Here is a 57671-nt window from a genome sequence, read left to right as displayed (position 1 = left end):
CGCGACGCGTCCGAGGGACTGATCGAGGCGGTCACCGACCGCGAGATCCTCGCCGCCTACCGGCTGCTCGCCCGCGAGGTGGGCGTGTTCGTCGAGCTGGGCAGCGCCGCCAGCGTGGCCGGGCTGCTCCAGCAGGCGGCGGCCGGCCGGGTGCCGGCGGGGTCGACGGTGGTGTGCACGGTGACCGGGCACGGCCTCAAGGACCCGGAGTGGGCGATCTCCACCGCACCGGCCCCGATCACCATCGCGAACGACGTGCTGGCCGCCGCCGCGGCGCTCGACCTGGCCTGACTCCGGCCCCGGCGTCAGGCCGGCAGCACGCCGTGCTCGCCGGCGTCGGCGATGGCCGCCCGGGCCAGCAGGGTCGCGGCCCGGTCGATGGTGTCCAGTTCGTCGACGGTGAGCTGTTCGAGCATCCGTTGCAGCCGTTCGATCCCGGCGGTGATGATGCCGTCGATCAGCCTGGTGCCGGCCGTGGTCAGCTCGATCCGCCGGACCCGCCGGTCGTTCGGGTCCTCGCGGCGGGCGACCAGGTCGTGGCCGACCAGCCGGTCGACGATCCCGGTCACGGTCGCCAGGCTGACCCCCATGATCCGGCCCAGGTCCTGGCCGGAGGCGCTGCCCTCGAGCGAGAGCACGAGCAGCACCTTCAACTGCGGCACGGTGAGGTTGGAGTCGAAGAGCGGGTGCGACCGGTCGTAGGCGAGCTGGTGCTGTAGCTGCCGCTGGGAATCGATGATCCGGGCGATGATCCGCGCCTTGTCGATCATCGCACCTCCGCTGGCCGTTCCCTGATCGGACGCTATCAGCGACCCTGCCGGGAAGCGAATCGTACGCCTCGGGCAAACTGTTTGGGTCGAGCTAACCTAAGCCGTCAGGAGTCAGCCCGCTCATGTCGTTGCTCGCCAGACTCAGTCTCGCCAACCGGGGGCTCGTCGCACTCATCGCGGTGGTGATCACCGCCTTCGGTGCGTTCAGCATCCCCAACCTCAAGCAGCAGCTCCTGCCGTCGATGGAGTTCCCGGCGGCCTTCATCATCGCCGCCTACCCGGGTGCCTCGCCCGAGATCGTCGAGGCGCAGGTCGCCGAGCCGATCGAGAACAGCGTCCAGGGCATCGCCGGACTGAGCAAGGTCACCTCGACCTCCAGCGAGGGAATGGCGACCGTCCAGGTCGAGTACGAGTTCGGCACCGACCTCGCCGACGCGGTCAACAAGATGCAGACCGCGATCAACCGGGCCCCGCTGCCCGCCGACGTCGAGCCGACCGTGATCGCCGGCAGCACCGCCGACCTGCCCGCCGTGGTGCTCGCCGCGACCGGCACCGGCGACCAGCAGGAGCTCGCCCGGAAGCTCGCCGACAACGTCGTACCCGAGATCGAGGCCATCGACGGCGTCCGCGCCGTCGAGGTCAGCGGCGCCCGCGACCAGGTCGTGCTGATCACCCCGGACCCGGCGAAGTTCGCCGCCGCCGGCATCCAGCCCACCGCGATCGCCAGCGCACTGCAGGCCAACGGCATCGCCATGCCGGCCGGTGCGCTGACCGAGGGCGACCGGACGCTGTCCGTCCAGGTCGGTACCAGGATCGCCACCATCGAGGACCTGCGCGGCATCTGGCTCGGCCCGGCCGGCTCGGCCGTCCGGCTCGGCGACATCGCGACCGTGGAGTCGCAGGCCGCCCCGCCGACCTCGTTCACCCGCACCAACGGCGCGGACAGCCTCGGCATCATGGTCACGGCCACGCCGGACGGCAACGCCGTGCAGATCTCCCACGAGATCCGTGACCAGCTCGAATCGCTCGGCGCCGGCATCGGCGGCGAACTGACGATCATCTTCGACCAGGCGCCGTACGTCGAGAAGTCGATCGAGACGCTGACCACCGAGGGCCTGCTCGGCCTCGTGATGGCCGTACTCGTGATCCTGGTTTTCCTGATGTCGGTGCGCTCGACCGTGGTCACCGCGGTCTCCATCCCGCTGTCGGTGCTGGTCGCGCTGATCGCCCTGTGGATCGGCGACTACTCGCTCAACCTGCTCACCCTCGGCGCGCTGACGATCGCGGTCGGCCGGGTCGTCGACGACTCGATCGTCGTCCTGGAGAACATCAAGAGACACATGAGCTACGGCGAGGACAAGCGCCGGGCGATCCTCACCGGCGTACGCGAGGTCGCCGGCGCGGTGACCGCGTCGACCCTGACCACCGTCGCGGTCTTCGCGCCGATCGCCCTCGTCGGCGGCTTCGTCGGCCAGATCTTCGCCCCGTTCGCGATCACCGTCACGGTGGCCCTGCTCGCCTCGCTGCTGGTCTCGCTGACCATCATCCCGGTGCTCGCCTACTGGTTCCTGAAGCCGGACGCCGGCGGCGAGAAGGCCCGGCTGGCCGCCGAGGAGAAGGAGCTGCGCAGCCGCCTCCAGCGCAGCTACCTGCCGGTGATCCGTTTCGCCACCCACCGCCGCTGGACCACGCTCGCCCTCGGCCTGGTGGTCCTGCTGGGTACGTTCGCCCTGGCCAGCCGCCTGGAGACGAACTTCCTCGACGACTCCGGCCAGGACACCCTGAGCATCTCGCAGGAGATGCCGGTCGGCACCAGCCTGGCCGCCACCGACGCCGCCGCCCGGCAGGTCGAGGCGGTCCTCGCCGACACCGACGGCGTCGAGTCCTACCAGGTCAGTGCCGGTGACAGCGGCGGGCTGTTCGGCGGGGGCGGCGGTGCGGCGACCGCGTCGTACTCGGTGGCGCTGGACGGCGAGACCGAGCCGGAACAGGTCCGCGACGCGCTGCGCGAGCGGTTCGACGCGCTGACCGGCGTCGGCGAGCTGTCCTTCGGCGCCGGGGGCGGCGGCCCGGGCGGTGCCTCGGCCAACCAGCTCGCGGTGATCGTGCAGGCCGCCGACGCCGACGCGCTGACCACCGCCGCCGAGCAGGTGCGCCAGGCGATGGCCGGGACGCCGAACGTGACCGACGTCTCCAGCAGCCTCGGCGAGCGGGCCCCGCGTATCGACATCACCGTCAACCGGGCGGCCGCCGCCCAGGCCGGGCTCTCCGAGGCGGCGATCGGCCAGATCGTCGGGCAGGCGTTCCGGGGCAGCCCGGTCGGCCAGGTCACCCTCGACGGCGGCCGGCAGAGCGTCGTCATCGGCGGCGGTACGGCCCCGGCCACCGTCGAGCAGCTGCGGGCCCTGCCGATCGGGCCGGTGACCCTCGGCGACCTCGCCCGGGTCGAGCAGGTCGAGGGCCCGCTGTCGGTCACCCGGATCGACGGCGAGCGCAGCGTCACCGTCACCGGCACCGGTACCGGCTCCAACCTCGGCGCGATCACCAGCGCGCTCAACGAGCGGCTGGACGCGCTCGACCTGCCGCCAGGCGCCAGCGTCACCGTCGGCGGGGTCAGCGCCGACCAGGCCGAGGCGTTCGCCGACCTCGGGCTGGCCGTGCTCGCCGCCATCGCCATCGTCTTCGTGATCATGGTGGCGACGTTCCGCAGCCTGATCCAGCCGCTGATCCTGCTCGTCTCGGTGCCGTTCGCCGCCACCGGCGCGATCGGGCTGCTGCTGGTCACCGGCACCCCGCTCGGCGTACCCGCCCTGATCGGCGTACTGATGCTGGTCGGCATCGTGGTCACCAACGCGATCGTGCTGATGGACCTGATCAACCAGTACCGGGACCAGGGCATGGGCGTGCAGGAGGCGGTGGTCGAGGGTGGCCGGCGCCGGCTGCGGCCGATCCTGATGACCGCCATCGCGACCATCTTCGCGCTGACCCCGATGGCGCTCGGTCTCACCGGCGAGGGCGGTTTCATCTCGCAACCGCTGGCCATCGTCGTCATCGGCGGCCTGCTCAGCTCGACCCTGCTCACCCTGGTGCTGGTGCCGACGCTCTACACGATGGTGGAGAACAGCAGGGAGCGGTTCCGGGCCCGGCGGGCCGGTGCGCCGGCCGAACCGCCGGCCGACGACGAGCCGGTCGCGGAGGCGCCGGAACCGGCCCTGGTCGGTGCGGGTGCGTCCGTCGAGGGCCGGCACGCCGCGCCGGCCCAGCACCGGGCCGAACCGGAGCCGGGGCCGGCCCCGTCGGGCGCGCTGGTCGACGGCACCGACCAGTTCGAGGTGCTGCGCCTGCCCCGCTCCAACCGGTCTCCGCTGCCGCCCAAGGAGTAGCCGGACCCGACCGGTCCGCTGTCCGTGACCGAGGCGTCCGCACACGGTGTCGACCGTGTGCGGGCGCCTCGCGTCGGTTCACACCCTCCGCCGGGGCGACGCCGGGCGGCCGGCGGGTAGGGTGCCGGTACGTGGCATCCCCTCTGTCGCTCCTTACCGGAAACCGCGACTTCCGCAACCTGTTCGGCGCGCAACTCGTGGTCTTCGGTGCCGACTGGTTCGTCATGGTGCCGCTGCTGGTGCTGCTTCCCGAGCTGACCGGCAGCGGTGTGTGGGGCGCGCTGGTGCTGGCCGTCGACACCGGCATCGTCGCGCTGCTGCTGCCGTACACCGGGACCGTCGCCGACCGGTTCGACCGCCGCAAGGTCATGATGATCGCGAACGCGGTCGCCCTGGTCGCGCTCCTGCTCCTGCTCGGGGTACGCAGCGCGGGTACGGCCTGGCTGGCGGTGCTGGCGATCGTCGGTGTCGCGGCGGGCAAGGCGTTCTACTCCCCGGCCGCCCAGGCGGCACTGCCGAACGTGGTCGAGCCGGCCGAACTGGCCGGCGCCACCGCCGTCGCCGGCGCGGCCTGGGGAACGATGGCGATCGTCGGCGCCTCGCTCGGCGGGGTGCTGAGCAGCGCCGTCGGCCCGTACGCCTGCTTCTGGATCGCGGCCGGCGCCCTGGCCGTGGCGATCGTGCTGGCCGGCCTGATCCGCCGCCCGTTGCAGGCGCCCCGCGACGGTACGCAGCACGTCCAGCACCCGGTGGCGGCGCTGCGCGAGGCGGTGCAGTACGTCGTACGACGACCGAGGCTGCGCGCCCTGGTGACGGTGAAGTCGGGGGTCGGTCTCGGCAACGGGGTGCTGACCGTGTTTCCGCTGCTGGCCGGGGTCTACGGGGTGGGGGCGCTGGGCGCCGGCCTGCTGTTCGCGGTGCGCGGCGTGGGCGCCCTGCTCGGCCCGATACTGATGCGCCCGGTGCTGACCCGGCGGTCCTGGCTGCTGCCGGGCGTGGCGCTGTCGATGGTCGTGTACGGCCTGTCCTACGTGGGCGTGGCGGTGACGACCTGGTTCCCGCTGGTGCTGGTCCTCGTCTTCCTGGCCCATTTCGCCGGTGGCGGCAACTGGGTGATGTCCAACTACGCCCTGCAGCGGGTGGTGCCCGACCGGCTGCGCGGCCGGATTTTCGCCGTCGACCTGATGGTGGCCACCCTGGCGATCTCGATCAGCCAGCTCGGCGTCGCGGCGGTGATCGACCACGTCGACGAGCGGGTGGTGCTCGCCGGCTGCGGCCTCGTCACGGTCCTCTACGCGATCGTCTGGCGGCTGGCGACCCGCAAGCTGTCGCTGGCCGACCCGGTCCCGGCCGGCTCCGAGCCGCCGGCCTAGCCGCACCGGCCCCGCCCATATCCCACTTCCCTTCGGGCCGCCTGCCGGGCTAGCATGGTGATATCACTTCAATACCAAGGGGATGTCATGGAGAGACGCGCCTTCCGGTTTTCCGGGTTCCTTGCCATCGCCGGCCTGCTGGTGCTGACCGCGGCCGCGCTCCTGGTGGTCGTTCCGCTGCTCGGCGAGCCCGGAGTCCACCCGCTGATCCCCGTCGTCGTGGTGGTCTGGGCCCTGATCGCCGTGCTGGCGGCGACCGGGTTCATCGTCGTCAACCCCAACGACGCCCAGGTGGTGCAGTTCTTCGGCCGCTACGTCGGCACCATCCGTGAGCCCGGCCTGCACTGGACCTGGCCGCTGTCCGCCCGCAGCCGAGTCACCCTGCGGGTACGCAACTTCGAGACGGCCCGGCTCAAGGTCTCCGACGCCGACGGCAACCCGGTCGAGATCGCGGCCGTCGTCGTGTGGCGGGTGATCGACTCGGCCCGGGCCGTCTTCTCCGTCGACGACCACGTCGAGTACGTCTCCGTCCAGGCCGAGTCCGCCGTCCGGCACCTGGCCGCGAGCTACCCGTACGAGGCGCACGACAGCGGTCGGGCCAGCCTGCGGGACGGGGCCGTGGTCAACGAGGAGCTGACCAACGAGCTGCGCGAACGGGTCGAGCTGGCCGGCGTCGAGGTGCTGGAGTCCCGCACCACCCACCTCGCGTACGCGCCGGAGATTGCGCACGCGATGCTGGCCCGGCAGCAGGCCAGCGCCATCGTCGGCGCCCGCTTCAAGATTGTCGAAGGCGCGGTGGGTATGGTCTCCAACGCCCTCGACCGCCTCCGCGAGGAGCACGTCGTCGAACTGGACGAGGAGCGCAAGGCCCAGATGGTGTCCAACCTGCTCGTCGTGCTCTGCGGCGACCGGGCGGCCCAGCCGGTGGTGAACGCCGGCTCCCTCTACAGCTAGGACGGCGCTGGGCTCATGGTCGAACGCAAGAAGCTGTTGCTCCGCCTCGACCAGCAGGTTTACGACGCGATCGCCAAGTGGGCGGCCGACGACCTGCGTAGCGTGAACGCGCAGATCGAATATGCCCTACGGATGGCGCTGCGGACCGCCGGCCGTTCCCCGAAACCCCCTCGGCCCGCGGAGCCGGCTCCACCGCCACGAGGGTCCGAACAGGCCGAGCCGGACGACGACTGAAACCGGGCGACCGGTCGGCACCGCGCCGGCCGGTCGCCCGCCGCTGATCGGGGTCCGGCCGGGCTCAAATAGCATGAGCCGATGGGCGTCGAATTCGTTTCCGGGCCGGTCCGCGTGCGGGTACCGGCCACCAGCGCCAACCTGGGGCCGGGCTTCGACTCGCTGGGCCTCGCCCTCGCGCTGTACGACGACGTCAGCGCCGAGGTGACCGCGGGCGGCTGCCGGGTGACGGTGACCGGGCAGGGGGCCGGCGAGCTTCCCACCGACGAGACCCACCTGGTCGTACGCGCCATGTTCGCCGCCTTCGACGCCCTCGGCGGGCGCCCGCCCGGGCTCGCCGTCGAGTGTCTGAACCGGATTCCGCAGGCCCGCGGGCTGGGATCCTCGTCGGCGGCGATCGTCGCCGGCGTACAGCTCGCCCGGGCGCTGGTCGTGGACGGCCCGGACCGGCTCGACGACGCCGCCGCCCTCGACCTGGCCGCGGCACTCGAGGGCCACCCGGACAACGTCGCGCCCTGCCTGCTCGGCGGGTTCACCATCGCCTGGTCCGGGGCCGCCCCCGGGGCGCGGGCGGTGACGCTGGCCCCCGCCGACCAGATCCGGCCGGTCGTCTTCGTGCCCGAGGAGCGCGGCCTGACCGCGCAGGCCCGGGCGGCGCTGCCGGCGACCGTCCCGCACGGCGACGCCGCGTTCGCCGCCGGCCGGGCGGCGCTGCTGGTCCACGCGCTGACCCACGATCCCGCCCTGCTGCTGCCGGCCACCGAGGACCGGCTGCACCAGGACTACCGGGCACCCGGCATGCCGGCCACCGCCGCCCTGGTCGCCGCGCTGCGTGCGGCGGGTGTGGCTGCCGTGGTCAGTGGGGCCGGGCCGACCGTGCTGGCACTTTCCGAACCGCCCGAGGGTTTCGACCCGGGAATGGGCTGGGCCGTTCTACGGTTGCTGGTGGATGTAGCCGGTGCCCAGGTTGACAGGGGTACACTGGGACACGCCGAGCGGGACCCTGTTGCCGCAGGTCGGAAGAGTTGATTACGCTCTAGGCCAAGCACAGCCGCGAAGCACGCGATCTCCTGCGGAACGGCGCACCCCGAAAGCTTTCGGCGGTCAGCCGTCTTACCTCTGCCTAGGCATACGCCGCACCGCAGTTTCCACAGATCGCCGCAGACGGCGAGACGCGCACACCGACCCATGGTGAGCCGGAATCCGCCGTTGCTGTTGTGCCACAGACTCCCGCGACGCGTTACGCGAGGCGGGTGCACCGAGGCCGCCCGGCCACCAGTTTCTCCGATCCGGGCAGCCCCGGCCTTATCGAGGGAAGGAATCCATTGAGCGACACCACCGACGTGACGTCGGACGTTTCCAACGTCGCTGCTGACGCCACCACCGGTCCGGTCCGCCGCCGTCGGTCCGGCACCGGTCTGTCGGCGATGCTGTTGCCGGAGCTCCAGAGCCTGGCCGCGTCACTCGGCATCTCCGGCACCGCCCGGATGCGTAAGGGCGAGCTGATCTCGGCGATCACCGAGCGGCAGGGCGGCGGTGCGGCCGCCGCCGCGCCGGCGAACCCGCCCCGGCCCAGGGCCGAGGTCGCGGCCGCCACCGCACCGGCCCGCGAGGAGGTGCGCGCCGAGGTCCGCGAGGCCGACGGCGAGCGTCGTGGCGCCGACGCGGCGGTGGTCGAGACTTCGGCGCCGCCCGCCACCGAGGGGCGCCAGCGCGCCCCGCGCCGTACCCGGGCGACGACCGCCGCGACGGCCGCCGCGGCCCCGCCGGCCACCGTCGAGCCCCGCACCGAGGAGCCGGCGCCGGCCGAGCGGGTCGAGCGTGCCGAGCCGCGCGGCGGACGCGAGCGTTCCGAGCGCGGTGAGCGCACCGACCGTGGTGAGCGGTCCGAACGCACCGAGCGTTCCGAGCGGTCGGAGCGCGGCGAGCGCACCGAGCGGTCGGACCGGGGTCCGCGCAACAGTGACCGGGACCGGGACCGGGGCGCCGAGCGCGACAGCCGCAACAACGAGCGCGACAACCGCGACAACCGGGACAACGACGATGACGACGAGAGCGGTGGCCGGCGCAGTCGGCGCAGCCGCTTCCGGGACCGTCGCCGGGGTCGTGGTGAGCGTGGCGAGGGCGACACCGGCGGCCGCGAGCCGCAGGTCGCCGAGGACGACGTGCTCGTCCCGGTCGCCGGCATCATCGACGTGCTCGACAACTACGCCTTCGTCCGCACGACCGGCTACCTCTCCGGTCCGAACGACGTCTACGTCTCGATGTCCCAGGTCAAGAAGTACGGCCTGCGGCGTGGCGACGCGGTGACCGGCGCGGTGCGCGCGGCGCGTGAGGGCGAGCAGCGGCGCGACAAGTACAACCCGATGGTCCGCCTGGACACCATCAACGGGATGGACCCGGACGAGGCCAAGCGGCGCCCCGAGTTCTACAAGCTCACCCCGCTCTATCCACAGGAGCGGTTGCGGCTGGAGACCGAGCCGCACATCCTCACCACCCGGGTCATCGACCTGGTCATGCCGATCGGCAAGGGGCAGCGGGCGCTCATCGTCTCGCCGCCGAAGGCCGGTAAGACCATGGTGCTCCAGGCGATCGCCAACGCGATCACCCACAACAACCCGGAGTGCCACCTGATGGTGGTGCTGGTCGACGAGCGGCCCGAAGAGGTCACCGACATGCAGCGGTCGGTCAAGGGCGAGGTCATCGCGGCCACGTTCGACCGTCCGCCGCAGGACCACACCACGGTCGCGGAGCTGGCGATCGAGCGGGCCAAGCGCCTCGTCGAGCTGGGCCACGACGTGGTCGTGCTGCTCGACTCGGTGACCCGGCTCGGCCGGTCGTACAACCTGGCCGCGCCGGCCAGCGGCCGGATCATGTCCGGTGGTATCGACTCGACCGCGCTCTACCCGCCCAAGCGCTTCCTGGGCGCGGCCCGCAACATCGAGAACGGTGGGTCGCTGACCATCCTCGCCACCGCGCTGGTGGAGACCGGATCCATGATGGACACGGTCATCTTCGAGGAGTTCAAGGGCACGGGTAACGCCGAGCTGAAGCTCGACCGGAAGATCGCCGACAAGCGGGTCTTCCCGGCGATCGACATCCACCCGTCCGGCACGCGTAAGGAGGAGATCCTGCTCGCGCCGGAGGAACTGGCGATCACGCACAAGCTGCGCAAGGTGCTGCACTCGCTGGACTCGCCGGCCGCGCTGGACCTGCTGCTGGACCGGCTCAAGCAGAGCCGTACCAACATCGAGTTCCTGATGCAGATCGCGAAGTCGGCGCCGGGCGAGTAACCCGCGCAAACGAGGAGGGGCCCGGCCGGGTATCGGCCGGGCCCCTCTCTGTGTCCGGTGTCGCACATCGTGTCCGCCGTTCGGATGACGGCACGTGAAACCGTCCTCACACTGCGCGGTGAGATCGCCCGGTAGTGCCTCGGCGAGACCGGCTCCGGTACGGCGATCCCGCGGAAATCCGTCGCGAGGAGACACAGATGGCGATACCGGGTTATCGAGACGAGCCGTCGCCGGACCGGGACCCGTCGGCACCGGTCGACGTCGCGGAGGCCGAGGACTTCCTGCGGATGTGTTACGCGGAGAACCCCCGCTTCGGCGATCTCGGACCCCGGCTCGACGAGGTGCGCGCCCAGATCGACGCCACCGGCACCTACACGCACAGCACCGAGGAGCTGACGTACGGGGCGAAGGTGGCGTGGCGCAACGCGAGCCGGTGCATCGGCCGGCTCTACTGGCGCAGCCTGGTGGTGCTCGACGAGCGGAAGGCCCGCGGCGCGGACGAGATCTTCACCCGGATGGTCCGCCACCTCAACCTCGCCGGCGGCACCGGCCGCGCCGACCGGGCGGCGGGGGCGATCCGGCCGGTCATCACGGTGTTCGCGCCGGCCGAGCCCGGCCGCCCGCACGCCCGGGTGTGGAACGAGCAACTGATCCGGTACGCCGGTTACCGCACCCCGACCGGCGAGGTGGTCGGTGATCCGCGGAACGTCGACTTCACCCGGGCCGTACAGGACCTGGGCTGGAAGGGCGCGGGCGGGGCGTTCGACGTACTGCCGCTGGTGATCCAGACGCCGCAGGACGGCGTACGCCTCTTCGACCTGCCGGCCGACGCGGTGCTGGAGGTGCCGCTCGAACACCCCGAGTACGACTGGTTCGCCGGCCTCGACCTGCGCTGGCACGCCGTACCGGCGATCGCGAACATGCGGCTCAGCATCGGCGGCGTGGACTATCCACTCGCGCCGTTCAACGGCTGGTACATGGGCACCGAGATCGGGGCCCGCAATCTCGCCGACCCCGACCGCTACGACCTCGTCCCGGTCGTGGCCCGGGCGATGGAACTGGACACGTCGCGGGCCAGCACGCTGTGGCGGGACCGGGCGCTGGTGGAGCTGAACCGGGCGGTGCTCTGGTCGTTCGAGCGGGCCGGCGTGCGGATCAGCGACCACCACACCGAATCGGACCGGTTCGTCACCCACCTGGGCAACGAGCGGCGGGCCGGCCGGGAGGTGCCGGCGGACTGGACCTGGATCGTGCCGCCGATCTCGGGCGGGGCGACCCGGGTCTTCCACCGCTACTACCACGAGGCCGACCAGCGGCCGAACTTCTATCTCGACAGTGCGGCCCGCGACCTGGGCCGGTACGGGCACCTCGGCCCGTCGCCCCGGCACGCCGCGCCCGAGGACGCCCCGGAGGGCGCCCCGGTCGCGGGGGAGCGCGTCCCGGTTGCCGGGGAGTCCGCCGCCCCCGCCGCCCCCGCCGCCGCCGCCCCCGCCGTGCCCGGCGCCCGGACTCCGCTGCCGGCCGGCGGGGCGCCCCGGCAGTCGGCACCGGCGATCCGGCCGGCCTGCCCGGTGGCGCACTGAGGAGGATCGACTCTTTGGAGTTTTTCTTCAAGTAACCCGGTAGCTATTGAAAGTTCTATACGGGCTCGGGTTGACTACCGGACATGCGTACCCGCAGCCGATCACTCCGCCTCGTCGGCGTCCTCGTCCTGGCGCCGCTGCTGACGCTCGCCGGCCCGCTGCCGGCGTACGCCGAACCCCGGCCGGGCCTCACCGGCCCGGCCGGCACGGCCGTCGAGGACGCGCCCGCCGCCTCGTCCTACCCGGCGGCCGGCGCGTCGCCGCTGTCGGTCGAGCCGGCCGGCGGCATCGAGACCGCGACCCGGACCCGCCCGGTCGCCCCCGGCCTCACCCTGACCTCGTTCGACCGCTTCGACCCGGCGGGCTGGCTGCGCGCCGACGCGCTCACCGCCGACCTGTCCGGCGGCCTGACCGTCGACTACGTCAACTCCGGCGCCGTCGCCCGGGCCGAGCCGCTGCGTAGGGCCGCCGACGCGGCCGGCGCGGTCGCCGCCGTCAACGGCGACTTCTTCGACATCAACAACTCCGGCGCCGCCCAGGGCATCGGCATCCGCGACGGCGAGCTGGTCCAGTCGCCGATCGCCGGGCACCACAACGCCGTCGCGATCACCACCGGCGGGCTCGGCCGGGTGATCCAGGTGCACTTCGACGGCACCGCCACCCTGCCCACCGGCCCGGTGGCGCTCACCCAGTTCAACAACCTGGTCCAGACCGGCGGCATCGGCGTCTTCACCGCGCTGTGGGGGACGTACCCGCGCGCCCGGGCCGTGTCCGGCGCGACCCGGGTGACCGAGGTCGCCGTCGTCGACGGGCACGTCGCCCGGGTCGGCGCCAGCGCCGGTGAGGGCGCCATCCCGGCCGGTACGACGATCCTGCTCGGCCGCGACGCCGGCGCCGACGCGCTCGCCGCGCTGCGTCCCGGCGACCCGGTCACCGTCGCCTACCGGCCCAAGCCGTCCGACGGCAGCGAACTTCACGCCGCCGTCGGCGGCAACCACGTCCTGGTCCGCGACGGCGTCGCCCAGAACATCGGCGACGTCAACCCCGAACCGCGTACGGCGGTCGGCTTCTCCGCCGACGGCCGCCGGATGATCCTGCTGACCGTCGACGGCCGGCAGGCCGACAGCCGGGGCGTGACGCTGACCGAACTCGGCCGGATGATGACCGAACTCGGCGCCCACCACGCGCTCAACCTCGACGGCGGCGGCTCGTCCACACTGCTCGCCCGCGAACCCGGGGCGGCCGCCGTCCAAGTCGAGAACAGCCCGTCCGACGGCTCCGAGCGGGCCGTACCGAACGGGCTGGCGATCTTCGCGCCGCGCGGCAGCGGCCGGCTGAAGGCGTACTGGGTGGAGACGGCGACCGACCCGTCCGCCGCGCCCGGCCTCGGCCCGGTAGGCGGCGGCCGGCCGGACCGGGTCTTCCCCGGCCTGACCCGCCGGCTGACCGCCGCCGGCCACGACGAGACGTACGGCCCGGCGGCCGGCGCCCCGAACTGGCGGGCCAACCCGGCCGTACACGGCGTGGTGTCCCGGGACGGTGTCTTCCGCGCCCTGGTACCCGGCCCGACCACGGTCACCGCGTCCCGGGGCGCGGCGAAGGGCGAGCTGAAGCTGACCGTGCTCGGACCGCTGGCCCGCATCGACGCCACCGCCGACAAGGTCGGCCTGGCCGGCGCCGACGCGTCGGCCCTGGTCGGCATCGTCGGCTACGACGCCGAGGGCAACACCGCGCCGATCGAGCCCGCCGACGTACGCCTGGACTACGACCGCGACCTGCTCGACGTCACCCCGACCGACGACGGCTTCCTGCGGGTGACCGCCAAGGCCGGCACCGGCGGCGGGCTGCTGACCGCCCGGGTCGGCACGGCGACGACCGCCGTACCGGTCACCGTCGGGCTCGAAGAGGTGCCGGTCGCCACCTTCGACGACGCCGCCAACTGGCGGTTCAGCGCCGCCCGGGCCACCGGCTCCGCCGCCCCGGCACCCGGGCACACCGGCACCGGGCTCAAGCTGACGTACGACTTCAGCACCTCGACCGGCACCCGGGCCGCGTACGCCGACCCGCCGGCCTGGATCGAGGTCGACGGCCAGCCGCAGGCGTTCGGGATGTGGATCCACAGCACCGGCAAGGGGGAGTGGCCCAGCCTGCACCTGCACGACGCGCTCGACCAGCAGCACGTACTGCGCGGCCCCTACCTGGACTGGACCGGCTGGCGGTACGTCGAGATGGCGGTTCCGGCCGGCGTGCAGTACCCGGTCCGGATCCGGCGCTTCTACGTCGCGGAGACCGACGGGGCGGCGGCGTACACCAACGAGATCGTCATCGACGACATCGTGGCGAAGGTGCCGCCGACGGTGGAGGCGCCGGCCGAGCCGGCCCGTACCGACCGGGTGGTGGTCCGCGACGGCACCGTCGACGGCGCCGACTGGCGGTTCGCGGTCCTCTCCGACGTCCAGTTCGTCGCCGCCGCCCCGGACAGCGACCTGGTCGCCCAGGCCCGCCGTACGCTGCGCGAGGTGAAGGCGGCCCGGCCGGACTTCCTGGTCATCAACGGCGACTTCGTCGACACCGCCTACCCGGCCGACTTCGCGCTCGCCAAGCGGATCCTCGACGAGGAGCTGGGCGGCGAGTTGCCGTACTTCTACGTACCGGGCAACCACGAGATCATGGGTGCCCCGATCGCCAACTTCCAGGCGGTTTTCGGCGCGCCGTCGCGGGTCTTCGACCACAAGGGCACCCGCTTCGTGACGCTGAACTCGGCGACCGGCACGCTGCGCGGCGGCGGCTTCGACCAGATCCGCGCCCTGCGGGCCGCCCTCGACGGCGCGGCCACCGACCCGGCGGTCGGATCGGTGGTGGTGCTGCACCACCACCCGCCGCGCGACCCGCTGCCGGCGAAGGCGAGCCAGCTCGGCGACCGCAAGGAGGCGGCGCTGCTGGAGCAGTGGCTGGCCGAGTTCCAGCACCGCACCGGCAAGGGCGCGGCGTTCGTCGGCGGGCACGTCGGCACGTTCCACGCCGACCGGGTCGACGGGGTCCCGTACGTCATCAACGGCAACGCCGGCAAGAGCCCGTCGACCCCGCCGCACCTGGGCGGCTTCACCGGCTGGACGATGTTCGGTGTCGACCGGGTGAGCGAACGCGACGCCGAACGGGCCCGCCGCAACCCGCTGGCCGAGGGGCCGCGGTGGATCAGCGCACAGACCCGGGCGCACGTCGACTCGCTCACCGTGACCGCGCCGGCCACCGTCGCACCCGGCACCCCGGTGCCGGTGACCGCCACGGTCGGCCAGGCCGGCGGGCGGCAGGTGCCGGTGGCCGCGCCGCTCAGCGCCGACTGGAGTGCCTCCCCGAACGTCCACATCGGCGGCGTGCTGGGCCTGCGGCCCTGGCACGTGGCCTGGTTCGACCCGGACAGTGGACAGCTCAGGGCGCTACGCGCCAGCGGGTCGGTCGTGCTCGCGGTGACCGTGAACGGGGTCCGGGCCGAGACGACGCTGACCCTGCGCCCGGCGGCCCGCCAGGCGGCCTGAGCCCTGATCGCGTGCCCCGGCCCGGCGGTCCCCCGGGCCGGGACACGCCTGCCCGACCCCCGTGGCCCCCGGGGCCGGGCACCGCCGGCGGGCGGTTGTCCCGGTGGATTTCCCGGGCCGGTCGGGACAGCCGCCTCATGCGGCCCGAGTCAGTCCCCCGCCATCCTTCCTGGTGAACGCCGACACCCAGGGAGGATCCGATGCACCCCACCATGTTCCGCGAGACCACCAACGCCGCCCCGATCCCGGCCCCCGCAAGCCCCCGGCGCGGCTGGGCCCTGACCGGTACGGCCGGCGGCCTGATCGGTCTCGTCGGCATCTTCGCCACCGCAAGCCTCGGCGGTGAGGAACAGCGGGCCGACAACGCGGGCTACGTCGCCGCCATCGCCGACGGCGCCGCCTACGTCTGGGCGCACCAGGTGGTGTGCTCGGTCGCCATCGTCTGCCTGGCGATCTTCGCGGCGGGGCTGCGCCGGCACCTCGGCGCGCAGGAGCCGGCCGGCAGCCTCGTGCCGACCCTCGCCGCGACCGGTGTCGGCCTGGTGCTGGTCGGCCTGCTCATCGGCGGCGGCATCTCGACCCAGCTGTTCTTCGACCTCGGTGCGGCCGACGAGGTCGACCCCGACACCATCGCCGCCGGGACGACGATCTTCGCCACGATGTCCTGGCTCTGGGGCGGCATCGGGCTGACCGCCGGCGCGGTCGCGGTCGGCGGGTTCCGGCACGGCTCGGTCAGCCGCTGGTTCGCCGTCTTCAGCGCGGTCATGGCCCTGCTGGTCGCCGCGACGCAGCTCGCGCCGGTGCAGTACATCTCGCTGGTCCCGGCCGGGCTCTGGGTGATCGTCGCCGGTCTCGTCCTGGCGTTCGCCGGCCCGCGTCCGGTCGCCGAGCGACGGTGACGATGCGTCCCCGACCGAGACCGACCGGTTCGCACTGGGCCGGGCCGACCGTCCGGGCGTCGGGCACCACCCTCGGTGCCCGGCGCGCCGGGACGGTTGTCCCATGACAACGGGACACGACGATCATTAGTGTCGGCGACGACATGACGACCGACCGTACGGCCAGGTGGGCGCGGCAGGCCGCCTGGCCGCTGTGCGGGCTGACGCTGCTGCTGACCGCCGCCGCCATCTGGCTGGCGCTGCTGAACGGGGCGCCGGTCAGCCACATCAGCTACCACCTCCTGGTGGTCGCCTCCGCGGTCGTCGGCGGGCTGATCACCGCACACCGGCCGGCCAACCCGGTCGGCTGGCTCGCGCTCACCAGCGCCCTGTGCTTCGCCGTCCAGGAGGCCGGCGGCCAGTACGCCGCCCGTGGTGCGGTCGTCGACCCCGGCTCGCTGCCGTTCGCCGCCGCGCTGGCCTGGCCGCAGACCTGGCTGTGGCTCCCCGGCAACGCCGCCATCGCACTGATCCCGGCGTTCTTTCCCGACGGCCGGCTGCTCTCCCGCCGGTGGCGGCCGGCGGTCTGGACGGTCGTGGCGCTCACCGCGCTCGCCGTGGTGACCAACGCGGTGCGGCCCGGCGACAACGAGCAGATCCTTCCGGTCGGCGCGCCCAACCCGCTCGGCGTCCCCGGCTGGCAGCCGATCGCCGACACCACCGGTGGGCTGGCCATCCTGGCCAGCGCGGTGTTCCTCTTCGCCGCCGGCGGCACCGTCGTCTGGCAGGCCCGCAAGGCCCGCGGCGCCCGCCGCCAGCAGGTCAAGTGGGTCGGGTACGCGGTCGCGCTGAACGTGCTCGTGGTGGCCGGCCGTCTCGTCGTCGGCCTGACCGACGGCCACCCGGGCCTGTTCCCGTACGAGAACTTCCTCTGGGACTTCGCCGGCTCCGCCAGCGTGTCGTTGATCCTGGTCGCGGTCGGCATCGCCATCCTGAAACACCAGCTCTTCGACATCGACCTGCTGATCAGCCGTACCGCGGTGTTCGTCACCCTGTCGGCCTGCGTCGGCGGCGCGTACGTGCTGGTCGTCGGCCTGCTCGGGGCCGGGTTCGACACCTCGGCCAGCCTGCCGGTCTCGTTCGTCGGGGCGGCCGTCGCCGCGCTGATCTTCGCCCCGCTGCGGCACTGGCTGCAACGCCGGGTCAACATCCTGGTGTACGGCGAACGCGACGACCCGTACGCGGTGCTGGCCCGGCTCGGGCAGCGGCTGGAGCAGACCCAGGACTCCAGCGCCGTCCTGTCCACCAGCACGGCGACCGTACGCGAGGCACTGCAACTGTCCTACGTGGAAATACAGACCGTCGACGGGCGGTCGTACCGGCTGGGCACCCCGCCCGCCGACCCGGTCCGGATCCCGCTGGTCGCCGGCGAGCCGGTCGGCGACCTGCTGCTCGGCCCCCGCAGCGGGGAGGTGTCGCTCGGCGACCGCGAACTGCGGCTGCTCGCCGACCTCGCCCGGCACATCGGCGTCGCCGTACAGGCGGTCCGCGCCCTCGACCGGGCCCAGTCACTCGCCGCCGACCTGCAACGCTCCCGCGAACACCTGGTCGTCGCCCGCGAGGAGGAGCGCCGGCGGCTGCGCCGCGACCTGCACGACGGCCTCGGCCCCACCCTGGCCGGGCTGACCATGCGGGCCGAGGTGGCCCAGGAGATCGGGCCGGGGGAGCAGGCCAACCACATGCTGGAGGAGATCGTCGTCGACGCGCGTACGGCCGTCGCCGACGTACGGCGGCTCGTCGACGGGCTGCGGCCACCGGCGCTGGACACGATGGGGCTGGCCGGGGCGCTCCGGTCGCACATCGCCGCCTGGCCGGCCGCCGGCCCCCGGGTCGTCTTCGAAGCCCCCGAGACGCTGCCCGCACTGCCCGCCGCCACCGAGGTCGCCGCCTACCGGATCGCCGTCGAAGCGCTGAACAACGCGCGCAAGCACGCCCGGGCGGACACCGTCGAGGTACGGCTGACCATCACCGGGGAACAGCTCCGCCTCGACGTCCACGACGACGGCCGGGGCCGCCAGCCCGGCCAGCCGGACGGCGTCGGCATGCACTCGATGCACGAGCGCGCCGACGAACTCGGCGGCGAGTGCACCGTCACCTCGGCCCCGGGTACGGGCACCCGGGTGACCGCGATCCTGCCCACCACCACAGAGGAGACCGATGGACCAGATCCGGGTGCTGCTGGTTGACGACCACGCCCCGTTTCGGGCCGGGCTGCGCGCCCTGCTCGCCACCAGTCCCGAGATCGACGTCTGCGGCGAGGCCGCCAGCGGCGAAGAGGCACTGGTCGCCCTGGACCGGCTCCAGCCCGACGTGGTGCTGCTCGACCTGACAATGCCCGGCATGGGCGGCATCGCGGCCACCGAGCGGATGGTGCGGATGAGCCCGCACGTCCGGGTGCTGATCCTCAGCATGGCCGACGACGACGACTCGATCTTCGCCGCGTTGCGGGCCGGCGCCCGCGGCTACGTCCTCAAGGGCGCCCGGCGGCTGGAGATCATCCGATCGGTACGGGTGGTCGCCGACGGCGAGGCGATCTTCGGCCCGGCCATCGCCACCCGGCTGATGGGCTACTTCGCCGGGCTCAACCGGGCCGAACCGGCATTTCCGGAACTGACCTCGCGGGAGCGGGAGATCCTCGCCCTGATCGCCCAGCACCTGACGAACCCGCAGATCGCGCTGCGGCTCGGGCTGAGCCAGAAGACGGTCCGCAACCACGTCTCCAACATCTTCACCAAGCTCCAGGTCGCCGACCGCGCCCAGGCCATCATCATGGCCCGCGAACAGGGCCTCTAGCTCCGATTCCTCCCGCCCTTCATGATCGTCTGCTGTTGCGCCAGGGGAATGACGGCGTGTCGACTGCTGGAACAGCAGACGATCACGGCGGATACCACGAGCAGCCGAAGATCGGTTGGTCGTCCACAGGGATAGGCGTTGTCCACAGGCCGCGGTGCGACTGCCCTGGCCCAGGGCACGGGGTGGCAGGTTCGTTGGCGTGGACCCAGTACTTCGTGCTCTCGTGGACGGTGCCGGCGGGGTGGTGACGCGGGCGCAGGTCTGCCAGGTCGTGCAACGGTGGGTCTTCGAGTCAGCCTGCCGAGACGGTCACCTGCGCCGGGTGCTGCCCGAGGTCTACGTGGATGCCCGACTCGTGGCCGCGCAGACACCAGGCCCGGCCGGGATCGCCGGACTCGGCCCGTACCCACGCCGCCGGGCGGCGCTGGCACACGTCGGCGCCGCCGGTGGACTCAGCCATACGACCGCGCTCGACGTGTGGGGACTTCGCCCACAAGGCGCCGAGGAACCGGTGCACGTGTGCGTACCGAAGAACTCCGGTCTGCGTGACCGGCCGGGGCTGGTGGTGCACCACCGGCGTCAAGTCGCCGTCGTGGCGCGTCGGGGGTTGCCGGTCACCGGACTGGAGCGGAGCCTGGTCGACGCCTGGCCGCTGATCCCGCCTGCCGAGCGGGTGGCGCCGGTGATCAGGGCGGTCAACGAACGTCGCACCACGCCGCAACGCATCGGTGTGGCGTTGGCCGCCGCGCCGAAGTTGACCGGCCGGGCCGAACTGGGTGTCCTGTTGGATCGCCTGGCCATCGGCTGTCGGAGCGCCCTCGAGATCTGGGGCCACGAGCACGTCTTCAGCGGTCCCGGGATGCCGCCGTTCGAGCGGCAGGAGCGGATCAAGGTCGGTGAGCGCACGATCTACCTCGACGTGTACGCCGAACGGGAGCGCCTCGACATCGAACTCGACGGTGCCGCTTCGCACGGCGATTCCCGCCAGCGTGAGATCGACCTGCGCCGGGATGCCCTGCTGGCCACCGTAGGAATCATGGTCGTGCGTTTCTCGCACCGGCGGTTGCTGACCCAATCCGACCAGGTTCGCCGGGAAGTCCTGGCGATACTGGCGAACCGCCCTGTCGGCCGGTCCGCCGCATGATCGTCTGCTGTTCCGCCAGTCCGCGCACGGCGTGTCGGCCGTTGGAACAGCAGACGATCATGGCGATCGGGTGGGGCGGGTCAGAAGTCGCCCTCGGCCACCTGGAAGACGGTCAGGCCCAGTTCGCGCCACATCCGGACGACCTGCATCCGGTCGTCGAAGACGCCGACGACGGCGTACCGGTCCTTGATCTCCCGTTCGAAGATCTCCTTCTTGACCACCGAGTCCTTGCGGGAGTCGCCGACCGGGCGCATGTACAGCCCCAGGTACGGCACCTCCACGTGCAGGTCGAGCCACGCCTCCGTGTCGGGCCGGGCCGACTCGTCGCGCCCGGAGCAGTAGACGACGCCGTACCCGGCGGCGTGCATGGCGCGTACGGCCGAGATGACCGCCCGGTTCGGCAGGTCCTCACCGACCCGGGTCATGTCGTACGGGCTGCGGCCGGCCATCAGCGCCACGGTGCCGTCGATGTCGACGAGGACCACCTCCGGTGCCCCGGTCGGCGGGGTGTAGACCACCGCCGGGCCACCGGTCTCGACGTACGGGACGGGCAGCGGCAGGTTGCGGCCGGCGAGGTAGCGCTCGTGCATCCGCCGGATGGCGTCCTCGCCGACCCGGTCCTCCTCGGGCCGTTCGGCGTCGCGCCGCAGGCACTCGTCGAGTGGCACGTCGGTGAAGTCGTGCACCTCGAAGGTGGCGCCGAAGCGGGCGGCGAGTTCGGCCCACTCCCGTACGGTCTTCGACCGCAGGTTGGTGTCGTCGACGCAGACGTCGGCGCGGGCCCGCAGCAGGGCCTCGACCTGGGCCCGCTGGGCGGTGGTCACCTGGGCCTCGGCCCACTGGGTGAACAGCCGGGTGCCGTGCAGCATCCGGCGCAGGTCGTCGCGGTTGACCCGGACCACGGACGGCTGGAGCTTGCGGGCGAAGGTGGTCTTGCCGGAGGCGGGCAGCCCACGGGTGACGATCAGTCGGGTCATTCGGCGCTCCGGTTGTGCGGGGTCCAGTCCGCGGCGGGCCGGACCTGCTGCCACAGCAGCGGACGGTAGTCCCTGCCGTCGAGGCGGAGGAAAAGGGAACCACGGTCGGGGTGCCGCACCGCGTGCGCGGCGAACTCGCGCCGGCCCCAGCCGTCGGGCAGGCCGGCCACGATCTCACCGTACGCGGACTCGACGGCGGCGGCGTGGGCGTCGACCGTACCGGTCAGTTCGGCGGCGACCGCCCGCGCCCAGGCGTGGAACTCGTCGGGCAGTGGCGCGATGACGGCCGCCAGGTCGCCGCCGGTGGCCAGGATCTCCCAGACGACACGGGCGTTGAGGCCGGTGACGAGCTTGTGCAGCCGTACGTAGTCGGCGTACTTGATTTTCACCCGCTCGTCGGTCGCCGGTACGTGCACGACCAGCCCCTCCCGGTCGGGGCGGGGAGCGGCGGCGAGGGCGGCGCCGAGGGTGTCGTAGGCGAACGTCTCGACGACCGGGCCCGGCCAGTCCGGGACGGCCTGCGGGCCGTGGCTGCGCCCGGTGGCGATGTCGACCGCGCCGAGCAGCATGAGGTCGTCGAGGCCGGCGTAGTCGAGCACGATCCGGTTGGCCGGGTAGATGATCTCGACGAGCACGGTGAGTCCGGGCGGCGGGGTGAAGCCGGCGTACCGGGTCCGCAGCAGCGCGGTGGCGTGCCGGGCCTGGTCGGAGGCGAACGAGCCGCGGGTGGCGACCGCCCAGCCGGTGCCGTCGGGGTAGACGATGCCGAGCGAGCCGTCCGCTTTGTCGGTCACCGTCACCTCCGCGTCGAGTGCGACGACGGGTGCCCCGGGCTGGTCGTGGTTGAAGAACTTCCGGTACGGCCGGGCCAGCACGTTGCCGGTCGCGTCGTCCACGATCAGCCCCCGGCAGGCGAGCGTCACCGGTGTCCAGTTGCCGGTGTACTGGCACGCCTCCGTGTAGTTGTAGATCGACAGGGCGAGTTCGGGGTGTCGCTGGATCCGGACGAATCCCTCGGCGACCGCGGCGGCGAGGGCGGCGGTGTCGACGACGTCGGCGAGCGGGATCGCCGGATGCCCGAGGGTGCTTGTCACGGGAATGCCTTCCGGGATAACGGGAATGGATCGAGGAGGGCCCACGTTATCGAGGGTGGCCAGTGCCGAGCATCCCGGTTTCGTGCGAGGAGCGAAGCGAAGCGGAGCCCCGCAGTACGAAACGAAGGTTGGTCCCGATATCAGGCCATCGGGAGTGGCATGGCAAACTGGTCAACCGGCCACGGTTCCGGTTCACGCCCGAGTCAACCGCGCCCGCCGCGGAAGACGCAGACGGCGACCCGGCGACCCACGAAGAAAGGACCGAGGCAGCATGAAGCCCAACATCCACCCCGCATACGGCGTGACCGAGGTCACCTGCTCCTGCGGTGAGAAGTTCACGACGCGCAGCACCGCCAAGGGCGGTTCGATCCACGTCGAGACCTGCAGCGCCTGCCACCCGTTCTACACCGGCAAGCAGCGCGTGCTCGACACCGCCGGCCGCGTCGCCAAGTTCCAGCAGAAGTACGCCAAGGTCCAGGCCAAGAAGGCCAAGTAGCGACGAAAACGGCGCCCGCCACCCGGCCAGTCCGGGTGGCGGGCGCCGTTCGCATGTCCGTGTCGGCCGATCCCATCCCGTGTCGTCTGATTGAGGTACGAGCATGAGCAACGAGCGTCTCGCCGGGCTTCTCGACGAATACGCGGAGCTGGAGAAGCGGCTGGCCGATCCGGCGATCCACGCCGACCAGAACACGGCGCGGCGGGTCGGCCGCCGGTTCGCCGAACTCGCCCCGCTGCACAAGGCGGCCGGCGAGCTGGAGCAGGCCCGCGCCGACCTGTCGGCGGCCCGCGAGCTCGCCGCCGAGGACCCGTCGTTCGCCACCGAGGTGGACGCGATCTCCGCCACCCTGCCCGGGCTCGAGGAGCGGCTGGCCGAGCTGCTGATCCCGCGTGACCCGCACGACGCCAAGGACGTGATCCTGGAGATCAAGGCGGGCGAGGGCGGCGAGGAATCGGCGCTGTTCGCGGGCGACCTGCTGCGGATGTTCACCCGGTACGCCGAGCGGCACGGCTGGGTCACCGAGGTCATCGACGCGCAGGACTCCGACCTCGGCGGGGTCAAGGACGTCTCGCTCGCGGTCAAGACCAAGGGGGTGCCCGACGGCGGCAACGGCGTCTGGTCGCGGCTGAAGTGGGAGGGCGGCGTGCACCGGGTGCAGCGGGTCCCGGTGACCGAGTCGCAGGGCCGCATCCACACCAGCGCCGCCGGTGTTTTGGTGCTGCCGGAGGCCGAGGACGTCGACGTCTCGATCGACCCGAACGACCTGCGCATCGACGTCTTCCGCTCGTCCGGGCCGGGCGGCCAGTCGGTCAACACGACCGACTCGGCGGTCCGGATCACCCACGTGCCGACCGGGATCGTGGTCTCCTGCCAGAACGAGAAGAGCCAGCTGCAGAACCGCGAGCAGGCGATGCGGATCCTGCGGGCCCGGCTGCTCGCCGTCGCCCAGGAGCAGGCCGACGCGGCGGCGTCCGACGCCCGCAAGGCCCAGGTCCGTACGGTCGACCGGTCGGAGCGGATCCGCACCTACAACTTCCCGCAGAACCGGATCACCGATCACCGGATCGGCTACACGGCGTACAACCTGGACCTGGTGCTCGGCGGCGACCTGGACGGGGTGCTGGACGCGCTGGCCGAGGCCGACCGGGCCGCCCGGCTGGCCGGCGACACCGACCTCGGCCGCCGGTAGCCCGTACCGCCGCTCCGTCGTTGGCGGGTTCGACGGGTTGCGCGGATGGCGAGAACCTTGCGCGGCAACAGGTTCCATCGATCGATGTTTGACTATCTTATCGGTGGAACCGGAGTCCGGCCCGAGGAGACGTCATGCGTGGAGTCCGAAGGTTCGTCGCGCTCGCCTGCGTCGGTGGAGCGCTGCTGATCGGCGCCGCCGCCCCGGCCCACGCGGCGGCGCCGGCCCAACGTTCGGCGGTGACCGCCACCTACCTGTTCGGCTACTACTACACGCTCGACGCGTGCCGCTACTTCGGCGAGAGTCTCGTACAGGGCGGGGCGTGGGGCTCGTACAACTGCGTCTACCAGTGGCACCCGTACGACCAGCAGTCGTACTGGTACCTGTACATGTCGTAGCGGCGGTCCCGCCGCGGCAGTACATGTCGTAGCGGCGGGTCCCGCCGGTCAGGTCGCGGCGCGGGCCCGGTCCCGGGCCCGCATCATCTCCCGGTCGGCGACGTCGAAGGCGCTGGCCAGCGCCTCCCGTAGGGCGGCGCCCGAACCCGTCACCTCGGCGAAGCCGATGCTCACCTCGACCGGCGTGCCCGGCACCAGCGACTCCCAGTCCTCGGCGGCCACCGCCTGGCCGATCCGCCGGGCGACCTCGCCCGCCTCGGCCAGGCCCGCCCCGGTCAGCACGACCACGAACTCGTCACCGCCGTAGCGGGCCACGAAGTCGCCCCGCCGCATCACCCGGTTGATCACCCCGGCCACCCGTTGCAGCACCAGGTCACCCGCGTGGTGGCCGTGCGCGGTGTTGACCGCCTTGAACCCGTCGAGATCACAGATGCCGATCACCGCCGGGCGCCCCAGTGAGATCATCGTCTCGACGTACTTGTCGAGCTGGCGGCGGTTGGCCAGGCCGGTCAGCGGATCGGTCATCGCCTCGCCCGCGTACTGCTCGGCGGTGCGGCGCAACTCCTCGTGGTCGATGCGGGTCGCGATGCCGTCGACGTACATGTCCCGCAGCCGGTCGGTGCGCTGGACGGCCAGCCGGAACGCGTGCCGGTCGGCCCGGTGCGCCGCCGCGTGGTCACCGCTGTGCGCGTACATGAGGCTGCGCAGCCGGGCCGGCTCGGCCGCCCCCAGGGTCTCGGTCGCGACCGCCGCCGTGTCGAGCCGGGCCGCCGCCTCGATCAGCCGGCCGGCGGTGATCGCCAGGCAGACGTCGCCGAGCCGGCGCAGGTCGTGGCTGCGCGCACCGTAGCCGCCCCGGGCCAGCAGGGCGGCCGCGTCGTGGCCGCGGGCCCGCGGGCCCACCTGCTCGCCGAGGGCACCCCGGCGGGCCAGCGCGTAGCCGTATGCGGCCAGGCTGCTCGGCCGCAGCCGGGACGGGTCGCCGCCGGCCAGGATCCGGTCGAGGTCGGCCCCGATGTCGCGCAGCACCCGGAGACAGCCGTCGCTGTCGCCGTTGTGGTCCAGCGCCACCGCGTTGCGCAGCCGGATGCCGGGGGCGGCGAACATCTCCTCGGCGATGCCGGCCCGGGTGCCCAGGACCCGGGCCTGCTCGATGGCGCCGAGGGCGTAGCCGTGGAAACCCAGGTAGGAGTAGGCCATCGCCAGGTCGTGCCAGGCCCAGGCGGTCTCCTGGTCGGGGTCGGTGACCGACTCCAGCGCCCGGACGCTGCGCACCAGATGGGTCACGCACCGGTCCAGGGCACCCAGGTCCTGCGCGGCCAGCGCCGCCAGCGCGTGCAAATGCCCCTTGAGGTAGGGCTCGGCGAGGTCCTCGGCCGCGGCCAGCGCCACCTCGGCCGCCCGGGCGTATTCGGCGGTACGGCCCAGGTTGATCAGCGCCGACAGTCGCTGCACCAGGGCGTCGGCCCGCGCGTACGGGTCGGTGGTGCGGGCGAGCACCAGGTCGAGCTGACCAACCGCCTCGGCGGACCGGTCGCGCTCCATCAGCTCCCGCGCGCGCGTCAGTTCCTCAACCTGGTCGGTGACCTGGTCGAGCCAACCCACGCCGGACCCCCTTGCGGAACGTGGTGGCAGCGCGCTGCCGTGCGGACGCGGCGTCGAGCCCGCGCAGGACACGGCCACGGGTTACCGCGTGACGGATCAGCGCGGCCGACGATTCATGATTATGGCGTGACATCGTCTCGTGAACACCCCCCCGAAGGGACCGAACGGACGCGACCCGGTCCGGTGCTGGCCACGGCCACCGCCGCGCTGTCGGCCGCGGGTGTCGGGTCGCCGCGGGCCGACGCGGAGTGGCTGGCGACGTACGTGCTCGGGGTCGACCGCAGCCGGCTGCCGCTCGCGGCCGGGTTCACCCCGGACGAACTGGCCCGCTACCGGCGGCTGGTGGAGCGGCGGGCCGACCGGGAGCCGTTGCAGCACCTGCTGGGCTCGGCCGCGTTCCGCTACCTGGAGCTGGCGGTCGGTCCGGGCGTCTTCGTGCCCCGGCCGGAGACCGAATTGCTCGCCGGGTGGGGGATCGCGCGGGCCCGCGGGCTGGCCGCCCCGCTCGTCGTCGACCTGTGCAGCGGCTCCGGGGCGATCGCGCTGTCGGTCGCGCACGAGGTGCCGGCCGCGACCGTGTACGCCGTCGAACGCTCGGCGGGGGCGCTGGAGTGGTTGCGCCGCAACGCCGTCGGCCGGGTCGCCGCCGGTGACCCACCGGTGCGGGTGGTCGCCGCCGACGTCACCGACCCCGACCTGCTGGCCGAACTGACCGGCCGGGTCGACGTGCTGCTGTGCAACCCGCCGTACGTGCCGGTCGGCACCGACGTACCGCCGGAGGTGGCCGACCACGACCCGGCGGAGGCGGTCTTCGCCGGGGCGGACGGCCTCGGGGTGATCCGGCCGGTGGTCCGCCGGGCCGCCGAACTGCTGGCGCCCGGCGGGGTCGTCGGGATCGAACACGACGACACGCACCCGGTGGCGGTGCCCGCCGTGTTCACCGCCGACGGCCGGTACGCCGACGTGACCTGCCATCCCGATCTGGCCGGCCGGCCCCGGTTCAGCACCGCGCGACGGGTGGCCTGAGCCCGACCCGGAACCCGACCGGCACCGCCGACGTCCCACGGGCGCGGGCGCGTGGCAGACTTTGTCCCCGTGATGCTCTATGACTGCCGGTCGCTCGCCGACCGCGACCGAGGCATCGCCGCGGCGATCGAGGCGGTCAAGAACGGCGAACTGGTCGTACTGCCCACCGACACCGTCTACGGCGTCGGGGCCGACGCGTTCACGCCGTACGCGGTGAAGGCCCTGCTGGACGCGAAGGGGCGCGGACGCGACGTGCCACCCCCGGTCCTGGTCGGCTCCCGGCACACCCTCGACGGCCTGGTCTATCTGCTGCCCCAGGCGGCCCGGGACCTGGCCGACGCGTTCTGGCCCGGTGCGCTGACCATCGTGGTCGAGCACTCGCCGAGCCTCCAGTGGGACCTCGGCGAGACCGGCGGGACGGTCGCGGTACGGATGCCGTTGCACCCGGTGGCGCTGGAGGTGCTGCGCGAGACCGGGCCGATGGCGGTCTCGTCGGCGAACAAGTCCGGCCAGCCGCCCGCCGAGACCGCCGAGCAGGCCCGGGACCAGCTCGGCTACGCGGTGCGCGCCTACCTGGAGGCGGGGCAGTGCCCCGACCCGGTGCCGAGCACGATCGTCGACGTCACGGGCGAGGTGCCCCGGCTGCTGCGGGAGGGCGCGGTGCCGCTGGCGAAGCTGCGCGAAGTGCTGCCCGACCTCGTGGGTCGGGAGGGCTGAGGTGCCGCCGTTCACCGTCCTGCACGTCTGCCTCGGCAACATCTGCCGGTCGCCGATGGCCGAGCGGTTGCTGGCGCTGGCCGTACGGGAGCGGCTGGCCCGGCTGGCGGTCACCGCGCCGTTGCCGACCGGCTTCGCCGACGAGTTGGTGCACAGCCACAGCGCCGGCACCGGCGGCTGGCACGCGGGCGAGGAGATGAACCCGCCGGCCGCCCGCCAGGTCCGGGCCCGGGGCGGCGACGTCGACGGTTTCCAGTCCCGCAAGCTGCTTTCGGAGCACATCGACGCCGCCGACCTGGTGCTCACCGCGACCGCCGACCAGCAGGAATACGTCACCGCGCTGCGTCCCGACGCGACCGGCCGCACGTTCGTGCTGGGCGAGTTCGGCCGGCTGCTCGCCCAGGTCGACGCCGCCGCGCTGCCGCCGGCGGAGGCGACGCCGGCCGGTGTCCTCGCCCGTGGGGTGGCGCTGGTCGCCGCGGTCGACGTGGCCCGGCGCGACGCCCAGCCGCTGCCCGGCGACGATCTCGACGACCCGTGGGGGCGCGGCGACCAGTCGTTCGGCCGGGTCGCCGACGAGATCGAGGAGACCGTGGTCCCGCTGGCCGGGGTCCTGCTGCCCTGACCGGCGGCCGCCGGCAGCGGTCTCAGCGGGAGACCGGCGTCTCCGCGCCGCGCGCGATGTTGCGGGCCATCCCGCCGAAGACGATCGCGTGGAACGGGCTGACCGCCGCCCAGTAGGCGTGCCCGGCCAGCCCGCGCGGGGCGAAGACGGCCCGCTGGTGGTACCGGCTGCGGCCGGTCCCGGTCGGCTCGGCCCGCAACTCCAGCCAGGCCAGCCCCGGCAGCCGCATCTCGGCCCGCAGCCGCAGCAGTTCGCCCGGCACGATCTCCTCGACCCGCCAGAAGTCGAGCGCCTCGCCGACGTACAACCGGTCCGGGTGCCGCCGGCCGCGCCGCAGGCCCACCCCGCCCACCAGCCGGTCCAGCCAGCCGCGGACCGACCAGGCGAGCGGGAACGAGTACCAGCCGTGCTCACCACCGACCCCCTCGATGACCCGCCACAGCGTGGCGGGTGCGGCGGCCACCTCGCGTTCGCGTACGTCGGTGTAGAGCGAGCCGCCGGACCAGCCCGGGTCGGTCGGCAGCGGCTCGGCGGGCGCGGTCGGCCAGGTGGCGGTGGACCAGCGGGTCTCCACCTCGGCGTCACGGATCTTCGCCAGGGCCAGCCGGACCGCCTCGTCGAAGCCGATCGGGCCGCCCGGCGGGTCCGGCACGTACCGGGCGATGTCGTGTTCGTGGGCGACCGCCTCGTGGACCAGGCTGTCGACCAGTGGCCGGGCGATCGAGCCGGGGACCGGGGTGACCAGGCCGACCCAGTACGACGACAGGCCAGGGCTCAGGGCCCGTGTCGGCAGGACGATCCGGCGGCGCAGCCCGGCGACGGCGGCGTACCGGCGCATCATGTCCAGGTACGTCAGCACGTCCGGCCCGGCGACGTCGAAGTCCCGGTTCACGTCGGCGGGCAGGGTGGCGGCACCGACCAGGTGGCGGAGCACGTCGCGGACGGCGATGGGCTGGATCCGGTTGTGCACCCAGCGCGGGGTGACCATGACCGGCAGGCGTTCGGTGAGGTGGCGCAGCATCTCGAACGACGCCGACCCCGACCCGATGACGACCGCGGCGCGCAGTACGGCGGTCGGCGTGCCGCTGTCGAGCAGGATCCGGCCGACCTCCTCACGTGAACGCAGGTGGGCCGAGGTGGGGTCGCCGGGGGCGGGGCGCGGGCCGCCGAGGTAGACGATCCGCCGTACGCCGGCGGCCTCCGCCGCGGCCGCGAGGTTCCCGGCCGCCCGCCGGTCGATGGCCGCGAAGCCGCGCCGGCCGAGGGAGTGCACGAGGTAGTAGGCGACGTCGACCCCGGCGAAGGCGGCGGTGAGCGATTCCGGGTCGGCCAGGTCGCCCTCGGCGATCTCGACGTCGGCGGCCCAGGGCACGTCGCGCAGCCGTGCCGCCCGCCGGGTCAGGCAGCGCACCCGGTGGCCCTCGGCGAGCAGCCGGGGCACGAGCCGGCCGCCGATGTAGCCGGTGGCGCCGGTGACCAGGCATCGCATGATTTCCATCATGCGTCCGGCCCGGCCGCACCGCCCGCCGGGGGCGCGGGCCCGCCCGCCTAGACTGCTGCGGGTGGAGACATTCTGGGGGCCCGATTTCGCCCAGTTGGAGGCGACCGATCCGGAGATCGCGTCGGTCGTCGTGGGCGAACTCGACCGGCTGCGCCAGGGCCTGCAACTCATCGCGAGCGAAAACCTGACCTCGCCGGCGGTGCTCGCCGCCCTCGGCTCGACGCTGACCAACAAGTACGCCGAGGGCTACCCGGGCCGGCGCTACTACGGCGGCTGCGCGCAGGTCGACCGGGCCGAGGAGATCGGCGTCGCCCGGGCGCGGGAGCTGTTCGGCGCCGAGCACGCCAACCTCCAGCCGCACTCCGGGGCGAGCGCCAACCTGGCGGCGTACGCGGCACTGCTCGAACCGGGCGACCCGGTGCTGGCGATGGAGCTGCCGCACGGCGGCCACCTGACGCACGGCAGCCGGGTCAACTTCTCCGGGCGGTGGTTCCGCACGGTCGGCTACCGGGTCCGGGAGGACACCGAGCTGATCGACTACGACGAGGTGCGCGAACTCGCCCTCGAACACCGGCCCAAGATGATCATCTGTGGTGCCACCGCCTACCCGCGACTGATCGACTTCGCCGTCTTCCGGGAGATCGCCGACGAGGTCGGCGCCTACCTGATGGTCGACGCGGCACACTTCATCGGCCTGGTCGCCGGCCGGGCCGTACCGTCGCCGGTGCCGTACGCCGACGTGGTCTGCGCCACCACCCACAAGGTGCTGCGCGGCCCCCGGGGCGGCATGATCCTGTGCCGGGCCGAGCTGGCCGCCCGGATCGACAAGGCGGTCTTCCCGTTCACCCAGGGCGGTCCGCTGATGCACGCCGTGGCGGCGAAGGCGGTCGCGCTGCGTGAGGCGGCGCTGCCGGAGTTCCAGTCGTACGCGAGCCAGGTGGTCGAGAACGCCCGGGCTCTCGCGGCGGGGCTCGCCGCCGAGGGGATGCGCCCGGTGTCCGGTGGCACCGACACCCACCTCGCCCTGGTCGACCTGCGCGATGTCGGGGTGACCGGGCGCGACGCCGAGGCGCGCTGTGACCTCGCGACGATCACCCTGAACAAGAACGCGATCCCGTACGACCCGCAGCCGCCGATGGTCGCCTCCGGCATCCGGGTCGGCACGCCGAGCGTCACCACCCAGGGCATGCGGGAGGCCGAGATGCGCCAGATCGCCACTCTCATCGCCCGCGCGATACGTACCGATCCGGGGCTGCCGGGCGGGGTGGAGACCCTTGCCGAGGTCGCCGCCGAGGTCGCGGAGCTGGCCCGCCTCTTCCCGGCGTACCCGCGGTGATGGCGCCCCGGCTCCGGCACCTGCGGGTGCCGCTGATCGTCTCGGCCGTGCTCCTGGTCGTCGTGGTGCCGGTCGGCTGGCTGGTCGACAATGCCGCGGGCGCGGCCGGCGCGGCGGCCGGCGTGGCCGTGGTCACGTTCAGCTACCTGCTGTCGAGCCTGGCGGTGGCCTGGGCCGACTCCGTGCTGCCCAAACTCGTGCTGACCGTCGGACTGGCCACCTACGTGCTGAAGTTCAGCATCTTCGGCATGGTCATGTTCGCGGTGGCGGCGACGGGCTGGGACGGCCTGCGGATGATGGCCGTGGCCATGATCTGCGCCACCGTCGCGTGGGTCACGGCACAGGTCTGGTGGACCTTCAAGGCCAAGATCCCGTACGTCGAGATTCCCTCGAAGTAACCACCGGCCAACTGTCGCGTTTCCGTCAATCGGGGACGAGTCAGGGTGGCCGGTCTTCCGTACTGGCGTGACGGGAGTAGCGTGTCCGGAAGCCGCGACACGCCCCTCTGCGCCCACACAACTCGGTTGTGCGGGGGGTGACTCACAGCCTCATGTTTCCGGCTGATAGCGTTCGCCGCGTCATGGCTGACGACCAACCCACCAACGGCACCGGTTCTTCCGGCGCCGATGCGGGTTGGGCAGCCGTCGGTTACCTCCTCAGCGGCATGGGCATCTGGGGCGGCATCGGATGGCTCGTCGACCGTTGGCTGGACCTGCCAAACGTCGGGCTGCTGATCGGGTTGATCGGGGGCACGGCCGCCGGGGTCTATCTGACCATGAAGAGGCTGGGCGTCTGACACCGCCCGACCGACGGAGGGTTCGAATTGGCTGAGCTGCCGACCTACCTCGCTGCGGAGTTTCCCCCCGGCGTTGACAGCTTCAACTACAAAAGCCTGATCCCCTCGTTCGAAGACACGATGTGGGCGGGGGCCTTCACCAAGATCGCACTGCTGATCTGGATCAGTGTCGCGATCATCCTGGTCTTCTTCCTGGTGACCTACCGCAACCCCAAGCTGGTCCCGACCAAGGGCCAGTGGCTCGCCGAGTCGGTCTACGGCCTGGTCCGGGACAACATCGCCCGCGACATCATCGGACAGCAGGGCGTGCGCTTCGCCCCCTACCTGACCACGCTGTTCGTCTTCATCCTGCTGAACAACCTCTGGGGCATCGTCCCGTTCGCGCAGATCTCGCCGAACTCGCACATCGCCTTCCCGATCGTGCTGGCGGTCATGAGCTGGCTGGTCTACGTCGCCGTAGGTATCCAGAAGCACGGCTTCTTCGGATACATCAAGACGAGCTGTTGGGTGTCCGGCGCCCCGCTCTGGGTGCAGCCGATCCTGGTGCCGATCGAGTTCGTCTCCAACCTGATCCTGCGGCCGGTCACGCTCTCCGTCCGTCTTTTCGCCAACATGTTCGCCGGCCACATGATCCTGCTGGTCTTCACGCTCGGCGGCGTGGCGCTCTTCCAGGCCGAGACGCTGCTCATCAAACCGATCGCGTTCCTGAGCTGGGGCATGGCCATCGTCATGACGCTCTTCGAGCTCGGCATCCTGGCGCTGCAGGCATACGTCTTCACCCTGCTGACCGCCACCTACCTGCAGAGCTCGCTCGCCGAGGCACACTGATCCACCGACACGCACCCGTGCCTCCGGGCACCGTACGCGCCTGCGCTCCACCGATCGACAACTGAAAATCTCACCCTAAACGTGCGCGTGATGGTCACGCGTTCAACGCAGGAGGAATCCAACCATGTTGCTGGCCGAGATCTCGGGCAACGTCAACGTCATCGGCTACGGCATCGCCGCCCTCGGCCCGGGCATCGGCGTGGGCCTGGTGTTCGCCGCCTACATCCAGGCGACCGCCCGCCAGCCGGAGAGCGCCGGTCTGACCCGCGTCTACATGTTCATGGGCTTCGCCGTGGTCGAGGCGCTCGCCCTGCTCGGTCTGGTGCTCGCGTTCGCGCTGCAGGGTGGGTCCTGACGGGCTCGGACCCACTCGGAGCTGACTTGGTGCCCGGCCCTCGACGGCCGGTCACCGCTGGAGGGGAGTGTCCATGTACATAGCCGCGGAAGAGGGCGGGAACATCCTGCTCCCACCGCTGTCTGAGATCATCGTCGGTCTCGTCGCCTTCGGTGTCGTCCTGTTCATCCTGGTCAAGTTCGTCTTCCCCCGTATGGAGGCGATGTACCAGGCTCGGGTCGACGCGATCGAGGGCGGGATCAAGCGCGCCGAGGCTGCCCAGGCCGAGGCCAACCAGCTCCTCGAGCAGTACAAGGCTCAGCTCGCCGAGGCCCGTACCGACGCCGCGAAGATCCGCGACGACGCGCGTGCCGACGCCGAGGGCATCCGGCAGGACGTCCTGGCCAAGGCGCGCGAAGAGTCCGACCGCATCATCGCGGCCGGCAAGGAGCAGCTCGCCGCCGAGCGCCAGACCATCGTCCGGGAGCTGCGTGCCGAGGTCGGCACCATCGCCGTCGACCTGGCCAGCAAGATCGTTGGCGAGTCGCTGGCCGACGAGGCCCGCCGCAAGGGCACCGTCGACCGGTTCCTGAGCAACCTCGAGAGCACGGGAGCCCGCTGATGCAGGCCGCCAGCCGGGAGTCGTACGCCGTCGCGGCGGAGCGCCTCGAGGCGTACGCCCAGGCGGCGCCGCCGCCCGCGGTCGCCGCGACCGGCGACGACCTGCTCGCCTTCGCGGCGCTGCTGCGCCGTGAACTGCGGCTGCGTCGGGCGCTGTCCGACCCGGCCCGCAGCGGCGAGGACCGGGCCGCGCTGCTGACCAACCTGCTCGGCGGCAAGCTCGGCGACGACGCGGTCGGGCTGCTCGGCACCCTGGTGTCGGGCCGCTGGTCGGTCCCGTCCGAGCTGCTGGACGGCGCCGAGCGGCTCGGTGTGGCGGCGCTGCTGGCCAGCGCCGACCGGGCCGGCGACCTCGCCGAGGTCGAGGACGAGCTGTTCCGCTTCGGGCAGGTCGTGTCCGGTGACCCGGCGCTCGCCAGCCTGCTCGGCGACACGAGCGCTTCGGCGGCGCAGCGGGCCGAACTGGCCGCCACCCTGCTCAAGGGCAAGGTCAAGCCGGTGACGCTGCGCCTGGTCGAGGTCGCCCTCGACGGCTTCGGCGGGCGGTCGTTCGCCGGGGCACTGACCCGGCTCGTCGAGCTGACCGCGGACCGCCGCGACCGCCAGGTCGCCTACGTCACGGTCGCCGCGCCCCTTTCCGACGAAGAAGAGCTTCGGTTGGGTGCAAAGCTGGGCGAACTGTACGGTCGAGTGGTCACCGTGAAGCAGACGGTCGACCCGGCGGTCCTGGGCGGCATGAGCGTCCAGGTCGGTTCCGATCTCTACGACGGCACCGTCCTGCGCCGGCTCACCGACACCCGTAACGCGCTCGCGAAGCGCTAGAACCCAAAATCGATGCCGCTCCGGCGAACCCGGGCCCTGAATAGAGGAAGCAGAGGATGGCCGAGCTGACCATCTCGTCGGAGGAGATCCGCGGCGCCCTGGAGCGCTACGTCTCCTCCTACACTCCCGACATCTCCCGCGAGGAGGTCGGTACCGTCTCCGACGCCGGTGACGGCATCGCCCACGTCGAGGGTCTGCCCTCGACGATGGCCAACGAACTGCTGGAGTTCGAGGACGGCACGCTCGGCGTGGCGCTGAACCTCGACGTCCGCGAGATCGGCGCCGTGATCCTCGGCGACTACTCCGGCATCGAGGAAGGCCAGCGGGTCAAGCGCACCGGCCGGGTGCTCTCCGTGCCGGTCGGCGACAAGTTCCTGGGCCGCGTGGTCAACGCGCTCGGCCAGCCGATCGACGGCCTGGGCGAGATCGAGGCCGAGGGCTACCGGGAGCTGGAGCTCCAGGCGCCGAACGTGATGGCCCGACAGGGTGTCCACGAGGCGATGCAGACCGGCATCAAGGCCATCGACGCGATGACCGCCATCGGCCGGGGCCAGCGCCAGCTCATCATCGGCGACCGTAAGACCGGTAAGACCACGGTCGCGATCGACACGATCCTCAACCAGCGGGCCAACTGGGAGTCCGGCGACCCGACCAAGCAGGTGCGCTGCATCTACGTGGCCATCGGGCAGAAGGCGTCGACCATCGCCTCGGTCAAGGGCACCTTCGAGGCGCACGGCGCGATGGAATACACCACCATCGTGGCGTCGCCCGCCTCCGACCCGGCCGGCTTCAAGTACATCGCTCCGTACGCCGGCTCGTCGATCGGCCAGCACTGGATGTACGGCGGCAAGCACGTCCTGATCGTCTTCGACGACCTGAGCAAGCAGGCCGAGGCGTACCGGGCCGTGTCGCTGCTGCTGCGTCGCCCGCCGGGCCGCGAGGCCTACCCGGGTGACGTCTTCTACCTGCACTCCCGCCTCCTGGAGCGCTGCGCGAAGCTCTCCGACGAGATGGGGGGCGGCTCGATGACCGGCCTGCCGATCATCGAGACCCGCGGTGGCGACATCTCCGCGTTCATCCCGACCAACGTCATCTCGATCACCGACGGCCAGGTCTTCCTCGAGACCGACCTGTTCAACCAGGGTGTCCGCCCGGCGATCAACGTGGGTACCTCGGTCTCCCGGGTCGGTGGTGCCGCGCAGGCCAAGCCGATGAAGAAGGTCGCCGGTCGGCTGCGCCTCGACCTGGCCCAGTACCGCGAGCTGGAGGCGTTCGCCGCCTTCGCCTCCGACCTGGACAAGGCGTCGCGTAACCAGCTGGACCGCGGTGCCCGCCTGGTCGAGCTGCTCAAGCAGACGAACTACACCCCGTTCCCGGTCGAGGAGCAGGTGGTGTCGGTGTGGGCCGGCACCGAGGGCAAGCTCGACGACGTCGCCGTCGGCGACGTGTCCCGCTTCGAGTCGGAGTTCCTGGAGTTCCTGCGGCACCGCTACGCCTCGACGCTGGCCTCGATCGCGAACAACGAGTGGAACGACGACATCGTCGCCGCCCTCGACGATGCGATCAACAAGTTCAAGCCGTCGTTCCTCGCCGGTGAGGGGGCGTCGATCAACGAGACGCCGGCCGAGCCGCTCGCGGGCGAGCAGGACCGTGAGTCGGTGACCCGCTACACCGACCAGCCGGCCAAGAAGCAGTAGGGCGCAGCGTATGGCGGCCCAGGTTCGCGTTCTTCGCCAACGGATCCGTTCGGCGAAGGGCATGAAGAAGATCACCAAGGCGATGGAGCTCGTGGCGACGAGCCGGATCGCCAAGGCCCAGGCCCGGGTGGCGGCGTCCCTGCCGTACGCCCAGGCCATCACCGGGGTGCTGTCGGCGCTGGCCTCGAACGCGACGGTCGACCATCCGCTGCTCACCCCGCGTCCGAAGGTGCGGCGGGCCGGCGTACTGCTCGTCACCAGCGACCGCGGCCTGGCCGGCGGTTACAGCTCCAACGCGATCAGGACGGCCGAGTCGCTGATCGAGCGGCTCAAGGCCGACGGCAAGGACCCGGTGCTGTACGTCATCGGCCGCAAGGGCGTGACGTACTACCGGTTCCGTAACCGGCCGATCGCGGCCAACTGGACCGGCTTCTCGGAGCAGCCGTCGTTCGCCGACGCCCGGCTGGTCGGCGAGACCCTCATCAAGGCGTTCACCCACGGCGCCGACGACGAGGGCGACGACCCGGGCCCGGACGGCGTGCTGGGCGTGGACGAGTTGCACATCGTCTACACCGAGTTCAAGTCGCTGATGACCCAGACCCCGGTGCCGCGGATCATCGGCCCGATGGAGGTCGAGGACCGGCCGCGGTCGGAGGGCATCCTGCCGGCGTACGAGTTCGAGCCCAACGCCGAGGCGTTGCTGGACGCCCTGCTGCCGAAGTACATCAACACGCGGATCTACGCGGCGTTGATCGAGTCGGCGGCGAGCGAGTCGGCGGCCCGTCGGCGCGCCATGAAGAGCGCGACCGACAACGCCGGTGAAGCGATCGAGAAGTACACGCGTGAGATGAACTCGGCCCGCCAGGCCGGGATCACCCAGGAGATCAGTGAGATCGTCGGCGGCGCCAACGCGCTGGCCGCGGCGGGAAGTGAAGTGTGATGACTGCTGCTGTGGAAACCAAGACGGCGACGGGCCGCGTCGTCCGGGTCATCGGCCCGGTCGTCGACGCCGAGTTCCCGCGTGACGCGATGCCGGACATCTTCAACGCCCTGCACGTCACCGTCTCCCTCTCCGGGGGTGACAAGACGCTGACCCTGGAGGTCGCCCAGCACCTGGGCGGCAACCTGATCCGGGCGATCTCGATGCAGCCGACCGACGGTCTGGTCCGGGGCGCCGAGGTGCGCGACACCGGCTCGGCCATCATGGTCCCGGTCGGTGACGGGACCAAGGGTCACGTCTTCAACGCGATCGGCGAGTGCCTCAACCTCAAGGAGGGTGAGCGGCTCGAGATCAAGGACCGCTGGGAGATCCACCGCAAGGCGCCGGCGTTCGCCGACCTGGAGCCGAAGACCGAGATGCTGGAGACCGGCATCAAGGTGCTCGACCTGCTCGCCCCGTACGTCAAGGGCGGCAAGATCGGCCTGTTCGGCGGTGCCGGCGTGGGCAAGACGGTGCTCATCCAGGAGATGATCACCCGGGTCGCCAACAACTTCGGCGGTACCTCGGTGTTCGCGGGCGTCGGTGAGCGCACCCGTGAGGGCAACGACCTCATCGCCGAAATGACCGAGTCCGGCGTCATCGACAAGACGGCGCTGGTCTACGGCCAGATGGACGAGCCGCCGGGCACCCGGCTGCGGGTCGCCCTCTCCGCGCTGACGATGGCGGAGTACTTCCGCGACGTGCAGAAGCAGGAGGTGCTGCTCTTCATCGACAACATCTTCCGCTTCACGCAGGCCGGTTCCGAGGTCTCCACCCTGCTCGGCCGGATGCCCAGTGCCGTGGGTTACCAGCCGACGCTGGCCGACGAGATGGGTGAGCTGCAGGAGCGGATCACCTCGGTCCGGGGCCAGGCCATCACCTCGATGCAGGCCATCTACGTGCCGGCCGACGACTACACCGACCCGGCGCCGGCGACCACCTTCGCGCACCTGGACGCCACCACCAACCTGGAGCGGTCGATCTCCGACAAGGGCATCTACCCGGCGGTGGACCCGCTGGCGTCCTCGTCGCGGATCCTCGCCCCGGAGTTCGTCGGCCAGGAGCACTACACGGTCGCCTCCGAGGTGAAGCGGATCCTGCAGCGCTACAAGGACCTGCAGGACATCATCGCCATCCTCGGTATGGAGGAGCTCTCCGAGGACGACAAGATCACCGTCTCGCGGGCCCGTCGGATCGAGCGCTTCCTGTCGCAGAACACCTACGCGGCAGAGGTCTTCACCGGCATCAAGGGCTCGTACGTCCCGGTGAAGGACACCGTCGAGGCGTTCAAGAAGATCAGCGAGGGCGAGTACGACCACTTCCCCGAGCAGGCCTTCTTCATGTGCGGCGGGCTCGACGACCTCGAGCGCAAGGCGAAGGAACTGATGAAGGGCTGAGCATCGGCCCTGAGAAGGGGGTCGCACCGGCTGTCCGCCGGCGCGGCCCCCTTTTTGGCTGGGTGTTTCCTGGCAGTCGGCGGGATCACCGGCCCAGCGGTGGCGCTCTTGGGGAGGGGAAAGTTACTGTCGGCCCAACGCCCGGACCCGCGCGTCCGTCTGTGATAAGGGGCGGAGCGAACGGAGGAACGTGGTGAACAGGGTGGGCAGGCATCCGGAAGGCGGCCGGACGGCGCGCAGGTCGCGGTCGTTGATTCCCCGGTGGGCCCGGCTCTGCACCTTCTTCGGCGCGGTTCTGATGCTGCTCAGCGGTGGCGTGTTGGTCACCACCGAGGTCCTGCTCGCCCGTTACGAGGGCGCGGTCGGCAGCGGCGATCTCTTCGGCGACCAGGCGGCCGGCGCGCAGGAGCGCCGGTCCGACATCAAGGGCCCGCTCAACCTGTTGCTGGTCGGCATCGACCCACGCCCCAGCGATCCCAACCGGCCACCGCTGGCCGACTCGATCCTGGTCCTGCACGTCAACGAGGCCCTCGACGGCGCCTATCTGTTCTCCATGCCGCGTGACCTCATCGTCGACATCCCCCGGTTCGAGAAGGCCGGCTACCGCGGCGGTCAGGGCCGGCTCAACTCGGCGATGGAACGCGGCAGCCGGGTGCCCGGCCAGGAGGTGCCCAGCGCGATCCAGGGCTTCGAGCTGCTCTCCCAGACCATCAGCGCCCGGACCGGGATCACCCGCTTCGACGCCGGAGCGATCATCAACTTCACCGGCTTCCAGAAGATCGTCGACGCGATGGGCGGTGTCGAGATGTATATCGACACCGACGTCAAGTCGGAGCACCTCGAGCCGGACGGCAAGCATCGCAAGGGCAACCCGAACGGCGAGGGCTACATCGGGCCGCAGGCGGAGTACAAGAAGGGCACCATGCACCTGAAGGGCTGGCAGGCCCTGGACTACGTACGCCAGCGCTACACCCTGCCCGACGGCGACTACGGTCGCCAGCGCCACCAGCAGCAGTTCATCCGGGCCATGGTCGACCAGGCGTTCAGCGCCGACGTGGTGACCAACCCGGTCAAGCTCGACGCGGTCCTGCGCGCGGCCGGCGAGTCGGTCATCTTCAACGGCCGGGGCAACAGCGTCGTGGACTTCGGCCTCGCGTTGCGTAACCTGCGTTCCAACTCGATCACGATGATGAAGCTGCCCGGCGGTGGTGTCGGCACCGGTGACAACTATCAGGGCGAGCGGTTGGAGCCGGTCGCCGACGAGTTCTTCGCCGCGCTCAAGGCCGGTACGGTCGACGACTTCGTGATCGGCCATCCGGAGCTGATCAACAAGTAGTCCGGGTTACCTGCGCCACCCGCCGTGGGCAGCGGTGGACGGCGGGATTAGACTCGGCGCATCCGTCCCCCGCACCGGGTCGTCCCGCACAAGGAGACAGCGTGGCAAAGCTGCTGCACGTCGAGCTCGTAGCCGTCGAGGAAAAGATCTGGACCGGCGAGGCCGAGATGCTCGTCGCGCGTACGACCGAAGGCGAGCTCGGTGTGCTCCCCGGCCACGCGCCGCTGCTCGGCCAGCTCGCCGAGCCCGGCCAGGTACGGATCAAGCTGGCCGGTGGCGAGCAGGTCGCCTACGACGTCGACGGCGGTTTCGTCTCGGTGACCGAGCGTGGTGTCACGATCCTCGCCGAGAGCGCCACGGTCGCCACTCCCGCGAACGCGCACTGATCGGCGACGTCGATGATGATCTTGGAATGGATCGGCATCGGCGTCCTCATCCTGTGCGCTGCCGTCCTGGTGCTCTTCGTGCGCCGGGCCTTCGTCGCGCGTGCCGGCGGCACGATCCGGCTCAGTGTCCGGGTCTCGACGATGGTCGACGGCCGGGGCTGGTCACCGGGTTTCGGCCGGTTCGCCGGCGACGAGCTGCGGTGGTACCGGATGTTCAGTTTTGCCCTGCGCCCCAAACGGGTGCTCTACCGCGAGGGGTTGGCCGTCGAGCGCCGTCGCCAACCCGAGGGTCAGGAGTGCCTGGCCATGCCGGCCGACTGGGTGATCCTGCGGTGTACCGGCTACCAGGCACCGATCGAGATCGCCATGGCGGAGTCGACGGTGACCGGATTCCTCTCCTGGCTTGAGGCCGCCCCGCCCGGGGCGGCCTTTCCGCGCTTGACGGCCCAGGACTGGCCGGCCGCGTAAGCGGCAGCCGCCCGTACGACGCGCGGCGCGGCTAGCCGTCGGCGACCAGTTCGACCTCGTAGCCGTAGCCGTCGGCCAGGTAGGCGGCGTACGTGTCCGGCCCGCCGGCGTACGGATGCCGGTCTGCGAAAAGCAGTGACCAGCCGTGCTCCGGCGCCCGGGTGACCAGCCCGTCCACGACGTGGCGTGGGCCGGCGTGGAAGGCGAGATGGTTCAGGCCGGCGCGTGCCGGTCGTGGACCCGGGACGAGAGCGCCGGCGACTCCTCCAGCACCAGATAGGTGCCGCCGAGCCGCCAGGAGCGGCCGTCCGGCCAGTCCTGGAACGGCTCCCAGCCGAGCTCCGCGAGCAGCCAGCCCCACGAGCGCCGGGCGCCGGCCAGGTCCGGCACCCAGAGCTCGACGTGGTGCAGGCTTCCCGTGGTCAGCGTCGGCCCCCCGGAACCCAGAGCACATCGCCGTCCGGGTTCGCGATTCTCGCCAGAATGAACAACAGATCCGACAGTCGATTGAGATACTTTGCCGGGAGGGGACTGGTTCGGTCCGGTTCGTGACTGACCAATGCCCAGGCACCTCGTTCGGCGCGTCGCGCCACCGTGCGCGCGACGTGCAGCAGGGCGGCACCGGGGGTGCCGCCGGGCAGGATGAAGGAGTCGAGCTTGGTCAGCCGGTCGTTGAACTCGTCGCACCAGCCCTCGAGCCGGGTGATGTACTCCTCGGTGACCCGCAGCGGCGGGTATTCGGGATCCGGCTCCACCGGGGTCGCGAGGTCGGCGCCCACGTCGAAGAGGTCGTTCTGGACCGCGGCCAGCACCTCGCGGACCTCTTCGTCGAGCTGCCCGAGCGCCAGCGCGACCCCGATGGCGGCGTTGCACTCGTCGACGTCGGCGTATCCCCCGATCCGGGGGTGCGTCTTCGCGACCTTCTCGTTGTTGACCAACCTTGTCGAGCCGGTGTCGCCGGCCTTGGTATAGATGCGTGTGAGGTGGACGGCCATGACGTACAGCCTACGGATGCCCGCCCCGCCGGGAACCGACCCCGCCCCGCCCGACGGCTGGAAAACGGCTGGTGGGCTGCACCTGCCGGACGCCCCTACGATGGCCGACATGGACGTGATCAGGGTGAACGGCGGCGCCCGGCTGGCGGGGGAGGTGCACGTCGTCGGCGCCAAGAACTCGGCGCTCAAGCTGATGGCCGCGGCGCTGCTCGCCCCCGGCCCCAGCGTGATCACCAACGTGCCCCGGATCACCGATATCGCGATCATGGCCGAGGTGCTGCGCCGGCTCGGCTGCGTGGTGTCGATCGACGACGACGAGCCGTCCCGCGCCGGGAGCGGGGTGCCACGCTGCGCCTCGGTCACCATCGACGCGCCGGCCGAGCCGGGCACCGAGGCCGACTACGACCTCGTACGCCGGCTGCGCGCCTCGATCTGCGTCCTCGGGCCGCTGCTCGCCCGGCGTGGCTACGTACGGGTGGCACATCCCGGCGGTGACGCGATCGGTTCCCGGGGCCTGGACATGCACGTGGCCGGCCTGGCCCGGATGGGCGCCGACATCTCCGGCGAGCACGGCTTCGTGATCGCCTCGGCCCCGTCCGGCCTGCACGGGGCGAACATCTGGCTCGACTTCCCCAGCGTGGGAGCGACCGAGAACCTCCTCATGGCGGCGGTGCTGGCCAGGGGCGTCACCGAGATCGACAACGCGGCCCGCGAGCCGGAGATCGTCGACCTGTGCGCGATGCTGACGCAGATGGGCGCCGACATCTCCGGAGCCGGCACGTCGACGCTGCGCATCGAGGGCGTGACCGAGTTGCGGCCGGTCCGGCACGCCACGGTCGGCGACCGGATCGTCGCCGGCACCTGGGGTTTCGCCGCCGCGATGACCCGTGGCGACGTCACCGTGACCGGCGCCAGTCCGGCCTTCCTCGAGGTCGCCCTCGACAAGATCATTTCGGCCGGCGGGCTGGTCGAGACCCGGGCCGACGCCTTCCGGGTGCAGATGGACCGCCGGCCCACCGCCGTCGACGTGGTCACCCTGCCGTTTCCCGGGTTCGCGACCGACCTCCTGCCGATGGCGATCGGGCTGGCCGCGGTCAGCGAGGGGGCCTCGCTGATCACCGAGAACATCTTCGACGGGCGGTTCATGTTCGTCAACGAGATGGCCCGGCTGGGCGCCGACGTCAAGACCGACGGACACCACGCCGTCGTACGCGGACGGGAGCGGCTGTCCAGCGCGCCCGTACGCGCCACCGACATCCGCGCCGGCGCCGGTCTGGTGATCGCCGGGCTCTGCGCCGACGGCACCACCGAGATCTCCCACGTGCACCACATCGACCGCGGCTATCCCGACTTCGTCACCGACCTGCGCGCCCTGGGCGTGGAGGTCGAGCGGGCCCTCGCCCCCGAAGAGGCGACCTTCACCCTCTGAGGCATCGTTAAGGATTGCCGGTTAGGGTGCTCGGATAGCGGTGCGGAGGTGTCCGCATCCGCGAGAGCGGCGCGGGCGCCCGCCCGCGGTCAGCCCACGGCGAGGGAGATGCAGATGGCGGGTCGACTGGCGGTCATCGGGGCCGGTCTGATGGGTTCGGGAATCGCACAGGTGGCGGCGCAGGCCGGCTGGCAGGTGACGCTGCGCGACCTGGACGACGCGGCGACCGGGCGCGGGCTCGCCGGCATCCGCCGGTCGCTGGAGAAGTTCGCCAGCAAGGGGACCATCGCCGCCGACGACGTCGAGGCGACGCTGGCCCGGATCAGCCCGACCACCGAGCTGGAGGCGGCGGCCGACGCCGACATCGTCGTCGAGGCGGTCTTCGAGAGGATCGAGATCAAGCACGAGGTCTTCCGGGCGCTCGACAAGATCTGCAAGGCCGACGCGGTGCTGGCCACCAACACCTCGGCCATCCCGGTCACCCAGATCGCGGCGGTCACCGACCGGCCCGAGTCGGTGGTCGGCACCCACTTCTTCTCGCCGGTGCCGATGATGAAGCTCTGCGAACTCGTACGCGGCTACCAGACCTCCGACGAGACGCTGGCGACCGTGCGGTCCTTCGCCGAGGAGATCGGCAAGACCGTCGTGGTGGTCAACCGGGACATCGCCGGCTTCGTCACCACCCGGCTGATCGCCGCGCTGGTGGTCGAGGCCGTCAAGCTCGTCGAGTCCGGCGTGGTGTCGGCCGAGGACCTCGACACCGCCTGCAAGCTGGGCTTCGGCCACGCGATGGGGCCGCTGGCGACCACCGACCTGACCGGCGTCGACGTGCTGATGCACGCCGCGAAGAACATCTACACCGACACCGGCGACCCGAAGTTCTTCCCGCCGGAACTGCTCCAGCGGATGGTCACCGCCGGCGCCCTCGGCCGCAAGTCGGGCCAGGGCTTCTACGAGTACTGAGCCCGCCCGACGCCCCGCTTGCCCGCCCGCCCCGCCCTTGATCCCCGTGATCAGGGACCGGGGCGGGCGTGTTGTACGTACTCCCTGATCACGCGGATCATCAGGGCGCGGCACCGACGGGGTCAGCCGTCGCGTTTGGTCGTCCAGCGGAAGGTGGTCAGGCAGAGGACCAGGCCGATCACGCACCATGCGGACAGGACCAGGGCGACCCGGCCCAGCTCGAAGGAGCCACCGGGTTCCTGGGCGCCGAACGACTCGGGCAGGAAGACCGACCGCAGCCCCTGACACATCCACTTGAGCGGGAAGATCGCCGCCACCTGCTGCATCCAGCCCGGCAGGCTGGTGAAGACGAAGAACACCCCGGAGATGAACTGCAACACCAGCGCCACCGGCGTCACCACCGCCGAGCCGCTGCGGGCCGTACGGGCCAGCGACGAGAAGGCGATCCCGCACAGCGTGCACGCCGCGATCCCGAGCACCGACACCCAGCCGAAGGTGAGCCACTTGCCGAGGGTGCCGGGCAGGCGCAGGTCGAAGAGGGCGACCGACACGGCGAGCAGCAGCGCCGTCTCGGCGAGCCCGATCACCACGACCATGATCACCTTGCCGGCGAAGTAGACCCACTTCGGCATCGGCGTACCGCGCAGCCGCTTGAGCACACCCCGGTCCCGCTCGATCGGGATCCAGATGCCCAGGTTCTGGAAGCTGACCGTCATCAGACCGGTCGCGATCATCCCGGTGATGAAGTACTGCGTGTAGCTGACCCCGGGCGCGATCTCGTCGTTGAAGATCGCCGCGAAGATCAGGATCATGATCACCGGGAAACCCATGGTGAAGACCACCGACTCGCGGCTGCGCAGGAACTGGCGCAACTCCAGCCCGCCCTGGCGCAGGGCCAGCCGGACCGGACCGACCCGGAGCGGAGTGTCGACCGTGGTCATCGGTGTCCGATCATCGTGAGGTAGATGTCTTCCAACGTCGGCCGGGTGACGGTCAGCCCGGGCACCTCACCGCCGTACCGTGCCGCCAACTCGCCGACCAACGCCGTCGGCGTCGCCGTCTCGGCACGCTCCACCGCGCCGTCCGCCGTACGCCAGCTCACCGTCGCCAACGCCTGCTCCCGGTTGCCGAGCCGGGCCGGCGGCGCCACCTCGACCACCCGGCCGGCGGCGATCACCCCGACCCGGTCGGCGAGCGCCTCCGCCTCGTCCAGATAGTGCGTGGTCAGCACGATCGTGGTGCCGCTCGCGGACAGATCCCGGATCAGCTCCCAGAACTCCCGCCGCGCCTCCGGGTCGAACCCGGTGGTCGGCTCGTCGAGGAAGAGCAGTTCGGGGCGGCCGATGATGCCCAGCGCCACGTCCAGCCGGCGCTTCTGCCCGCCGGAAAGCGAGTGGGTACGGGCCTTCGCCTTCGCCGTCAGGCCGACCCGTTCGATCACCCGGTCCGGGTCGTCCGGCGCCGGATAGAAGGCGGTGAAATGCCGTACGACCTCACCGACGGTCAGCTCGTCGAACTCGCCCGTACCCTGCAGGACGATCCCGACCCGGGCCCGCCACCGCTGGTCGGCGCGGGCGGGGTCGACACCGAGCACCGTGACGTCGCCCGCGTCGCGCTGCCGGTAGCCCTCCAGGATCTCCACGGTGGTCGTCTTGCCCGCGCCGTTGGGGCCGAGCAGCGCGAAGATCTCGCCGCGACGTACGTCGAGGTCGACGCCGTCGACCGCGGTGTTGGCGCCGTACGACTTGCGTATCCCCCGCGCGGAGATCGCGAGACCGTCAGTCATGGCGTCAACTATCCGGGTCCGGCGATGCCCGCTGGCACGCGGGGTCGGCGAGCGGGCCCTGGATCACCCGCCCCGGTCGGTGTCCCGATCGCAGCTCGCGCCGCCCGCCGCCCGCCGCCTGCCGCCTGCCGTTCTCGTCGAGCCCGCGCCGCCACTCCGGTTCTGCTCGCGTCGGGCCTGGGTGCGGGCGGCTGCTTGCGTCGATCAAGGAGAAGTCGTGGGGTATTACTCCCGGCTTGTCCTGCGACATGTCCTTGGTCACGCGTAGGTCCCCGGTCACCGCGTGGTTCGTGGTCCACGGGGGTCCGATCGGGGGCAGCCGCCACCGTGGCCGGGGGCGACGTCGGGAGGGGTGCTGTTGCCGTCCACAGCGAATTCGATGTGAGTACGCCGGATTCGCTGTGGACGGCGCGGCATTACCCCGTCTCGGGTGGTCGGCGCCCGGGTGCTTGCCTTGATCAAGGAGTTGTTGCGCGACGAACCACCGTAGAGCGGGCACGGTTTGTCCTTGATCGACGCGTAGGCCCGGACGGGGCGCGGACTCGGAGCGCGGGTGCGGGGAGCGGCGGGGGATCAGTGGGTGAGGGTCAGGGAGAGGATGGTGCCGGCGGCCATACCGCCGAGCAGCAGCAGGCCGATCGCGCCCACGTCGGGCCGGCTCCCGGTGCGCCGTAGCCACCAGGCCACCGGTGGAATCGCGGTGAACGGCGCGACCAGGAACACCAGCCAGCCCAGCACGCGTGGTACCGACGCCGCGCCGTCCGGTTGGATCGCGACCAGCCCGGCCGCGACCAGCCCGGTGAGCGCGGCCAGCGCCGCCCCGACCAGCGGCAGGAAGGGCAGGACCAACCGGGGTACGGGTCTGCGGGGCGCGTCGGGGCGGGCGGCGGCGATGCGCAGCCTGGCCCGCTCCAGTGCCTGGGCCGCCGACGACAGCCCGGCGCCCGACCCGCCCAGCCCCTGCCCAGCCGTGGCCGCCGCGGGTGTGGCCGTCCCCGCCGCCGCCTTAGTCGTGGCCGCGCCAGCCGCGGCGGTCCCGGCCACCGGCGCCCCAGCCCCAGCCTCGGCTGGCCGGACCGGATACGCCCCGCCGGGGAAAGTGCTCCCTGTGGAAGCCCCGGCCGTGAACGTACCGGCTGCGGACTCCCGTCCCATGGTCGTACCCGCCGCCCGGTCGGGCTCGGGCAGGTCGCCGACCGGCCGTCCGGGCCAGCGGCGCAGCGCCCGTAGCTCTTCCCACAGCCGGGCCGCCTCCCGGTCGACCAGGTGGACGGCCTCGGTGTCGGCGGCGGCCCGCCGCTCGGCCGCCTCGGCGTCGGCGGCGGCCCAGGCCAGTTCCGCCGAGGCGGTCGCCGCGCCCTCGCGGTACGCCCGGTCGGCGGCGGCGAGGGCGGTGTCCCGTCGGGCCGCGGCCGCCCCGAGTTCGGCGACGAGCCGGCCGTACCCGGTCACCGGGGGTCCTCCGGCAGTTCGTACGGGATGACGAGTTCCGGCGTACGGTGCACCGCCCGGTCGAAGAAGAGGCCCCGGTGCGGGCGGGGGTACCAGTCCGGCCCGCCCGGCTGCGGGCAGAGCGGCGCCAACTCGCCGCCGTGTACGTCGAGCGCCACCCAGGCGCCGATCGCGTCGAACCGCGCCCCGATCCCACCGAGGTCGTCGCGTAACCGGGGGACGGTACGCCACCAGCCGAGCAGGTGCACGCGGTGCTCGGGTCCCCGGGCGAGCACCGCGCGCAACCGTTCGTGACCGGTCGGGCCGCCACCCGCCGGTTTGCTGGCCAGCCTGCCGGCGACCGCGTCGAAGGCGTAACCGACGACGTAGTGCGGCTGGTCCGGTACCGCCCCGGTCAGCCCGTCGGTCAGTTCGGCGAGGAGTTCGTCGATGCTGTCCGGGTCGTACCAGGCGGCGTCGGGCAGCGCGGCGTGCAGCAGCCGGGCGGACCGGTCGGCGTCGCCGTCGAGGCAGGCGATGCTGAACCGGGCGGCCGGCACCTGGGCCGCGAGCGACCGGGCCGCCGATCCGAGCACGGCGCACGCCTCCCCGGTCCGGGACCCGAGTACGGCGAGGTTGCGGCCGGGCACCCGGCCGAGCCGTACGACCGCCGACCGGCCCCGTACGTCGATCGTCTCGCCGACGACGGCGCCGGGCGGCCCGGCCAGGTCGGGGAAGTGGCCGGTGGCCGGGAAGACCGGTACGGCGTCGCCGTCGAAGAGGCGCGGCGGTGGCAGGCCGTCCGGCCGGGCCCGCCACTGCTCGTCCTGCAGCACCCGCCAGCCGGCCCGGTCGCCGGCCTCCGGCAGCCGGACGATCCGGTTGGCGTCCGGCACCCCGGAGTCGGTGTTCACCACCGCGTGGAACCGGGGGACCACGTCGGCGGCGGGGTTGGTCTCGGCCAGGATCCGGCGGGCCTTGGGTAGGGCGATCCGGAGCGTGAACTGGGCGATGAGGCCCGACCGCCCCCACAGCGCCTCGATGCCGGACACGTCCTGCGAGGCGAGCACCAGGTGGATGCCCTGCGAACGGCCCCGGCGGGCCAGGTCCTCCAGCAGGTTCACCGCCTCGGTGGCGACCGCGTCCCGCCCGGTCACCAGCACCTGGAACTCGTCGATCACGGCGACGATCCGGGGCCAGTGGCCGCCCGGGTCCTCGGCCCGGAGTTCGGCGAGCTTGCTGGCGTCGTACCTCTTGGCCGCGCGGGCCCGGCGGCGCAGTTCGTCGGCGAGGTGGCGCAGCATCGCCAGCCCGAACTCGCGGTCGGAGTTGATGTTGACGCCGACCAGGCGGACCTGGGGCAGCCAGCTCGGGTCGCGCGGGCTCGGGGCGAACCGGGCGAACGACACCCCTTCCTTGAAGTCGAGCAGGTACAGCGCCAGCTCGTCGGGGGAGTAGCGGGTGGTCAGCGCGCCCAGCCAGGCGTAGAGCAGGTTGGTCTTGCCGGCGCCGGACGGGCCGCCGACCAGGGCGTGCGGCGGGTCGTCGCCGAGCGCCACCTCGACGAGTTCGCCGCCCGGCCCGGTGCCGACGGGGGCGCCGAGCCCGGCCGCCGAGCTCTGGGTCCACAGTTTCTCCGGGGCGAGGTCGGCGAACCGGACCGGGGGCGGGCCGGCGACCAGGCGTTCGGCGAGTTCCCGGCAGAACGCGGCGACCCGTCCGGCCGGCGGTGCGGGGTCGGGGCGTACCGGTAGCGCGGCGAGGCTCGCGCAGCGGACCCGGTCGCCTTCGACGGTGACCGTCTCCACCGCCGGTCCGGGCCGCACCGGTAGGCCCCGGCTGACGACGTGGACCCCGCAGGCGATCCCGGTGCGTACGATCCGGTCGAGCTGGGCCCGCTGGGCGGCGGTCAGTTCGGTGGCGGTCGCCGCGTCGCCGAGCAGCACCAGCAGCCGCCACGGCTCGGGTCGCCGCCCGGCGGTGGTGGCGTCGGCGAGGGTCGCGTACTCACCGGCCAGCACGCTCTCGTTGATCCGGCGGATCTGCTCCACGAGGTCGTCGAGGGTCCCGGTGAGCCCACCCGGGCCGACGGAGGTGAGCAGCCCGGCGGCGCCCAGCGGGGCGAATCCGGCGAGGCCGCCGCCGAGGTGCTCGGGGTCGTAGACGGTGATCCGTACGTCGCCCGGCCGGGTCGAGCCCAGCACCCGCAGCAGCAGGCCGGTGATGATTCCGTCCACGACGGACTGGTCGCCGTGCAAGGTGAGATGGGTCCGGTCGAGCAGTGGCAGCAGGGCCGGCACCGGGGGGCCGCACTCGCCGGGCCGGTCGGAGCCGATGGTGCCGATCCGGAGCAGGTCGCCGCCAGGGCCGGGCGGCGGCTCGGCGGGTGCCCAGTCCCGCCACGGCGCGCCGGCCGCGCCCGGTGCCCGTACGGCCGCCAGCCGGGCGATGTCGCCGGCGAGCCGGGTGGATTCGCGCAGGTAGCGGCGGGTGATCTCGCGCCGGGTGGCGTCTCGTGCCTCGGTCAACTGGTGCAGGCAGGCGGCGTGCGCGGCGCGTACGACCGCGTGCCTGGCGGCGGTGCGCGACCGGGCCGACCCGGTCGAGGCGGCTGCCGACCGGGCGAGCCCGCGCGCGGCGGCGACGTCCCGTCCGACGGCGGCGAGCAGTCCGGCCCAGCGGCTAGCCACCGGTGCACCCGTGCGGCGGGCCGACGTGGACCGCCGCTGTCGTTCCGGCGACGTTCGCCAACGGACCCCCCGACAATCGGAATCGCGCCTACTTTATCCCTTTTGTCGGTCTCATCCCTCTGCGTTCCGCCGCGTGTTGCCCCGCCGTCAGGTCGTCGCCAGAACCTCCGACAGCGCCGCCGGCTCCAGCCCGCGCTCCCGCAGCCCGGCCAGGATGTGTGGCAGCGCCTCGTCGGTCATCGCGGCGTTCGCCTCCGTGACGTGCATGATGATCACCGAACCGGGCTTGACCTTCGACAGCACCGCCGACACGATCGGCTCCCACGCGGTCGCGAAGGGATCGCCGCTGACCACGTCGCCGTCCACCACCGTCAGGCCGAGCGGGGCCAGCGCCGACAGCGCCGTACCGTCGTGGCAGAGGCCGGGGAACCGGAAGTAGCGGGTCTGCCGGCCGCCGTACGCCTCGATGACCTCGAAGGTCTTGGCCACGTCGGCGGTCATCCGCGCCGTCGGCAGCCGGGGCAGGCCGTAGCAGTCGGCGGTGAACGCCTCGTGGCCGTAGGTGTGGTTGGCCAGTTCGAACCGCTCGTTGCCGGCGATCCGGCGGGTCACCTCCGGATACCGCTCCACCCACTTGCCGGTCAGGAAGAACGTCGCCGCCAGCTCCTCGCGCTCCAGCAGATCCAGGATCTTCAGGTTCGCGTACGACTTCACCTGGCCCGTACGCAGGCTGTGGAGCATCCCGTCGGTCATGTCGGCGTCGAAGGTGAGCGCGACCCGGTTGCCCGTACGCGGACCGTTGTCGACCACCGGCGGCCGGGTGCCGGGCCGGGTGGCGCCGGGCAGCGGCGGCGCGACGGTCGGCGAGGCCGACGTCGGCGCCGGTAGGCCGGGTGCGGTGGCCGTCGGGGTCGACGCACTGCCGAACGTGGGCCGCGTGCCGGTGTCCCGGTCCCCGCCGGTGAGGCCGACGACCAGCGCGGTGGCGCCGCCCAGCGTGGCCAGTACGGCGGCGACGGTGACGAGGCGGGTGGACAGCGACTTCAGCACGAGGCGGATCATTCCAGCCCAGGCCGGAGGCGGTGACGGGTACCCGTGGATCCCGGCAGTGCCGCGTAGGCCCGGTCGTTCTCCCGTGCGGGAGAGCGTCCTAGACCCGGAATCCGGCAGCCCGGGCCGCCTCACGTTCCGCCCGCCGGTCCCGCCGGCGCCGGCGCAGCCAGAACCAGAAGACCACCAGGAGCAGCAGGAACAGGATCACCAGCACCGGCAGCAGGATGGCGACCACCGACATCACCACGCTCGTGGCGTCTTCGGCCGTGCTCGCCACCGGTGCGCCGATCCCCGCCGTCATCGCGTTGATCACCGGCCGGGCGGCCGACTTGGCGCCGTGCACACCGAGCGCGATGAGCACCCCGGCCACGATCGGCACCCACTGGTTGGACGAGAAGAACTGCCCCGGGTCGGTGACCGTCACGGTCTCCGAACTCGACCCGGCACCGAACGCCAGGCCACCCGCGGTCGGCCGGACCGCCGTCTGGATCACGTCGTTGACGTGGTCGACCACCGGCACCTTGTCGGCGACCACCTCCACGACCAGCAGCACGGCGAGGATGGCGAGCACCCAGCCGTTGGACAGCCACTGCCAGCCGGCCGGCAGGTCGATGACGTCGGTGTATCTGCCGAGCAGCCCCATCGTGAGCAGGGGAATGTAGGCGTTCAACCCGGCCGATGCGGCAAGACCGGTCCCCGTCAACGCTTCCAGCACGTCAACCAGCATCGCACCGCCGCGCCAGCGCCGTCGCGGCGCCGGCGGCCGCCTCCGCTACCCTCGTCGGGTGCGGTTGGTGATTGCGCGATGCGAAGTCAACTATGTCGGACGGCTCTCGGCCCACCTGCCGGCGGCCACCCGGTTGCTGATGGTCAAGGCGGACGGGTCGGTGTCGATACACGCCGACGACCGCGCCTACAAGCCGCTCAACTGGATGAGCCCGCCGTGCAAGCTGGAAGAGGCACCGGGCGTGTGGCGGGTGGTCAACAAGGCCGGCGAGGAGCTGCGGATCACCCTGGAGGAGGTGTTCCAGGACACCTCGTACGACCTGGGCGTCGACCCGGGCCTGGTCAAGGACGGTGTCGAGGCACACCTGCAGGAGTTGTGCGCGGCGTCGCCGACCGTCTTCGGGGACGGCCACACGCTGGTCCGCCGGGAGTACATGACCGCCATCGGGCCGGTCGACCTGCTCTGCCGGGACGCGGCCGGCGCGGCGGTGGCGGTCGAGATCAAGCGGCGGGGCGAGATCGACGGCGTCGAGCAGCTCACCCGCTACCTCGAACTGCTCAACCGCGACCCGCTGCTCGCCCCGGTCGCCGGCATCTTCGCGGCCCAGGAGATCAAGCCACAGGCCCGGGTGCTGGCCGAGGACCGCGGCATCCGCTGCGTCGTACTCGACTACAACGCGATGCGCGGCATGAAGCGCGACGAACTCACCCTTTTCTGACCGCCTCGCCACGGCGGCCCAGGCTTCGTCGCGCGTGCCGGCCCGGGCGAGGTCGCTGTCGCGGCCCACAGCGAATGCGCTGTGGCCGCCGACAGCCCTAGCCCGGCGGCGCCGGCCTTTCCGCCCGTGCCACCCGCTGCCCGTCGGCACGAAAACCCGCACCGTTCGGCGAAGCAATCGGCGGACAGGTGTGACCGCAACTCACGTCGCGAGTCGACCGAGCGCCGCCGCACCGTCTGGAGCCCGAGGACCGCGCCGCGAAGCGGTCGCGGCCCGCAGGGCGAAGACGGTGCATAGGGCGGCGCGAAGCGGAGCGAGCCAGCCTCGCCGGAGGCGAGGCCAAAGAAACAGAGGCGAGGCCCGCTAGTTCCGCCCGTAGAGGGTCTTGACCAGCTTGACGATCCGGGCGACCTGGGCCGGCGTACGGTCGAAGGTCATCGCGGGCAGCATGGACGGGCCGCGGCGGCGGGTGATCGCCTTGGCGCGGGCGAACTCGCGCAGCCCGTCGTCGCCGTGGATGCGGCCGAAGCCGGAGTCGCCGACGCCGCCGAAGGGCAGCGTGGACATGCCGACGAAGGTGATCACCGAGTTGATCGCGGCCATTCCGGAGCGCAGCCGCCGGGCGATCGGGATCGCCTGCCGCTGGCCGAACACCGAACCGCCCAGGCCGTACGGCAGTGCGTTGGCGAGGGTCAGTGCCTCCTGCGCGTCGCGTACCTTCTTGATCGTCAGGGTTGGTCCGAAGGTCTCCTCCCGTACGGCGGCCGAGTCCTCGGGCACGTCGACCAGGATCGTCGGCCGGATGTACGGCGGCTGGACCGCGTCGGGGCCGCCCAGCACGGCGCGGCCGCCCCGGGCCAGCGCGTCGTCGATGTGCCGCCGGATGATGTCGATCTGCGCCGGCATGGTGATCGGGCCGAGGTCGGCGTCGCCCGCCGCTCCCACGGTCAGCCGGCCGGCCCGTTCGACCACCTTGGCCACGAAGGTGTCGTAGACCGGCGCGACGGCGTAGATCCGTTCGATGCCGATGCAGGTCTGGCCGGCGTTGGTCATCCCGCCCCATACGGCGGCCTCGGCGGCGGCGTCCAGGTCGGCGTCCGCGTCGACGATCATGGCGTCCTTGCCGCCGGACTCCAGCAGCACCGGGGTCAGCGTCTCGGCGCAGGCGGCCATCACCTTGCGGGCGGTGGCGGTGGAGCCGGTGAACGCCACCTTGTCGACACCGGACCGGCACAGCGCCGCCCCGACGTCGCCGAGCCCGTGTACGGCCTGCAGCACCGGCTGTTCGGGCACCACCTCGGCGAACGCGTCGACGTACCACTGGCCGGCGACGGGGGTGTATTCGCTGGGCTTGAACACGACCGCGTTGCCGGCGGCGAGGGCGTACCCGATCGAGCCGAGCGGGGTGAGCACCGGGTAGTTCCAGGGGCCGATCACCCCGACCACGCCGTACGGCTGGTATTCGAGGTGGGCGGCGAACTCGGCGAGGATGAGCCGGGACCGGAGTTGGCGGGCGCCGAGGACCCGGCGGGCGTTGCGGGTGGCCCAGTCCAGGTGTTCGATCGCGGACACGATCTCGACGACCGCCTCGGCGACCGGTTTGCCGCCCTCGGCGTTGACGACTTCGGCCAGTTCGGTGATCCGGTTGGCGAGCACCGCCCGGAAGCGGAGCAGCCGTTCGCGGCGGCCGGCGTCGCCGAGTCCGATCCACCAGTTGCCGGCGGTGCGGGCCCGCTCGACCGCGCGGGCGACGTCGTCGGCGGTGGCCACCGGCAGGCGGCCGGCCTCGTCGCCGGTGGCCGGGTTGGTGGAGATCAGTTCGCCGTCGGCGATCACCGGCACGCCGGGCACGCGGAAAGTGGTCATCGGCGCTCCTCGAGATGTTTTGTGCCGAGTCTAAACCTGAGAAATACTCATTGCAGCCCGGTCGTGATCGATGGAAGGCCGCTCGGTGGCCATCGATGGAAAACAGTACCGGGCCAGGGACGCCGTTCGTCCGTGATGGACGTACGGCGATCGTGGCCGGCCGATACGACCGAACCGGTGAGTGAGGTCTGGCCGGGGGACTGCGTAATCCGGCCCACCGGTGCGGTGATTACCTTGGCCGGGCTTGAAAAGCTGACCGGGGGAGCGACCGGGGGGGTCGTTCCCACCGACCGGAAAGGCGTTGTCGACACACATGTCCGATGATCTGCCCCTGCTTCCGCAATTGACGGTGACGAGCGGGCCACTGCGCGGTGCGAGCTTCCGGCTACGCCCCGGCATCCGGACGATCGGACGGGAGGACGGCGTCGACATCGTCGTCGAGGACTCCCGGGTGAGCCGCCGGCATGCCGCCGTCGAGCTGACGGATGGCCGGGCGACGTTGTCCGACGTGGGCTCGACCAACGGCACCTTTCTCAACGATCGGCGGATCGAAGGCGTCGCGGTGGAGTTGCGGGACGGTGACCGGGTCCGGTTCGGCGGCGTCGAGCTGCGGTTCTTCGACCCGTCGGCCGCGCTGACCGACCCGGTCGGCTCCGTACGCCTGGTGGGGTCCATCCCGGCGCAGCGCGCGATCGGGGCGTCCGCCGAACAGCGGTCCGCCGTCGGGGTGCTGGCCGAGCCGACGCAGGCGATGCAGACCGCGCGCCGGTCCGGCCGGCTCGTCCTGGTCGTCGGCGGCGTGGTGATGCTGGCCGGCTGGGTGGCCTGGGTGCTGATGGTCACCCGCTGAGCCGGTCCGGTCACCGGGCGGGGCCGGCCACACAGGTCGGGGCCGGACCATGTGGGTCCGCTCCACATGGTGACCGGCCCGGCCCGGTGCGATGATCCGGCGCATGGAGACCGAGACGGTACGCGTCGAAGCACGCGGGATCGCCCAGCACGTGCACGTCGCCGGGCCGGTCGACGGCACGCCGGTGCTGTTGATCCACGGCAACTGCTCCTCCGGGGCCTTCTGGTATCCGCTGCTGCGCCACCTTCCGGACCCGCTGCGGATCGTCGCGCCGGACCTGCGCGGCTACGGCGCGACCGACACCGCCCCGGTCGACGCGACCCGCGGGCTGCGCGACTTCGCCGACGACGTGGCGGCCCTGCTCGACCACCCGGCCCTCTTCGGCGCTCCCGGCGCCCGGCCGGTCGTCGCCGGTCACTCGATGGGCGGCGGGGTCGCGATGCAACTGCTGGTCGACCATCCCGACCGGGTCGCCGGCCTGCTGCTCGAGTCGCCGGTGTCGCCGTACGGCTTCGGCGGCACCCGCGACCTCGCCGGCACGCCGACCACGGCCGACTTCGCCGGCACCGGCGGCGGCTCGGCCAACCCCGACTTCGTCAAGCGGCTGGCCGCCGGCGACCGGGGCGCCGACGGGCCGGCCAGCCCGCGCAACGTCATGCGGGCGACGTACGTCGCCGACCCCGCCGCGCTCGGCGCCGACGAGGAGGCACTGCTCGACACCGTGCTGTCGACCGCCACCGGCGACGACAACTACCCGGGTACGACGTCCGTGGTGGACACCTGGCCCGGCGTCGCCCCCGGCGACCGGGGCGTCCTCAACACGATGTCGCCCCGGCACTTCCGGATCGCCGACGAGCTGGTCGCGGTCGCCGTCAAGCCGCCCGTCACCTGGATCCGGGGCGACCGTGACGTCATCGTCTCGGACACCTCGATGCTCGAGTTCGGGCAGCTCGGCGTCCTCGGTCTGGTGCCGGGCTGGCCGGGCGCCGACACCTACCCGCCGCAGCCGATGGTCGGTCAGACCCGGGCCGTGCTGGACCGCTACGCCGCCGCCGGGGGGCGCTACCGCGAGGTGGTGTACGAGGGCTGCGGCCACTCGCCGCACGTCGAGCGGCCCGCCGACTTCGCCGCCGCGCTGCTGGAGCTGCTGCCGTGACCGGCCCGGTCGGGGTGCCGTACGCCGTCGGGACGGTGCCGGTCGACGGCGGTGACCTGACCGTCGGTGTGTGGGGCGACCACGGTCCGCTGCTGGTCGCCGCGCACGGCATCACCTCGTCGCACGTGGCCTGGACCCTGGTCGGCGAGCGGCTCGGTGTCGACCACCGGCTGGTCGCCGCCGACCTGCGCGGCCGGGGGCGCAGCCGCGACCTGCCCGGCCCGTACGGGATGGAGCGGCACGCCGACGACCTGGCGGCCGTGATCGGGGCGTACGGCGGCGGGCCGGCCGTGGTGCTCGGCCACTCGATGGGCGGCTTCGTCGCGGTCGCGCTGGCCCGCCGCCACCCGCGGCTGGTCGAGCGGCTGGTGCTGGTCGACGGCGGGCCGCCGCTGCCGGCACCGGCCGGGATCGACGCTGCCGCCGACGAGGCGACGATCGCGGACGCCGTCCGGCAGACCATCGGCCCGGCGTTCGCCCGGCTCGCGATGACGTTCCCGGACCGGGAGGCGTACCGGGACCTGTGGCGGGCCCATCCGTCCTTCGTGGACTGGACCGACGCGGTCACCGGGTACGTCGACTACGACCTGGTCGGCGAGCCGCCCGAGCTGCGCCCGGCGTGCCGGCCGGAGGCGGCCGTCCGCGACGCCCGGGACACCTACGCCCTGCCCGGCGTCGTCCCGGCGCCGGTGGGGGTGCCCGCGGTCTTCCTGCGCGCCGAGCGCGGAATGCTCGACCAGCCCGACCAGCCGTTCTACGCCGAGGGGCACGCCGCGCACTGGCTACCCGGGACGACCGAGGTCACCGTGCCCGGCGTCAACCACTACACGATCACGCTCGGCCCGGCCGGCGCGGCGGCGGTGGTCGCGGCGGCACGCGGCTGACCGCGCGCGGCGCCAGCCGCAGGAGAGGTCCGCCGCGGAGCCGAGAGTGGACCCGCGAGGGCGGACGCGGTCCGGTGGCCTGAGTTCTCGTTAAGTAGCCTGTGGGTGTTCAGGTCGCGGCCGGCCGGTTCGCCGGCCGGTGAGGAGGGCAGCGTGGCACGCGAAATCCACACCGTCGGGGTGGTCGGGCTCGGCACCATGGGCGCCGGCATCGTGGAGGTCTTCGCCCGCAACGGGGTCGACGTCGTCGCCGTCGAGATCACCGATGCCGCGCTGGACCGGGGCCGGGACAACCTCACCGGCTCCACCGACCGGGCGGTGGCCCGGGGCAAGCTCGCCCCCGCCGACCGCGACGCGCTGCTGTCCCGGGTGACCTTCGCCGTCGGGCTCGACGCGCTGCGCGAGGTCGACCTGGTCGTGGAGGCGGTGCCCGAGCGGCTCGACATCAAGCGGCGGCTCTTCGCCGACCTCGACCGCACCTGCAAGCCGGC

At 72.3% G+C, this 57671-nt stretch carries 52 protein-coding genes and 1 pseudogene (2 of these 53 only partly in view); 39 read left to right on the top strand and 14 right to left on the bottom strand.

Annotation, left to right across the window (positions count from 1 at the left end; genetic code table 11):
- A protein-coding gene (thrC, locus tag AB0I42_RS01020) for a threonine synthase (RefSeq protein ID WP_357532947.1) crosses the window boundary here: on the top strand, positions 1 to 291 show its final stretch. Its footprint begins 759 nt before the window's first position; 291 of the gene's 1050 nt are visible here — the last part of the coding sequence; its start codon lies off the left edge, out of view; it ends in the stop codon at positions 289 to 291.
- 14 nt (positions 292 to 305) lie between these two features.
- Here the strand turns inward: thrC and AB0I42_RS01015 are convergent, their stop codons facing one another.
- On the bottom strand, positions 306 to 770 hold the full coding sequence (locus AB0I42_RS01015) for a MarR family transcriptional regulator (protein WP_357532945.1): 465 nt from the start codon (positions 768 to 770) through the stop codon (positions 306 to 308).
- A 122-nt stretch (positions 771 to 892) separates the two neighbouring features.
- Here AB0I42_RS01015 and AB0I42_RS01010 point away from each other — a divergent pair, with 122 nt between their 5' ends.
- The 12 genes from AB0I42_RS01010 (at position 893) to AB0I42_RS00955 (ending at position 20001) form a co-directional block, all read left to right on the top strand.
- Positions 893 to 4153: an efflux RND transporter permease subunit gene (locus AB0I42_RS01010; protein WP_357532943.1), complete on the top strand. Its 3261-nt coding sequence runs from the start codon at positions 893 to 895 to the stop codon at positions 4151 to 4153.
- Positions 4154 to 4284: 131 nt separating this feature from the next.
- On the top strand, positions 4285 to 5526 hold the full coding sequence (locus tag AB0I42_RS01005) for an MFS transporter (RefSeq protein ID WP_357532941.1): 1242 nt from the start codon (positions 4285 to 4287) through the stop codon (positions 5524 to 5526).
- Between the two features lie 87 nt (positions 5527 to 5613).
- Positions 5614 to 6480, top strand: coding sequence for an SPFH domain-containing protein (locus tag AB0I42_RS01000; RefSeq protein ID WP_357532940.1), 867 nt, complete (start codon positions 5614 to 5616; stop codon positions 6478 to 6480).
- 15 nt (positions 6481 to 6495) lie between these two features.
- On the top strand, positions 6496 to 6714 hold the full coding sequence (locus AB0I42_RS00995; RefSeq protein ID WP_357532939.1) for a hypothetical protein: 219 nt from the start codon (positions 6496 to 6498) through the stop codon (positions 6712 to 6714).
- Between the two features lie 81 nt (positions 6715 to 6795).
- Positions 6796 to 7743 (top strand): homoserine kinase, encoded by a 948-nt coding sequence (gene thrB / locus AB0I42_RS00990; protein WP_357532937.1) that lies wholly within the window; start codon positions 6796 to 6798, stop codon positions 7741 to 7743.
- A 296-nt stretch (positions 7744 to 8039) separates the two neighbouring features.
- The gene (gene rho, locus AB0I42_RS00985; protein WP_357532935.1) at positions 8040 to 10007 is read left to right on the top strand and encodes a transcription termination factor Rho; all 1968 of its coding nucleotides are present in this window, start codon (positions 8040 to 8042) and stop codon (positions 10005 to 10007) included.
- Between the two features lie 197 nt (positions 10008 to 10204).
- Positions 10205 to 11590: a nitric oxide synthase oxygenase gene (locus AB0I42_RS00980; protein WP_357532933.1), complete on the top strand. Its 1386-nt coding sequence runs from the start codon at positions 10205 to 10207 to the stop codon at positions 11588 to 11590.
- A gap of 83 nt (positions 11591 to 11673) precedes the next feature.
- A complete protein-coding gene (locus tag AB0I42_RS00975) occupies positions 11674 to 15126 on the top strand; it encodes a phosphodiester glycosidase family protein (RefSeq protein WP_357532931.1) in 3453 nt (1150 codons plus the stop codon).
- 200 nt (positions 15127 to 15326) lie between these two features.
- Complete coding sequence (locus AB0I42_RS00970; RefSeq protein WP_357532930.1) at positions 15327 to 16025, top strand: hypothetical protein; 699 nt, start codon at positions 15327 to 15329, stop codon at positions 16023 to 16025.
- Between the two features lie 143 nt (positions 16026 to 16168).
- Positions 16169 to 18250, top strand: a complete 2082-nt coding sequence (locus AB0I42_RS00965; RefSeq protein ID WP_357532929.1) for a histidine kinase — start codon at positions 16169 to 16171, stop codon at positions 18248 to 18250.
- Positions 18222 to 18857: a response regulator transcription factor gene (locus AB0I42_RS00960; RefSeq protein WP_357532928.1), complete on the top strand. Its 636-nt coding sequence runs from the start codon at positions 18222 to 18224 to the stop codon at positions 18855 to 18857. The genes AB0I42_RS00965 and AB0I42_RS00960 overlap by 29 nt, the downstream gene beginning before the upstream one ends.
- Before the next feature lie 199 nt (positions 18858 to 19056).
- Positions 19057 to 20001, top strand: a complete 945-nt coding sequence (locus tag AB0I42_RS00955) for a DUF559 domain-containing protein (protein ID WP_357532927.1) — start codon at positions 19057 to 19059, stop codon at positions 19999 to 20001.
- A gap of 80 nt (positions 20002 to 20081) precedes the next feature.
- On the opposite strand, the gene AB0I42_RS00950 is transcribed toward AB0I42_RS00955, so the two are convergent.
- Together AB0I42_RS00950 and AB0I42_RS00945 are read right to left on the bottom strand one after the other, a co-directional pair.
- Positions 20082 to 20978: an AAA family ATPase gene (locus AB0I42_RS00950; RefSeq protein ID WP_357532925.1), complete on the bottom strand. Its 897-nt coding sequence runs from the start codon at positions 20976 to 20978 to the stop codon at positions 20082 to 20084.
- Positions 20975 to 22072: an RNA ligase gene (locus AB0I42_RS00945; RefSeq protein ID WP_357532924.1), complete on the bottom strand. Its 1098-nt coding sequence runs from the start codon at positions 22070 to 22072 to the stop codon at positions 20975 to 20977. The genes AB0I42_RS00950 and AB0I42_RS00945 overlap by 4 nt, the downstream gene beginning before the upstream one ends.
- Positions 22073 to 22343: 271 nt before the next feature.
- On the opposite strand from AB0I42_RS00945, the gene rpmE reads away from it, so the two are divergent.
- The 3 genes from rpmE to AB0I42_RS00930 all read left to right on the top strand — a co-directional run bounded on the left by rpmE (position 22344) and on the right by AB0I42_RS00930 (position 24158).
- The gene (gene rpmE, locus AB0I42_RS00940) at positions 22344 to 22568 is read left to right on the top strand and encodes a 50S ribosomal protein L31 (protein WP_357532922.1); all 225 of its coding nucleotides are present in this window, start codon (positions 22344 to 22346) and stop codon (positions 22566 to 22568) included.
- 103 nt (positions 22569 to 22671) lie between these two features.
- Positions 22672 to 23760: a peptide chain release factor 1 gene (gene prfA, locus AB0I42_RS00935; protein ID WP_357532920.1), complete on the top strand. Its 1089-nt coding sequence runs from the start codon at positions 22672 to 22674 to the stop codon at positions 23758 to 23760.
- Positions 23761 to 23894: 134 nt separating this feature from the next.
- Positions 23895 to 24158 (top strand): hypothetical protein, encoded by a 264-nt coding sequence (locus tag AB0I42_RS00930; protein WP_357532918.1) that lies wholly within the window; start codon positions 23895 to 23897, stop codon positions 24156 to 24158.
- Positions 24159 to 24206: 48 nt separating this feature from the next.
- On the opposite strand, the gene AB0I42_RS00925 is transcribed toward AB0I42_RS00930, so the two are convergent.
- Positions 24207 to 25763: a GGDEF domain-containing protein gene (locus AB0I42_RS00925; protein WP_357532917.1), complete on the bottom strand. Its 1557-nt coding sequence runs from the start codon at positions 25761 to 25763 to the stop codon at positions 24207 to 24209.
- Positions 25764 to 25889: 126 nt separating this feature from the next.
- Here AB0I42_RS00925 and prmC point away from each other — a divergent pair, with 126 nt between their 5' ends.
- The 3 genes from prmC to AB0I42_RS00910 all read left to right on the top strand — a co-directional run bounded on the left by prmC (position 25890) and on the right by AB0I42_RS00910 (position 28131).
- The gene (gene prmC / locus AB0I42_RS00920) at positions 25890 to 26789 is read left to right on the top strand and encodes a peptide chain release factor N(5)-glutamine methyltransferase (protein ID WP_357532915.1); all 900 of its coding nucleotides are present in this window, start codon (positions 25890 to 25892) and stop codon (positions 26787 to 26789) included.
- Between the two features lie 72 nt (positions 26790 to 26861).
- Positions 26862 to 27506, top strand: coding sequence for an L-threonylcarbamoyladenylate synthase (locus tag AB0I42_RS00915; RefSeq protein WP_357533431.1), 645 nt, complete (start codon positions 26862 to 26864; stop codon positions 27504 to 27506).
- Between the two features lies 1 nt (position 27507).
- On the top strand, positions 27508 to 28131 hold the full coding sequence (locus AB0I42_RS00910) for a phosphotyrosine protein phosphatase (RefSeq protein WP_357532913.1): 624 nt from the start codon (positions 27508 to 27510) through the stop codon (positions 28129 to 28131).
- A 22-nt stretch (positions 28132 to 28153) separates the two neighbouring features.
- Here the strand turns inward: AB0I42_RS00910 and AB0I42_RS00905 are convergent, their stop codons facing one another.
- Positions 28154 to 29620, bottom strand: coding sequence for an SDR family oxidoreductase (locus AB0I42_RS00905; protein ID WP_357532911.1), 1467 nt, complete (start codon positions 29618 to 29620; stop codon positions 28154 to 28156).
- Between the two features lie 73 nt (positions 29621 to 29693).
- On the opposite strand from AB0I42_RS00905, the gene glyA reads away from it, so the two are divergent.
- From glyA to AB0I42_RS00840, 13 genes are all read left to right on the top strand, one after another.
- Positions 29694 to 30968: a serine hydroxymethyltransferase gene (gene glyA, locus AB0I42_RS00900; protein ID WP_357532910.1), complete on the top strand. Its 1275-nt coding sequence runs from the start codon at positions 29694 to 29696 to the stop codon at positions 30966 to 30968.
- Positions 30968 to 31366, top strand: a complete 399-nt coding sequence (locus AB0I42_RS00895) for a hypothetical protein (protein WP_357532908.1) — start codon at positions 30968 to 30970, stop codon at positions 31364 to 31366. The genes glyA and AB0I42_RS00895 overlap by 1 nt, the downstream gene beginning before the upstream one ends.
- 182 nt (positions 31367 to 31548) lie before the next feature.
- On the top strand, positions 31549 to 31764 hold the full coding sequence (locus tag AB0I42_RS00890; protein ID WP_357532906.1) for a hypothetical protein: 216 nt from the start codon (positions 31549 to 31551) through the stop codon (positions 31762 to 31764).
- 27 nt (positions 31765 to 31791) lie between these two features.
- Positions 31792 to 32592 (top strand): F0F1 ATP synthase subunit A, encoded by an 801-nt coding sequence (gene atpB / locus AB0I42_RS00885; protein ID WP_357532904.1) that lies wholly within the window; start codon positions 31792 to 31794, stop codon positions 32590 to 32592.
- Between the two features lie 124 nt (positions 32593 to 32716).
- Entirely contained in the window at positions 32717 to 32947 is a 231-nt protein-coding gene (gene atpE, locus AB0I42_RS00880) for an ATP synthase F0 subunit C (protein WP_212827056.1), read from the top strand.
- Between the two features lie 73 nt (positions 32948 to 33020).
- Positions 33021 to 33548, top strand: coding sequence for a F0F1 ATP synthase subunit B (locus AB0I42_RS00875; RefSeq protein WP_357532903.1), 528 nt, complete (start codon positions 33021 to 33023; stop codon positions 33546 to 33548).
- Complete coding sequence (locus AB0I42_RS00870) at positions 33548 to 34369, top strand: F0F1 ATP synthase subunit delta (protein ID WP_357532901.1); 822 nt, start codon at positions 33548 to 33550, stop codon at positions 34367 to 34369. Before AB0I42_RS00875 ends, AB0I42_RS00870 begins: the two co-directional genes overlap by 1 nt.
- Before the next feature lie 56 nt (positions 34370 to 34425).
- On the top strand, positions 34426 to 36066 hold the full coding sequence (gene atpA, locus AB0I42_RS00865; protein WP_357532899.1) for a F0F1 ATP synthase subunit alpha: 1641 nt from the start codon (positions 34426 to 34428) through the stop codon (positions 36064 to 36066).
- Positions 36067 to 36076: 10 nt separating this feature from the next.
- Entirely contained in the window at positions 36077 to 37006 is a 930-nt protein-coding gene (locus tag AB0I42_RS00860; protein WP_357532898.1) for a F0F1 ATP synthase subunit gamma, read from the top strand.
- A complete protein-coding gene (gene atpD / locus AB0I42_RS00855) occupies positions 37006 to 38442 on the top strand; it encodes a F0F1 ATP synthase subunit beta (protein ID WP_357532896.1) in 1437 nt (478 codons plus the stop codon). The genes AB0I42_RS00860 and atpD overlap by 1 nt, the downstream gene beginning before the upstream one ends.
- A 202-nt stretch (positions 38443 to 38644) precedes the next feature.
- Entirely contained in the window at positions 38645 to 39778 is a 1134-nt protein-coding gene (locus AB0I42_RS00850) for an LCP family protein (protein WP_357533430.1), read from the top strand.
- 101 nt (positions 39779 to 39879) lie between these two features.
- Complete coding sequence (locus tag AB0I42_RS00845; RefSeq protein WP_357532894.1) at positions 39880 to 40164, top strand: F0F1 ATP synthase subunit epsilon; 285 nt, start codon at positions 39880 to 39882, stop codon at positions 40162 to 40164.
- Between the two features lie 12 nt (positions 40165 to 40176).
- Positions 40177 to 40632, top strand: coding sequence for a DUF2550 domain-containing protein (locus AB0I42_RS00840; RefSeq protein WP_357532892.1), 456 nt, complete (start codon positions 40177 to 40179; stop codon positions 40630 to 40632).
- A gap of 31 nt (positions 40633 to 40663) precedes the next feature.
- Here the strand turns inward: AB0I42_RS00840 and AB0I42_RS00835 are convergent.
- Both AB0I42_RS00835 and AB0I42_RS00830 read right to left on the bottom strand, forming a co-directional pair.
- Positions 40664 to 41079, bottom strand: a pseudogene (locus AB0I42_RS00835) (VOC family protein).
- A complete protein-coding gene (locus tag AB0I42_RS00830) occupies positions 41055 to 41627 on the bottom strand; it encodes a cob(I)yrinic acid a,c-diamide adenosyltransferase (RefSeq protein ID WP_357532890.1) in 573 nt (190 codons plus the stop codon). The pseudogene AB0I42_RS00835 and the gene AB0I42_RS00830 overlap by 25 nt, the downstream one beginning before the upstream one ends.
- On the opposite strand from AB0I42_RS00830, the gene murA reads away from it, so the two are divergent.
- Positions 41626 to 43056: a UDP-N-acetylglucosamine 1-carboxyvinyltransferase gene (gene murA, locus AB0I42_RS00825; protein WP_357532888.1), complete on the top strand. Its 1431-nt coding sequence runs from the start codon at positions 41626 to 41628 to the stop codon at positions 43054 to 43056. The genes AB0I42_RS00830 and murA overlap by 2 nt on opposite strands.
- Before the next feature lie 114 nt (positions 43057 to 43170).
- Entirely contained in the window at positions 43171 to 44019 is an 849-nt protein-coding gene (locus AB0I42_RS00820) for a 3-hydroxyacyl-CoA dehydrogenase family protein (RefSeq protein WP_357532886.1), read from the top strand.
- Positions 44020 to 44141: 122 nt separating this feature from the next.
- Here AB0I42_RS00820 and AB0I42_RS00815 read toward each other — a convergent pair whose 3' ends face one another.
- The 6 genes from AB0I42_RS00815 to AB0I42_RS00790 form a co-directional block, all read right to left on the bottom strand.
- Positions 44142 to 44960: an ABC transporter permease gene (locus AB0I42_RS00815; RefSeq protein ID WP_357532885.1), complete on the bottom strand. Its 819-nt coding sequence runs from the start codon at positions 44958 to 44960 to the stop codon at positions 44142 to 44144.
- Positions 44957 to 45805: an ABC transporter ATP-binding protein gene (locus AB0I42_RS00810; protein ID WP_357532884.1), complete on the bottom strand. Its 849-nt coding sequence runs from the start codon at positions 45803 to 45805 to the stop codon at positions 44957 to 44959. Before AB0I42_RS00810 ends, AB0I42_RS00815 begins: the two co-directional genes overlap by 4 nt.
- Positions 45806 to 46378: 573 nt before the next feature.
- The gene (locus AB0I42_RS00805; RefSeq protein ID WP_357532883.1) at positions 46379 to 47257 is read right to left on the bottom strand and encodes a hypothetical protein; all 879 of its coding nucleotides are present in this window, start codon (positions 47255 to 47257) and stop codon (positions 46379 to 46381) included.
- Entirely contained in the window at positions 47254 to 49926 is a 2673-nt protein-coding gene (locus AB0I42_RS00800; RefSeq protein WP_357532882.1) for an FtsK/SpoIIIE domain-containing protein, read from the bottom strand. The genes AB0I42_RS00805 and AB0I42_RS00800 overlap by 4 nt, the downstream gene beginning before the upstream one ends.
- 147 nt (positions 49927 to 50073) lie before the next feature.
- Positions 50074 to 50976, bottom strand: coding sequence for a polysaccharide deacetylase family protein (locus AB0I42_RS00795; RefSeq protein WP_357532881.1), 903 nt, complete (start codon positions 50974 to 50976; stop codon positions 50074 to 50076).
- A 100-nt stretch (positions 50977 to 51076) separates the two neighbouring features.
- Positions 51077 to 51694, bottom strand: coding sequence for a DUF4126 domain-containing protein (locus AB0I42_RS00790; RefSeq protein WP_357533428.1), 618 nt, complete (start codon positions 51692 to 51694; stop codon positions 51077 to 51079).
- 70 nt (positions 51695 to 51764) lie between these two features.
- Here AB0I42_RS00790 and nucS point away from each other — a divergent pair, with 70 nt between their 5' ends.
- Positions 51765 to 52424 (top strand): endonuclease NucS, encoded by a 660-nt coding sequence (gene nucS, locus AB0I42_RS00785; RefSeq protein ID WP_357532880.1) that lies wholly within the window; start codon positions 51765 to 51767, stop codon positions 52422 to 52424.
- 363 nt (positions 52425 to 52787) lie between these two features.
- On the opposite strand, the gene AB0I42_RS00780 is transcribed toward nucS, so the two are convergent.
- Complete coding sequence (locus tag AB0I42_RS00780) at positions 52788 to 54290, bottom strand: aldehyde dehydrogenase family protein (protein ID WP_357532879.1); 1503 nt, start codon at positions 54288 to 54290, stop codon at positions 52788 to 52790.
- 349 nt (positions 54291 to 54639) lie between these two features.
- Between AB0I42_RS00780 and AB0I42_RS00775 the strand changes: the two genes are divergently transcribed.
- From AB0I42_RS00775 to AB0I42_RS00760, 4 genes are all read left to right on the top strand, one after another.
- Positions 54640 to 55140 carry an FHA domain-containing protein gene (locus AB0I42_RS00775; protein ID WP_357532877.1) on the top strand — a complete coding sequence of 167 codons (501 nt, stop codon included), beginning with the start codon at positions 54640 to 54642 and terminating at the stop codon, positions 55138 to 55140.
- 103 nt (positions 55141 to 55243) lie between these two features.
- Positions 55244 to 56296, top strand: a complete 1053-nt coding sequence (locus AB0I42_RS00770; protein ID WP_357532876.1) for an alpha/beta hydrolase — start codon at positions 55244 to 55246, stop codon at positions 56294 to 56296.
- Positions 56293 to 57180 (top strand): alpha/beta hydrolase, encoded by an 888-nt coding sequence (locus tag AB0I42_RS00765; protein WP_357532874.1) that lies wholly within the window; start codon positions 56293 to 56295, stop codon positions 57178 to 57180. The genes AB0I42_RS00770 and AB0I42_RS00765 overlap by 4 nt, the downstream gene beginning before the upstream one ends.
- 153 nt (positions 57181 to 57333) lie before the next feature.
- Positions 57334 to 57671, top strand: the 5' end (the start) of a protein-coding gene (locus tag AB0I42_RS00760; RefSeq protein ID WP_357532873.1) for a 3-hydroxybutyryl-CoA dehydrogenase. It continues 1300 nt past the right edge of the window; only the first 338 of its 1638 coding nucleotides appear in the window; the start codon lies at positions 57334 to 57336; the stop codon falls past the right edge of the window.

Source organism: Polymorphospora sp. NPDC050346 (assembly GCF_040655695.1).
GTDB lineage: Bacteria > Actinomycetota > Actinomycetes > Mycobacteriales > Micromonosporaceae > Polymorphospora > Polymorphospora lycopeni.
Note: the sequence above shows the minus strand (reverse complement) of the source record. Positions and strands in the feature narration are given on the sequence as shown.

Coding starts and splice junctions, on each gene's coding strand:
- prfA (WP_357532920.1), top strand. CDS start 22,672: ATGAGCAACGAGCGTCTCGCCGGGCTTCTCGACGAATACGCGGAGCTG.
- AB0I42_RS00895 (WP_357532908.1), top strand. CDS start 30,968: ATGGCGCCCCGGCTCCGGCACCTGCGGGTGCCGCTGATCGTCTCGGCC.
- AB0I42_RS00960 (WP_357532928.1), top strand. CDS start 18,222: ATGGACCAGATCCGGGTGCTGCTGGTTGACGACCACGCCCCGTTTCGG.
- rpmE (WP_357532922.1), top strand. CDS start 22,344: ATGAAGCCCAACATCCACCCCGCATACGGCGTGACCGAGGTCACCTGC.
- AB0I42_RS00995 (WP_357532939.1), top strand. CDS start 6,496: ATGGTCGAACGCAAGAAGCTGTTGCTCCGCCTCGACCAGCAGGTTTAC.
- AB0I42_RS00870 (WP_357532901.1), top strand. CDS start 33,548: ATGCAGGCCGCCAGCCGGGAGTCGTACGCCGTCGCGGCGGAGCGCCTC.
- AB0I42_RS00860 (WP_357532898.1), top strand. CDS start 36,077: ATGGCGGCCCAGGTTCGCGTTCTTCGCCAACGGATCCGTTCGGCGAAG.
- AB0I42_RS00780 (WP_357532879.1), bottom strand. CDS start 54,290: ATGACCACTTTCCGCGTGCCCGGCGTGCCGGTGATCGCCGACGGCGAA.
- AB0I42_RS00830 (WP_357532890.1), bottom strand. CDS start 41,627: ATGGCCGTCCACCTCACACGCATCTATACCAAGGCCGGCGACACCGGC.
- AB0I42_RS00875 (WP_357532903.1), top strand. CDS start 33,021: ATGTACATAGCCGCGGAAGAGGGCGGGAACATCCTGCTCCCACCGCTG.
- AB0I42_RS00820 (WP_357532886.1), top strand. CDS start 43,171: ATGGCGGGTCGACTGGCGGTCATCGGGGCCGGTCTGATGGGTTCGGGA.
- AB0I42_RS00810 (WP_357532884.1), bottom strand. CDS start 45,805: ATGACTGACGGTCTCGCGATCTCCGCGCGGGGGATACGCAAGTCGTAC.
- AB0I42_RS00930 (WP_357532918.1), top strand. CDS start 23,895: ATGCGTGGAGTCCGAAGGTTCGTCGCGCTCGCCTGCGTCGGTGGAGCG.
- AB0I42_RS01010 (WP_357532943.1), top strand. CDS start 893: ATGTCGTTGCTCGCCAGACTCAGTCTCGCCAACCGGGGGCTCGTCGCA.
- AB0I42_RS00980 (WP_357532933.1), top strand. CDS start 10,205: ATGGCGATACCGGGTTATCGAGACGAGCCGTCGCCGGACCGGGACCCG.
- AB0I42_RS00950 (WP_357532925.1), bottom strand. CDS start 20,978: ATGACCCGACTGATCGTCACCCGTGGGCTGCCCGCCTCCGGCAAGACC.
- AB0I42_RS00975 (WP_357532931.1), top strand. CDS start 11,674: ATGCGTACCCGCAGCCGATCACTCCGCCTCGTCGGCGTCCTCGTCCTG.
- thrB (WP_357532937.1), top strand. CDS start 6,796: ATGGGCGTCGAATTCGTTTCCGGGCCGGTCCGCGTGCGGGTACCGGCC.
- AB0I42_RS00890 (WP_357532906.1), top strand. CDS start 31,549: ATGGCTGACGACCAACCCACCAACGGCACCGGTTCTTCCGGCGCCGAT.
- murA (WP_357532888.1), top strand. CDS start 41,626: ATGACGTACAGCCTACGGATGCCCGCCCCGCCGGGAACCGACCCCGCC.
- AB0I42_RS00815 (WP_357532885.1), bottom strand. CDS start 44,960: ATGACCACGGTCGACACTCCGCTCCGGGTCGGTCCGGTCCGGCTGGCC.
- atpD (WP_357532896.1), top strand. CDS start 37,006: ATGACTGCTGCTGTGGAAACCAAGACGGCGACGGGCCGCGTCGTCCGG.
- AB0I42_RS00970 (WP_357532930.1), top strand. CDS start 15,327: ATGCACCCCACCATGTTCCGCGAGACCACCAACGCCGCCCCGATCCCG.
- AB0I42_RS00965 (WP_357532929.1), top strand. CDS start 16,169: ATGACGACCGACCGTACGGCCAGGTGGGCGCGGCAGGCCGCCTGGCCG.
- atpE (WP_212827056.1), top strand. CDS start 32,717: ATGTTGCTGGCCGAGATCTCGGGCAACGTCAACGTCATCGGCTACGGC.
- AB0I42_RS00840 (WP_357532892.1), top strand. CDS start 40,177: ATGATGATCTTGGAATGGATCGGCATCGGCGTCCTCATCCTGTGCGCT.
- AB0I42_RS01000 (WP_357532940.1), top strand. CDS start 5,614: ATGGAGAGACGCGCCTTCCGGTTTTCCGGGTTCCTTGCCATCGCCGGC.
- AB0I42_RS01015 (WP_357532945.1), bottom strand. CDS start 770: ATGATCGACAAGGCGCGGATCATCGCCCGGATCATCGATTCCCAGCGG.
- atpA (WP_357532899.1), top strand. CDS start 34,426: ATGGCCGAGCTGACCATCTCGTCGGAGGAGATCCGCGGCGCCCTGGAG.
- AB0I42_RS00905 (WP_357532911.1), bottom strand. CDS start 29,620: ATGCGATGCCTGGTCACCGGCGCCACCGGCTACATCGGCGGCCGGCTC.
- AB0I42_RS00915 (WP_357533431.1), top strand. CDS start 26,862: ATGCTCTATGACTGCCGGTCGCTCGCCGACCGCGACCGAGGCATCGCC.
- AB0I42_RS00770 (WP_357532876.1), top strand. CDS start 55,244: ATGGAGACCGAGACGGTACGCGTCGAAGCACGCGGGATCGCCCAGCAC.